50 protein-coding genes (1 of these 50 only partly in view) are annotated in these 56,689 nt (G+C 69.8%); 24 read left to right on the forward strand and 26 right to left on the reverse strand.

Annotation, left to right across the window (positions count from 1 at the left end; translation table 11 throughout):
* From J2X21_RS24430 to J2X21_RS24445, 4 genes are all read left to right on the forward strand, one after another.
* Window positions 1-587: the 3' portion of a ParB/RepB/Spo0J family partition protein gene (locus J2X21_RS24430; protein ID WP_310332744.1), read on the forward strand. 319 nt of this gene lie to the left of the window's left edge; 587 of the gene's 906 nt are visible here — the last part of the coding sequence; the start codon falls outside the window, past its left edge; it ends in the stop codon at window positions 585-587.
* Window positions 588-996: 409 nt separating this feature from the next.
* Window positions 997-2,919, forward strand: coding sequence for a PrkA family serine protein kinase (locus J2X21_RS24435; protein ID WP_310332745.1), 1,923 nt, complete (start codon window positions 997-999; stop codon window positions 2,917-2,919).
* A gap of 15 nt (window positions 2,920-2,934) precedes the next feature.
* Complete coding sequence (locus J2X21_RS24440) at window positions 2,935-4,215, forward strand: YeaH/YhbH family protein (protein WP_310332746.1); 1,281 nt, start codon at window positions 2,935-2,937, stop codon at window positions 4,213-4,215.
* Window positions 4,212-5,810, forward strand: coding sequence for a SpoVR family protein (locus J2X21_RS24445; RefSeq protein WP_404667322.1), 1,599 nt, complete (start codon window positions 4,212-4,214; stop codon window positions 5,808-5,810). Before J2X21_RS24440 ends, J2X21_RS24445 begins: the two co-directional genes overlap by 4 nt.
* Before the next feature lie 145 nt (window positions 5,811-5,955).
* Here J2X21_RS24445 and J2X21_RS24450 read toward each other — a convergent pair whose 3' ends face one another.
* From J2X21_RS24450 to J2X21_RS24500, 11 genes are all read right to left on the reverse strand, one after another.
* Window positions 5,956-6,534: an HPP family protein gene (locus J2X21_RS24450; RefSeq protein WP_310332747.1), complete on the reverse strand. Its 579-nt coding sequence runs from the start codon at window positions 6,532-6,534 to the stop codon at window positions 5,956-5,958.
* Between the two features lie 58 nt (window positions 6,535-6,592).
* The gene (locus J2X21_RS24455) at window positions 6,593-6,994 is read right to left on the reverse strand and encodes a hypothetical protein (protein WP_310332748.1); all 402 of its coding nucleotides are present in this window, start codon (window positions 6,992-6,994) and stop codon (window positions 6,593-6,595) included.
* 1 nt (window position 6,995) lies between these two features.
* Window positions 6,996-7,325 (reverse strand): hypothetical protein, encoded by a 330-nt coding sequence (locus J2X21_RS24460; RefSeq protein ID WP_310332749.1) that lies wholly within the window; start codon window positions 7,323-7,325, stop codon window positions 6,996-6,998.
* Window positions 7,326-7,378: 53 nt separating this feature from the next.
* Window positions 7,379-8,086, reverse strand: a complete 708-nt coding sequence (locus J2X21_RS24465) for an ArsR/SmtB family transcription factor (RefSeq protein WP_310332750.1) — start codon at window positions 8,084-8,086, stop codon at window positions 7,379-7,381.
* Entirely contained in the window at window positions 8,083-8,406 is a 324-nt protein-coding gene (locus J2X21_RS24470) for an antibiotic biosynthesis monooxygenase family protein (protein ID WP_310332751.1), read from the reverse strand. The genes J2X21_RS24465 and J2X21_RS24470 overlap by 4 nt, the downstream gene beginning before the upstream one ends.
* Entirely contained in the window at window positions 8,403-8,714 is a 312-nt protein-coding gene (locus J2X21_RS24475; protein ID WP_310332752.1) for an NIPSNAP family protein, read from the reverse strand. The genes J2X21_RS24470 and J2X21_RS24475 overlap by 4 nt, the downstream gene beginning before the upstream one ends.
* A 77-nt stretch (window positions 8,715-8,791) precedes the next feature.
* Window positions 8,792-10,333, reverse strand: a complete 1,542-nt coding sequence (locus J2X21_RS24480) for a methyl-accepting chemotaxis protein (protein ID WP_310332753.1) — start codon at window positions 10,331-10,333, stop codon at window positions 8,792-8,794.
* 192 nt (window positions 10,334-10,525) lie between these two features.
* Window positions 10,526-11,428 (reverse strand): AraC family transcriptional regulator, encoded by a 903-nt coding sequence (locus tag J2X21_RS24485; RefSeq protein ID WP_310332754.1) that lies wholly within the window; start codon window positions 11,426-11,428, stop codon window positions 10,526-10,528.
* Entirely contained in the window at window positions 11,425-12,285 is an 861-nt protein-coding gene (gene bla, locus J2X21_RS24490) for a class A beta-lactamase (RefSeq protein ID WP_310332755.1), read from the reverse strand. The genes J2X21_RS24485 and bla overlap by 4 nt, the downstream gene beginning before the upstream one ends.
* 35 nt (window positions 12,286-12,320) lie before the next feature.
* Complete coding sequence (locus J2X21_RS24495; RefSeq protein ID WP_310332756.1) at window positions 12,321-13,241, reverse strand: alpha/beta hydrolase; 921 nt, start codon at window positions 13,239-13,241, stop codon at window positions 12,321-12,323.
* 43 nt (window positions 13,242-13,284) lie between these two features.
* Window positions 13,285-15,900, reverse strand: a complete 2,616-nt coding sequence (locus J2X21_RS24500) for a glycoside hydrolase family 3 C-terminal domain-containing protein (RefSeq protein ID WP_310332757.1) — start codon at window positions 15,898-15,900, stop codon at window positions 13,285-13,287.
* Between the two features lie 295 nt (window positions 15,901-16,195).
* Between J2X21_RS24500 and J2X21_RS24505 the strand changes: the two genes are divergently transcribed.
* Window positions 16,196-18,106, forward strand: a complete 1,911-nt coding sequence (locus J2X21_RS24505) for an NPCBM/NEW2 domain-containing protein (protein WP_310332758.1) — start codon at window positions 16,196-16,198, stop codon at window positions 18,104-18,106.
* A 9-nt stretch (window positions 18,107-18,115) separates the two neighbouring features.
* On the opposite strand, the gene J2X21_RS24510 is transcribed toward J2X21_RS24505, so the two are convergent.
* A complete protein-coding gene (locus J2X21_RS24510) occupies window positions 18,116-19,525 on the reverse strand; it encodes an FAD-binding oxidoreductase (RefSeq protein ID WP_310332759.1) in 1,410 nt (469 codons plus the stop codon).
* A 90-nt stretch (window positions 19,526-19,615) separates the two neighbouring features.
* Between J2X21_RS24510 and J2X21_RS24515 the strand changes: the two genes are divergently transcribed.
* The gene (locus J2X21_RS24515) at window positions 19,616-19,843 is read left to right on the forward strand and encodes a hypothetical protein (protein WP_310332760.1); all 228 of its coding nucleotides are present in this window, start codon (window positions 19,616-19,618) and stop codon (window positions 19,841-19,843) included.
* Between the two features lie 68 nt (window positions 19,844-19,911).
* Window positions 19,912-20,496: a cob(I)yrinic acid a,c-diamide adenosyltransferase gene (locus J2X21_RS24520; protein WP_310332761.1), complete on the forward strand. Its 585-nt coding sequence runs from the start codon at window positions 19,912-19,914 to the stop codon at window positions 20,494-20,496.
* Between the two features lie 3 nt (window positions 20,497-20,499).
* Here J2X21_RS24520 and J2X21_RS24525 read toward each other — a convergent pair whose 3' ends face one another.
* The 4 genes from J2X21_RS24525 to J2X21_RS24540 form a co-directional block, all read right to left on the reverse strand.
* Window positions 20,500-20,799 (reverse strand): hypothetical protein, encoded by a 300-nt coding sequence (locus J2X21_RS24525; RefSeq protein ID WP_310332762.1) that lies wholly within the window; start codon window positions 20,797-20,799, stop codon window positions 20,500-20,502.
* A complete protein-coding gene (locus tag J2X21_RS24530) occupies window positions 20,796-21,182 on the reverse strand; it encodes a phage holin family protein (RefSeq protein ID WP_310332763.1) in 387 nt (128 codons plus the stop codon). Before J2X21_RS24530 ends, J2X21_RS24525 begins: the two co-directional genes overlap by 4 nt.
* A complete protein-coding gene (locus tag J2X21_RS24535; protein WP_310332764.1) occupies window positions 21,179-21,487 on the reverse strand; it encodes an ElaB/YgaM/YqjD family protein in 309 nt (102 codons plus the stop codon). The genes J2X21_RS24530 and J2X21_RS24535 overlap by 4 nt, the downstream gene beginning before the upstream one ends.
* 94 nt (window positions 21,488-21,581) lie before the next feature.
* On the reverse strand, window positions 21,582-22,550 hold the full coding sequence (locus J2X21_RS24540; protein ID WP_310332765.1) for a helix-turn-helix transcriptional regulator: 969 nt from the start codon (window positions 22,548-22,550) through the stop codon (window positions 21,582-21,584).
* Between the two features lie 115 nt (window positions 22,551-22,665).
* Here J2X21_RS24540 and J2X21_RS24545 point away from each other — a divergent pair, with 115 nt between their 5' ends.
* Window positions 22,666-23,709: a hypothetical protein gene (locus J2X21_RS24545; RefSeq protein WP_310332766.1), complete on the forward strand. Its 1,044-nt coding sequence runs from the start codon at window positions 22,666-22,668 to the stop codon at window positions 23,707-23,709.
* Window positions 23,710-23,801: 92 nt separating this feature from the next.
* The gene (locus tag J2X21_RS24550; RefSeq protein ID WP_310332767.1) at window positions 23,802-24,566 is read left to right on the forward strand and encodes a PEP-CTERM sorting domain-containing protein; all 765 of its coding nucleotides are present in this window, start codon (window positions 23,802-23,804) and stop codon (window positions 24,564-24,566) included.
* Window positions 24,567-24,631: 65 nt separating this feature from the next.
* Here J2X21_RS24550 and J2X21_RS24555 read toward each other — a convergent pair whose 3' ends face one another.
* The 3 genes from J2X21_RS24555 to J2X21_RS24565 all read right to left on the reverse strand — a co-directional run bounded on the left by J2X21_RS24555 (window position 24,632) and on the right by J2X21_RS24565 (window position 26,223).
* A complete protein-coding gene (locus tag J2X21_RS24555; RefSeq protein WP_310332768.1) occupies window positions 24,632-25,150 on the reverse strand; it encodes a GNAT family N-acetyltransferase in 519 nt (172 codons plus the stop codon).
* A 95-nt stretch (window positions 25,151-25,245) separates the two neighbouring features.
* Window positions 25,246-25,899, reverse strand: coding sequence for a 3'-5' exonuclease (locus J2X21_RS24560; protein ID WP_310332769.1), 654 nt, complete (start codon window positions 25,897-25,899; stop codon window positions 25,246-25,248).
* Window positions 25,900-25,908: 9 nt separating this feature from the next.
* Entirely contained in the window at window positions 25,909-26,223 is a 315-nt protein-coding gene (locus tag J2X21_RS24565; RefSeq protein WP_310332770.1) for a nucleotide pyrophosphohydrolase, read from the reverse strand.
* 371 nt (window positions 26,224-26,594) lie between these two features.
* On the opposite strand from J2X21_RS24565, the gene J2X21_RS24570 reads away from it, so the two are divergent.
* From J2X21_RS24570 to J2X21_RS24585, 4 genes are all read left to right on the forward strand, one after another.
* A complete protein-coding gene (locus J2X21_RS24570; RefSeq protein WP_310332771.1) occupies window positions 26,595-27,761 on the forward strand; it encodes an SGNH/GDSL hydrolase family protein in 1,167 nt (388 codons plus the stop codon).
* Window positions 27,762-27,788: 27 nt separating this feature from the next.
* Window positions 27,789-28,457, forward strand: a complete 669-nt coding sequence (locus J2X21_RS24575; RefSeq protein WP_310332772.1) for an OmpW/AlkL family protein — start codon at window positions 27,789-27,791, stop codon at window positions 28,455-28,457.
* Window positions 28,458-28,566: 109 nt separating this feature from the next.
* Window positions 28,567-28,962 (forward strand): hypothetical protein, encoded by a 396-nt coding sequence (locus J2X21_RS24580; protein WP_310332773.1) that lies wholly within the window; start codon window positions 28,567-28,569, stop codon window positions 28,960-28,962.
* Between the two features lie 76 nt (window positions 28,963-29,038).
* Window positions 29,039-29,650: a PH domain-containing protein gene (locus tag J2X21_RS24585; RefSeq protein WP_310332774.1), complete on the forward strand. Its 612-nt coding sequence runs from the start codon at window positions 29,039-29,041 to the stop codon at window positions 29,648-29,650.
* A gap of 4 nt (window positions 29,651-29,654) precedes the next feature.
* On the opposite strand, the gene J2X21_RS24590 is transcribed toward J2X21_RS24585, so the two are convergent.
* On the reverse strand, window positions 29,655-29,936 hold the full coding sequence (locus J2X21_RS24590) for a TFIIB-type zinc ribbon-containing protein (RefSeq protein ID WP_310332775.1): 282 nt from the start codon (window positions 29,934-29,936) through the stop codon (window positions 29,655-29,657).
* A gap of 527 nt (window positions 29,937-30,463) precedes the next feature.
* Here J2X21_RS24590 and J2X21_RS24595 point away from each other — a divergent pair.
* Together J2X21_RS24595 and J2X21_RS24600 are read left to right on the forward strand one after the other, a co-directional pair.
* Window positions 30,464-31,609 (forward strand): GRAS family protein, encoded by a 1,146-nt coding sequence (locus J2X21_RS24595; protein WP_310332776.1) that lies wholly within the window; start codon window positions 30,464-30,466, stop codon window positions 31,607-31,609.
* Window positions 31,610-31,688: 79 nt separating this feature from the next.
* Window positions 31,689-32,090, forward strand: a complete 402-nt coding sequence (locus J2X21_RS24600) for a hypothetical protein (RefSeq protein ID WP_310332777.1) — start codon at window positions 31,689-31,691, stop codon at window positions 32,088-32,090.
* A gap of 4 nt (window positions 32,091-32,094) precedes the next feature.
* Here J2X21_RS24600 and queE read toward each other — a convergent pair whose 3' ends face one another.
* Window positions 32,095-32,724, reverse strand: a complete 630-nt coding sequence (gene queE / locus J2X21_RS24605) for a 7-carboxy-7-deazaguanine synthase (RefSeq protein WP_310332778.1) — start codon at window positions 32,722-32,724, stop codon at window positions 32,095-32,097.
* Window positions 32,721-33,815: a 6-carboxytetrahydropterin synthase gene (locus tag J2X21_RS24610; protein ID WP_310332779.1), complete on the reverse strand. Its 1,095-nt coding sequence runs from the start codon at window positions 33,813-33,815 to the stop codon at window positions 32,721-32,723. Before J2X21_RS24610 ends, queE begins: the two co-directional genes overlap by 4 nt.
* 71 nt (window positions 33,816-33,886) lie before the next feature.
* Between J2X21_RS24610 and J2X21_RS24615 the strand changes: the two genes are divergently transcribed.
* Both J2X21_RS24615 and J2X21_RS24620 read left to right on the forward strand, forming a co-directional pair.
* Entirely contained in the window at window positions 33,887-35,248 is a 1,362-nt protein-coding gene (locus tag J2X21_RS24615) for an MFS transporter (RefSeq protein WP_310332781.1), read from the forward strand.
* A gap of 108 nt (window positions 35,249-35,356) precedes the next feature.
* A complete protein-coding gene (locus J2X21_RS24620; RefSeq protein ID WP_310332782.1) occupies window positions 35,357-36,367 on the forward strand; it encodes a hypothetical protein in 1,011 nt (336 codons plus the stop codon).
* 3 nt (window positions 36,368-36,370) lie between these two features.
* On the opposite strand, the gene J2X21_RS24625 is transcribed toward J2X21_RS24620, so the two are convergent.
* The 3 genes from J2X21_RS24625 to J2X21_RS24635 form a co-directional block, all read right to left on the reverse strand.
* Window positions 36,371-37,093: a response regulator gene (locus tag J2X21_RS24625; protein WP_310332783.1), complete on the reverse strand. Its 723-nt coding sequence runs from the start codon at window positions 37,091-37,093 to the stop codon at window positions 36,371-36,373.
* Between the two features lie 109 nt (window positions 37,094-37,202).
* Complete coding sequence (locus J2X21_RS24630) at window positions 37,203-38,372, reverse strand: sensor histidine kinase (protein ID WP_310332784.1); 1,170 nt, start codon at window positions 38,370-38,372, stop codon at window positions 37,203-37,205.
* Window positions 38,362-39,654: a sigma-54-dependent transcriptional regulator gene (locus J2X21_RS24635; RefSeq protein WP_310332785.1), complete on the reverse strand. Its 1,293-nt coding sequence runs from the start codon at window positions 39,652-39,654 to the stop codon at window positions 38,362-38,364. The genes J2X21_RS24630 and J2X21_RS24635 overlap by 11 nt, the downstream gene beginning before the upstream one ends.
* Before the next feature lie 153 nt (window positions 39,655-39,807).
* Between J2X21_RS24635 and J2X21_RS24640 the strand changes: the two genes are divergently transcribed.
* The 5 genes from J2X21_RS24640 to J2X21_RS24660 all read left to right on the forward strand — a co-directional run bounded on the left by J2X21_RS24640 (window position 39,808) and on the right by J2X21_RS24660 (window position 50,165).
* Window positions 39,808-42,258, forward strand: a complete 2,451-nt coding sequence (locus J2X21_RS24640; protein WP_310332786.1) for an FtsX-like permease family protein — start codon at window positions 39,808-39,810, stop codon at window positions 42,256-42,258.
* 19 nt (window positions 42,259-42,277) lie between these two features.
* Window positions 42,278-44,746, forward strand: coding sequence for an FtsX-like permease family protein (locus J2X21_RS24645; RefSeq protein WP_310332787.1), 2,469 nt, complete (start codon window positions 42,278-42,280; stop codon window positions 44,744-44,746).
* Between the two features lie 15 nt (window positions 44,747-44,761).
* Complete coding sequence (locus tag J2X21_RS24650; RefSeq protein ID WP_310332788.1) at window positions 44,762-46,027, forward strand: efflux RND transporter periplasmic adaptor subunit; 1,266 nt, start codon at window positions 44,762-44,764, stop codon at window positions 46,025-46,027.
* A 7-nt stretch (window positions 46,028-46,034) separates the two neighbouring features.
* Window positions 46,035-46,718, forward strand: coding sequence for an ABC transporter ATP-binding protein (locus tag J2X21_RS24655; RefSeq protein WP_310332789.1), 684 nt, complete (start codon window positions 46,035-46,037; stop codon window positions 46,716-46,718).
* Between the two features lie 360 nt (window positions 46,719-47,078).
* Window positions 47,079-50,165 (forward strand): ligand-binding sensor domain-containing diguanylate cyclase, encoded by a 3,087-nt coding sequence (locus J2X21_RS24660; RefSeq protein ID WP_310332790.1) that lies wholly within the window; start codon window positions 47,079-47,081, stop codon window positions 50,163-50,165.
* Window positions 50,166-50,309: 144 nt separating this feature from the next.
* Here the strand turns inward: J2X21_RS24660 and J2X21_RS24665 are convergent, their stop codons facing one another.
* Window positions 50,310-51,134 carry an alpha/beta hydrolase gene (locus tag J2X21_RS24665; protein ID WP_310332791.1) on the reverse strand — a complete coding sequence of 275 codons (825 nt, stop codon included), beginning with the start codon at window positions 51,132-51,134 and terminating at the stop codon, window positions 50,310-50,312.
* 71 nt (window positions 51,135-51,205) lie between these two features.
* On the opposite strand from J2X21_RS24665, the gene J2X21_RS24670 reads away from it, so the two are divergent.
* On the forward strand, window positions 51,206-53,194 hold the full coding sequence (locus tag J2X21_RS24670; protein ID WP_310332792.1) for a peptidase U32 family protein: 1,989 nt from the start codon (window positions 51,206-51,208) through the stop codon (window positions 53,192-53,194).
* A 68-nt stretch (window positions 53,195-53,262) separates the two neighbouring features.
* Window positions 53,263-56,100: a xanthine dehydrogenase family protein molybdopterin-binding subunit gene (locus J2X21_RS24675; RefSeq protein ID WP_310332793.1), complete on the forward strand. Its 2,838-nt coding sequence runs from the start codon at window positions 53,263-53,265 to the stop codon at window positions 56,098-56,100.
* Window positions 56,101-56,689: the final 589 nt, after the last annotated feature.

Raw genomic sequence — 56,689 nt, forward strand, 5'->3', positions numbered from 1 at the left:
TGCCGGTGCTGGTGAAGGCCGTGCCGGACGAATCGGCGGCCGCGATGGCGCTGATCGAGAACATCCAGCGCGAGGACCTGAACCCGCTGGAAGAGGCGCAGGGCCTGAAGCGCCTGACCGACGAGTTCGGCCTGACGCACGAGCAGGCCGCGCAAGCCGTGGGCCGCTCGCGCAGTGCCGCCAGCAACCTGCTGCGCCTGCTGAACCTGGCCGCGCCGGTGCAGAACATGCTGATGGCCGGCGACCTGGACATGGGCCATGCCCGCGCGCTGCTGCCGCTGGACGGCGCCGTTCAGATCACGACGGCCAGCGAGATCGCCGCCAAGAAGCTGAGCGTGCGCGAGGCCGAGAAGCTGGTCGCCAAGACGCAGGGCGCGGCCCGCCAGGCGCCGCTGCTGCGCGTGAAGGGTGACAAGAGCCGCGACGTCCTCCGGCTTGAGGAGGAGCTCGCCGACGCGCTGGGCGCCACCGTCGAGGTGCGCGTGAAGAAGCGCAGCAAGCGCGGCGGCCAGAGCGGCGAGCTGGCCATCCACTTCGACTCGCTGGACGCCCTGTCCGGCATCCTCGACAAGCTGCGCGCCGGTTGAGGCCGGGCCGCCGCGCAATGCGGCGGCGTCTGACAAGGCAGCCCTCGGCGCTGGCCCAACACTAGGGTCGTTCCCGCACTGCACAGTTCTTCACGAAAGGGCCTGTCGGGGCCGCGCCACAAGGCCCCCATGTTCGTGTGGTTTGCCCTGTCGGTGCCAGGTCTTGCCCCCACCACGGGCGTATGCTGGATCGCACCCTGTCAACGAAATCACAACGTCGATTGTTGGAGGGCGGACAGCGGCTTATTCTTGAGATTGAGGAATGGGCGGCGACAGCAAGCTGAGGCTGTCGACCCGAATGGAGAGTTCTGATGACGCCTTGCAGTTGAGGCGCGATCAGAACCCCCCAGCTGACCAGGGCACGGATCGTGCTCGCGGCCCTGTGGAGTTCACACCGCAGGAGAGCCGCATGGACGTCATCAGCCACTACGCCGCACGCTACGAGCGCAGCAAGGTCGAGGAACTCACGCTGGAGGAGTACCTCGCCGAGTGCAAGCGAAACCCCCTCGCCTACGCCACCGCCGCCGAGCGCATGCTGCAGGCCATCGGTGAGCCGCAGATGCTGGACACGCGCAACGATCCGCGCCTGAGCCGCATCTTCGCGAACAAGACCATCAAGATCTATCCGGCCTTCGCGGAGTTCTATGGCCTGGAAGAAGCCATCGAGCAGGTGGTGTCGTATTTCAGACATGCTGCGCAGGGGCTGGAGGAAAAGAAACAGATCCTCTATCTGCTGGGCCCCGTGGGCGGTGGCAAGAGCTCCATCGCCGAGCGGCTGAAGCAGCTGATGGAACACGTGCCCTTCTACTCGCTGGCCGGCTCGCCGGTGAACGAGTCGCCGCTGGGGCTGTTCGACCCGGTCGAGGACGGCCCGCTGCTGGAGCGCGACTTCGGCATCCCGCGCCGCTACCTGAACCGCATCCTGTCGCCCTGGGCCGTGAAGCGGCTGGACGAATTCGGCGGCGACATCCGCAAGTTCAAGGTCGTCAAGCGCTATCCCAGCGTGCTCAAGCAGATCGGCGTGGCCAAGACCGAGCCGGGCGACGAGAACAACCAGGACATCAGCTCGCTGGTGGGCAAGGTCGACATCCGCAAGCTCGAGACCTATGCGCAGGACGACCCCGACGCCTACAGCTACAGCGGCGGCCTGTGCCTGGCCAACCAGGGCCTGCTGGAATTCGTGGAAATGTTCAAGGCGCCCATCAAGGTGCTGCACCCGCTGCTGACGGCCACGCAGGAGGGCAACTACAAGGGCACCGAGGGCTTCGGGGCCATCCCCTTCGACGGCATCGTGCTGGCGCACAGCAACGAGAGCGAGTGGAAGACCTTCCGCAACAACAAGAACAACGAGGCCTTCCTCGACCGCGTCTACATCGTCAAGGTGCCGTACTGCCTGCGCGTCAGCGAGGAGATCAAGATCTACGAGAAGCTGATCCGCGGCTCGTCGCTGGCCGAGGCCAAGTGCGCGCCGGGCACGCTGAAGATGATGAGCCAGTTCGCGGTGCTGACGCGGCTGAAGGAGCCCGAGAACTCGTCGCTGTATTCCAAGATGCAGATCTACGACGGCGAGAACCTGAAGGACACCGACCCGCGCGCCAAGAGCTACCAGGAGTACCGCGACTACGCCGGCGTGGACGAAGGCATGAGCGGCATCTCCACGCGCTTCGCGTACAAGATCCTGTCCAAGGTCTTCAACTTCGACTCCGCGGAAGTGGCGGCCAACCCCGTTCACCTGATGTACGTGCTGGAGCAGCAGATCGAGCGCGAGCAGTTCCCCAAGGAGACTGAGGAGAAGTTCGTCGGCTACATCAAGGAGCAGCTGTCGCCTCGCTATGCCGAGTTCATCGGCAAGGAGATCCAGACCGCCTACCTGGAGAGCTACAGCGAGTACGGCCAGAACATCTTCGACCGCTACGTGACCTATGCCGACTACTGGATCCAGGACCAGGAGTACCGCGACACCGACACCGGCGAGGTCTTCGACCGCGCGGCGCTGAACGCCGAGCTGGAGAAGATCGAGAAGCCGGCCGGCATCTCCAACCCCAAGGACTTCCGCAACGAGATCGTCAACTTCGTGCTGCGGGCGCGCGCCAACAACGCGGGCAAGAACCCGCTGTGGACCAGCTACGAGAAGCTGCGCACCGTCATCGAGAAGAAGATGTTCTCCAACACCGAGGAGCTGCTGCCCGTCATCAGCTTCAACGCCAAGGCCAGTGCTGACGAAGCCAAGAAGCACGAGAACTTCGTGCAGCGCATGGTCGACAAGGGCTACACGGCCAAGCAGGTGCGGCTGTTGTGCGAGTGGTATCTGAGGGTTCGCAAGTCCAGCTGAACAAGGCGGTGAGGCATGTCCCTCCAGCAGATCATTGATCGACGCCTTTCGGGCAAGAACAAGTCCATCGGCAACCGTGAGCGTTTCCTGCGCCGCCACAAGGACCAGATCCGCGAGGCGGTGAAGCGCGCGGTGGACGGCCGCGGCATCCGCGACATGGAGCGGGGCGAGGACGTGCACATCCCGAAGAAGGACTTGAACGAGCCCGTCTTCGGCCATGGCGACGGCGGCGTGCGCGAGGTCGTGCGGCCCGGCAACCAGGAGTACGTGAAGGGCGACCGCGTGCCCAAGCCCAAGGGTGGGCAGGGTGGCGGCGGCGGTGGCGGCGAGGCCAGCGACCAGGGCGAGGGTGAGGACGACTTCGTCTTCCACCTCAGCAAGGAAGAGTTCATGCAGGTCTTCTTCGATGACCTGGCCTTGCCCAACCTGGCCCGCACCACGCTGGCCGACACGCCCGAGTGGAAGAGCCACCGCGCCGGCTTCGTGTCCGACGGCACGCCCACCAACCTGCACGTGGTGCGCTCCATGCGCGGCGCCCTGGGCCGGCGCATTGCGCTGGGCATGGACAAGCGCCGCGAGCTGCATGAGCTGGAGGCCCGCGAGCAGGAACTGCTGAAGGAAGACCGCCCCGAGACGCCGCGCCTGCTGGCCGAGACGCGCGAGCGCATCGCCCACCTGCGCACGCGGCTGGAGGCCATTCCCTTCCTGGACCCCATCGACCTGCGCTTTCGCTCCCGCGTGCGCGTGCCGGTGCCCACCACGCGCGCCGTCATGTTCTGCCTGATGGACGTGTCCGGCTCCATGGACGAAGGCCGCAAGGACCTCGCCAAGCGCTTCTTCATCCTGCTGTACCTGTTCCTCACGCGGCACTACGAGAAGATCGACGTCGTCTTCATCCGCCACCACACGCAGGCGCAGGAGGTGGACGAGCAGAACTTCTTCCATGCCACCGAGACCGGCGGCACGGTGGTGTCGTCGGCGCTGGTGCTGATGGAGCAGATCATCCGCGAGCGCTACTCGCCCACCGAGTGGAACATCTACGGCGCCCAGGCCAGCGACGGCGACAACTGGCACCACGACAGCGGCCGCTGCCGCGAGATCCTGGCCGACAAGATCCTGCCGCTGTGCCGCTACTTCGCCTATGTGCAGGTGGCCGAGCCCGAGCAGAACCTGTGGGAGGAATACCAGAAGCTCAGCGAGGACGCCCGCCACTTCGCGATGCGCAAGGCAGTCGAGGCGTCGGAGATCTATCCGGTGTTCCGTGACCTGTTCAAGAAGGAAGGGGCCACCGCATGAGCAGCCGCGAAGACCGCCGCCACCACGAGCGCCCGGCCTCACCACCACCCGGCGTGGCCGAGCGCCGCCAGCGCCAGCCGCTGCGGCAGATGCGCCCGTTGCTGGAGCGGCCCAGCCAACCGCTGCCGTCGCCCAACGACTGGACCTTCGAGCTCATCGAGGAGTACCACGCCGTCATCAAGCAGACGGCCGAGCGCTACGGCCTGGACACCTATGCCAACCAGCTGGAGGTCATCACCGCCGAGCAGATGATGGACGCCTATGCGTCGGTGGGCATGCCGGTGAACTACCGCCACTGGAGCTACGGCAAGGAGTTCATCGCCACCGAGCGCAGCTACAAGCGCGGCCAGATGGGGCTGGCCTACGAGATCGTCATCAACTCCGACCCCTGCATCGCCTACCTGATGGAAGAGAACACGATGGCCATGCAGGCCCTCGTGATCGCCCACGCGAGCTATGGGCACAACTCGTTCTTCAAGGGCAACTACCTGTTCCGCATGTGGACGGATGCCTCGTCCATCATCGACTACCTGGTCTACGCGAAGAACTATGTCGCCGACTGCGAGGAGCGCCACGGGCTGGACGCCGTCGAGAGCCTGCTGGACAGCTGCCACGCGCTGATGAACCACGGCGTGGACCGCTACCGCCGGCCGGCCAAGCTGTCACTCGCCGAGGAGCGCGCGCGGCTGAAGGACCGCGAGCACCACGCGCAGATGCAGATCAACGACCTGTGGCGCACGCTGCCCAAGAAGCCCGACCGCCCCGACGAAGCAGCCGAGAGCCGCCGCTTCCCCGACGAGCCGCAGGAGAACCTGCTGTACTTCATCGAGAAGAACGCGCCGCTGCTGGAGCCCTGGCAGCGCGAGATCGTGCGCATCGTGCGCAAGATCGCACAGTACTTCTACCCGCAGCGCCAGACCCAGGTCATGAACGAGGGCTGGGCCACCTTCTGGCACCACCGGCTGCTCAACCAGATGTACGACGACGGCTACCTGTCGGACGGCATGATGATCGAGTGGCTGAAGTCGCACACCAACGTCGTGTACCAGCACCCGGGCGCCAACCTGAACCCCTATGCGCTGGGTTTCGCGATGTACACCGACATCAAGCGCATCTGCGAGAACCCCACGCCCGAAGACCGCGACTGGTTCCCCGACATCGCCGGCAGCGACTGGCTGCCCACGCTGGACCACGCGATGCGCAACTTCAAGGACGAGAGCTTCATCGGCCAGTACCTGAGCCCGAAGATCATGCGCGACTTCCGGCTGTTCTCCATCCTCGACGACGAGGCCAAGAGCGAGTACGAGATCTCCGCCATCCACGACGAAGGCGGCTACCGCCACCTGCGCCAGGCGCTGTCACGGCAATACGACCTGTCTACGCGCGAGCCCAACATCCAGGTCTGGAACGTCAACCTGCGCGGCGACCGGTCGCTGACGCTGCGCCACCAGCAGCATCTGAACCGCCCGCTGCACGACAGCGCGCAGGAAGTGCTGAAGCACGTGGGCCGGCTGTGGGGCTTCGGCGTCAACCTGGAAAGCGTCAACGGCCGAGGCGACGTGACCAAGCGCTGGAACGTGCCAGCGCAACATTGACCCCTCGCCCAGTCCTGCGCCGCTGAACGCGGGCTGGCCTGGTCCGTCCCCCGAGGGGACGACGATGCCCGCGGCATTGAGCCGCGAGCACATCGCCCTAGCGGGCCGGCTTGGGGCGGCCCGGCGCTCGGCCCCATGAGTGCCGTCAGCCGCCGGTGCCCCAGCCGCCCCAGTTCATGTGCGGCGGCGACGGCTCCAGCGGCTTGACCGGGTAGCGTGAGAGACCGGGGTAAAGCCGGCTCCACACCAGCGCCACCGCCACCAGCGCCAACACGCCGGGCAGCACCGTCGTGAACAGCACCGCCCAGTTCGCGTGCACATGCACCATCAGGATGGGGTTCGCGCCCGCTGGTGGGTGCACGCAGCGCGCCACCAGCATGAAGGCCAGGCCCAGCACCTGGGCCAGCACATAGGCCATGGGCACATCGCCCAGCGCCTGGTAGCAGGCGATGCCAATCAGCGCGCCGCCCAGGTGCCCGCCCAGCAGCGCGCGTGGTTGCGCGGCCGGTGCACGCGTCAGGCCGAACAGGAACACGGCCGAGCCACCCAGCGATGCCAGCAAGAAGGGCGACGTCCGCGGCCCCGCCACGTAGAGCGCCAGCGCGATGCCACAGCCCGCACCCAGCAGGCACCAAAGCAACCGCACCAGGGGCCGGGCCAGCCAATCGGCCAGCGGCGGGGTGGCATCGGCCGATTTCGGATTGAAGAAGCGATCCAGCAGCAAAGCCAGCCTCCGCGCGCGCCATCGCGCACCGGAGGATTTGCAACGGCCGTGCCAGCGCTCAGGCCACGCCTGCCCGCCGCGTCAACTGGCGAAAGGCAAGCACGCTGGACACCAGCAGCAAGGCCAGCCCGGTGGTCGCCTCGGCCCAGATGGTCAGGTTGGCCATCAGCGTGTGCTGCGAGCACAGGCCCAACGAGTAGTGCAGCAGGCCGTCCAGGCCCAGAGCGCCGTAGACACCCAGCACCAGCAAGGCCGGCGCCCGCAGGCCCAGCCGGTTCAGCACCCACGCGATCAGGCCCACGCCGGTGACCGCGAACCAGAACAACCAGACCTTGCCCGGTGTCAGCCAGGCCGGCATGCCGGGATAGAAGGCGATGTACTGCGCGTTGTGGCCGAAGTGGGCGAGGCTGGCGATGAAGTAGGCGGCGGTCAGCCCGAGCAAGAGGTGATGAGCCCGCATGCTATTTCTCGCTCACAACGGTGACGTCCGCCCTGCCGAAGTAGTTCTGGATGGTGACCGCCTTGTTCTTGTCGCCGACCTTGTACATGAACATGACGCTGCCGCCCGAGTCGTCCACCTTCGCCGTGGCGGGCAGCCTGGCCTTGTAGTACGCCCTCATGTCCTGCGGCTTTACGTTGGAGACGTAGCGCATCGTCGCGACGGGAATCTCCTTCACATCGGCCACCTCCTTCTTCGCGGCGTCCGGGTGCACAGGAATGCCGTAGAACTCTTCCGCATGGGCACCGGCATGTGCCAGCAGGACCAACGCCGTCAGCAGGATTCGCTTCATCGGATGGGGCCGCAATGAGGATGCGGCAGTGTCCGATCAAATGACCGGCCGTCTCACCGAACGGGAAAAGGCACCTCCCCCATCAACCGCTCGATCAAGGCCGGCCGACCCGAGGGCGTGAGCTTCAGCTCGCGCGTTTCGGGCGCTCGCCGCAGCCAGCCCTTCTCCACCATCGCCTCCAGCCACGCGACCGCCAGCGGCCCCGCGAAATGGTCGCGGCGCTCGGACCAATCCACGCAGTCGTAGAGCACCCGCCCCGTCTGGGCAAAGCCTGGGGGCATCAGCCCGGACAACGCATCGCGACCAGCGACGCTGACCTCGTAGCGCCCATCCGGCGCCGCCGTCACCCAGCCCTTGGCCAGCAGCGCCTCGCGCCACTGCACGCCCAGCTCGCCGGCCAAGTGGCCATAGCAGCTGCGCGCACGGCGCAGCCCGCGCATCTCGGGCTTCTGCCAGCGGCGCACATCCGCCGCGGGTTCCGCGTCCCGACCATCGGCCACGCGCAGCAGCGCCTCCAGCGCATGCGCCACATCGCCATCCGCCAGGCCGAAGTAGCGGTGCCTGCCCTGCTGGCGCACGCGGGCCAGGCCTTCGTCGACCAGCAGCTTCAGGTGCGCCGACATCGTGGGCGCCGTGACGCCCGCATGCGCGGCCAGCTCACCCGCCGTGTGCAGCCGGCCGTCCAGCAGCCGCGCCAGCACGCGCGCCCGCGTGGGGTCGGCGATCGCGGCGGCGACGCGGGCGAGGCGTGGTTCGTTCATCTCGGCACCTGCTTGCGCTCGTTCAAGCCATAGTCGCGCACGACCTCGGCCACCCGCAGCCGATAGTCGGCGAACAGGCCACCGCGCCCCGCCGCCTGGGCCTCGCGGTGCCGCTCCATCTCGCGCCAGCCGCGCACGGCGGCTTCATCGCGCCAGAAGGACAGCGACAGCAGCTTGTCGGGTTGCGTCAGGCTCTGGAAGCGCTCTACGGAGATGAAGCCGTCCATCTGCTCCAGCAGCGGCTTCAAGGCCGCGGCGTGGTCGAGGTAGGCGGCGCGGCCCTCGGCCGTGGGTTGCACTTCGAAGATGACGGCGATCATGGCCGCACATCCTCACAGAAAGTCCGCTCCTCGCGGACGATGAAGCGCTCCCGCTGCGCAAACTCGAAGTTCGCCCGCGCCTCCGGGTCGGCCTTCAGCCGCGCGCGGTACGCCTCGTAGTCCGCCAGCGAATCGAAGCCCACCAGTCCCCAGGCCTCGTAGTTCGTACCCTCGTGGGGCAGCCAGTAGCCCAGCAGCCGCCCGCCCAGGCGCGGGATGATGCGGCCCCAGTTCTGGGCATAGGTGCGGAAGGCCTCGCGCTGGAACGCGTCCAGCTCGTAGCGGATGAAGCAGGTGATGGCGGGCATGGGAGCTCCTTGATGTCGAGCCCCCACTTTGCGGCGCCAGCCCCTCCCGATGCTTAGGCGCGCAACGAAGCGTCGCGCTACAGCCGAAACGTCGCGACCACCTCGGACAGTTGCCGCGCCTGGTTCTTCAGGCTCTCGGCGGCGGCCGCGGACTGCTCGACGAGGGCCGCGTTCTGCTGCGTCATCTCGTCCAGCACCGACACGGCGCTGCCCAGCGCGCCGAAGCCGCGGCTCTGCTCGCCGGACGCGGTGCTGATCTCGCCCACGATGTCGCTGACGCGCTGCACCGACGCGACGATGTCGCCCATGGTCTCGCCCGCCTGCTGCACCTGGCGGCTGCCGCCCTCGACGCGGTCGACGGACGCGCCGATCAGCGCCTTGATCTCCTTGGCCGCGCCGGCGCTGCGCTGCGCCAGGCTGCGCACTTCGGAGGCAACGACGGCGAAGCCCCGCCCCTGCTCGCCCGCGCGCGCGGCCTCGACGGCCGCGTTCAGCGCGAGGATGTTGGTCTGGAACGCGATGCTGTCGATGACGCCGGTGATGTCGGCGATCTGGCGCGAGGCCTGGTTGATCTGCGCCATCGTCTGCACGACCTGGCCCACCATCTCGCCGCCACGGTGCGCCACCGTCGCCGCCGACGAGGCCAGCTCACGCGCCTGCAAGGCCGCATCGGTGCTGTGGCGCACGGTGGCGTTCAGCTCGTCCATCGACGCGGCGGTCTGCTGCAGGTTGGAGGCCGTCTGCTCGGTGCGCTGGCTCAGGTCAAGGTTGCCGGTGGCCACCTCGTCGCTGGCGACATGGATGCTGTCGGCGCTCTGCCGCACCTGGTCCACCACGGCGCGCAGCGACTGCTGCATGTCGCTCAGCGAGCGCATGAAGGCCGCCACCTCGTCGTGGCCGCGCACCTCGATGTCCGTGGAGAGGTCGCCCTGCGCGATGGCGTGCGAGAACTGCATCGCCTTCTTCAGCGGCTGCACGATGGAACGCGTCAACGTGAACATCAGCACGCCGACCGCGGCCACCAGCGCCGCCAGCACCGCGATGCGCACCACCGAATGCAGCGCCTCCGAGCGCTGGCTGGCCTCGCGGCTCTCGGCGACCTGGGCATAGGTGTCGTCCACCCACTTGTTGAACACGGTTCGCGCGTTGTCCAGGTCGGCCTGCGCCTGGCCCGCATAGGCGAACGCGGCGGAGGCGTCCATCTTGGCGTCCACCACCTGCTGCAGGATGTCTTCCAGCGGCTTCACATGCGCGTCGAAACCCGCGGCGGCCGGCGCCAGGGCCTGCACACGCTCGGGCGTGGACATCACGCTCTTCAGCAGGTCACGGGTCTGCGCGACGGTCTTCTTCCATTGCGCATGGTGTTCGCCGGCCTCATTGGCGTTGCTGCCATTGAGCATCACCGACTGCTCCAGCCGCTGCACGCGCTCCAGTGAGGCCAGGATGTTGGTGGTCTCACGCGCCGTGCCGGCCTGCGTGTCCAGCAGCTGGCTGGCGTTGGCCTGGGCCGCGCGCAAGCTGATCTCCGACCAGGCCCCCATCGCGATGATGATCGCGCACAACAGCAGTGCACTGCCCAGCAGGCGCTGGCGGATGGTGAGGTTGCGCAGGAAGCTCATGGGTTCCACTCTCTCTTGTGCGTCGCCACGCCGACGGTGGCGGTGGCGGTGGACGTCGTCGTCCGCGGGGATCACCCGCGAACCAACGAGATCCAGTGTGAGGCAGCGGCCCGGCCGCCGCCACGCACGTGGCCACGAGAAATGTGAAACCTGCCCGCACTGCGCCGGGGGCGATGGCGGGTTACGGCGCTTTCACAACGGCGCCACCGGGATGCACAGCTCGCAATCGAACACGCCGGTGCGGAAGTCGAACTTCGCCGCCGGTCCGTAGTGCTCGAAGCAAGGGCGCGCGTCCAGCTGCAGGCCGCTGGACGGCAGCCAGCGGCCCATCATGGCCTGCCAGGCCGAACCGATGTCGGCGGCCGTGCCCTCGAAGTCAAGCGCGGCATAGCGGCCGCCAGGCAGCTCGGTCACCAGCGCACCACCGTTGGGCACCCAGTCGGGCGGCACCACCACGCCGCAGTCGTAGCGGCACTGCTCGGGCGGCACCAGGCTGGGGTCGTCGTGGCCGATGCCGAAGCGCGAGACGGCGCCCAGGTTCTGCGTGGCCAGCCATGGGTTGAAGGTCTCGGCCCAGAAGCGGCCCAGCGCCGGGCCATAGGCGCCCTGGTAGCGCAGATAGCCCATGCGGACGGGTGGGCGGTCGATGAGGCGGACGTTCACGGGATCTCCTTCGTCGGGGTTGCGGGAGAAGCCATCCTCGTCCTCACGCCATGCGCCGCCCTGATCCAGATTGCTATCCGCCTGATCGAGATTGCGCCACTGCGTGGGCGGCAATCCGAAGTGCTGCTTGAACGCCCGCGTGAACGCCTCCGCCGAGCCATAGCCCACGCTGAGCGCAATGCTCAGCACCGTCGAGTCCGGCTGGCCGCGCAGCCGCTGCGCGGCCTTCTCCAGCCGTCGCCGCGCCAGGTAGCCGCCCAGCGTCTGGCCCGTCCAGGCCAGGAACAGCCGGTGGAAGTGGAAGGGCGAGAAGTGCGCCACCGCGGCCAGCGCCTCCAGGTCCAGCGGCTGGTCCAGGTGCCGGTCGATGTGGGCCTGCACGCGGTGCATGCGGGCCTCGTACTGGCGCCGGCTGGGATTCGAGGTGTTCAAGCCCAGGCCTTCACGAGCCGACGCATTGCCTCGGCATGCACGGCGGACAAATCGTCGGTCGACGCGCGCGAGTCCGACTGCAGCGCCACTACCACCCAGGGCGAGCGCCCGCCGGGCGGGAACACCAGCGCCACGTCGTTGACCGCACCACGAGAGCCGGTGCCGGTCTTGTCGATGACGCGCCAGCCGTCGGGTGCGCCGGCCCGCAGCCGCTTCAGCCCCGTGCGCGAGGCCTGCAGATCGGCCCACAAGCGCGCCTGGCTGGCACGCGACAGGCCGCCGTCCAACAGCAGACGCCGCAGCGTCTTCGCCAGCGCGCGCGGCGTGCTGGTGTCGCGGGCGTCGCCGGGCGCGTTCTCGTTCAATTCGGTCTCGAAGCGGTCCAGCCGCGTGACGGCGTCGCCCTGCTCGCGCAGCCAGGCGGTCAGGCCGGCGGGCCCATCGCCGCAATGGCGCAGCAGCACGTTGGCGCAGGGGTTGTCGCTCTCGATGACGATGCCCGCGCACAGCTCGGCCAGCGTCGCGCGGCCGCGCGGCAGGAAGCGGTCGAAGGCCGGTGAATGCGGCACGCGATCGGCGGCCTGGATGGCGACCTCGTCGTTCCAGCCCCAGCGCCCGTTGTCCACGCCATGCGCCACGCGTGCGGCCAGCAGGCTCTTGAACGTGGACGCCATCGCGAAGCGCTCGTCGGCGCGGTGGGCCAGCGTGCGGCCGCTGCCAGTGTCGATGGCGAAGAAGCCCAGCCGGCCCTGCACGCGACGCTCCAGTGCGGCGAGATCCATGGTCGAGGCGGCGAAGGAGGCCAGCGGCGCAAGGCCCAGGCTGGCGAGGGAAGCGAGGACGGGTCGGCGTTGCATGCGCCCCATTCTGGCGCCGCCCCGACCAGGGCGCGTTACGGCGCTGGCCGGCTCTTCAGGAAGCCATTCACGTCCAGCCAGTTCAGGAACAGCGGGAACCAGCCGTTGGCCGTGTTGCCGGGATAGCCCAGGCCGAAGCCGTGGCCACCGTTCTGGAACAGGTGGAACTCGACCGGCCGCCCGGCATCGAACCAGGACTTGACGACACCGAACTGGCCACGGAACAGGAAGTCGTCGGCGGCGATGACGTTGAACATCGGCGGCGCATCCTTGGGCACGCTGACCGGGCCCATGCCGCCATAGATCGGGCCGATGAAGGCGAGCTTCATGGTCTTGGAGTTCAGCGTGCTGTGCATCGTCAGGCCGGCGCCGGCCGAGAAGCCCATCATGCCCAGCCGCTTGGTATCCACGCCCCACTCCTTGGCGCGCGCATGGATCAGCGCATAGGCCGCCTCGGCGTCGGCCAGCTGGTTGGACAGGTCGGGCACCAGTGAGCGCGGGTTGCCATCACTGGAACCCGCCGCCGCGAACATGCGGTCCATCGACTGCTTGAAGCCGTCCAGCGATTCGGGGGTGGGCTGCAGACGGTACTTGAGCACGAAGGCGGCGATGCCCTTGTCGGCCAGCGCCTGGGCAACCGCCCAGCCCTCGTGATTGAGCGCCAGCCAGCGAAACCCCCCACCCGGGGCGACGAGGACCGCCGCGCCATTGCCCTTGCCTGGCGCGGGCAGGAAGGGTGTCAGCGTGGCCGCCGTGATGTTGCGCGCCATCGGCTGACCCCATTGGCGGAACCAGCTTTCGGAGGCGGGCTGGTTCTCGACACCGCCGGTGCCCAGGGGAATGGCGCGGGGCTCGGCGGGGGCAGCAAGCGGGTAGATGGTGCCGTCCTGGGCGTGGGCCAAGGCGGCGGCGGCCGCCATCAGGCAGGCGAGAAGGGTCGAGCGCAGGGAGTGCATGGGCATGTCTCTGGATGGGGTGGTGAACGGGGAGAGGTCGTGCTCAGCGTGGCAGCAGCACCTGGCGGACCAGCGAGAAACTGGCGCTTTCGGCCGGTGCGCCGGTGTCCGGCTGACCGCCTCCCACGCTCAGGCGGTAGCTGCCCGGCATGACCTGGCGCACGCCGTCACGGTCGACGAAGCTCAGGTCGCGCGCGTCCAGCCGCCAGATCACCTCCCGGCGTTCGCCCGCCTTCAGGTGCAGGCGCTTGAAGCCACGCAGCGCCAGGCGCGGGCCGCCCTCGAAGCGCGGCGGCGCCAGGTAGAGCTGCGCCACCTCGTCGCCATCGCGAATGCTGGTATTGGTGATCGCCGTGCGAACGACCAGGCCAAGCGCCTTGCCGTCATCCTGCACCTCGATGCGGGGCGCCTCGTAGCGGAAGGTGGAATAGCTCAGCCCGTGACCGAACGGATAGACCACCGGCTTGTCGAAGAAGCGGTAGGTGCGACCGGCCATTCGATAGTCGTCGAACGGCGGCAGCTCGTCCGCGCTGCGGTAGAAGGTCACCGGCAGCCGCCCGGCCGGATTGGCCGCGCCGGCCAGCACCTGGGCGATGGCCTGGCCACCGCCCTCGCCCGGATACCAGGCCTGCAGCACGGCTGCGGCGTTCGCATGCGACCAAGACAGGTCGATGGCGCTGCCACTGAGGTTCACCACCACGACCGGCTTGCCCAGCTGCGACACGGCCTGCAGGTAGCGCCGCTGGTCGGCGGGCAGGTCCAGCGTGGTGCGATCGCCGCCGGTGAAGCCGTCGATCTTCACGGGCATCTCCTCGCCTTCGAGGTCGGAGGTCAGGCCCACGACGGCCACGATGACATCCGCGTCCTTCGCGCCGGCCCGCAGGTCCACGAGCGGCTGGCGCGACACGCGCTTCCAGATCATGCCCGCCGGCGCACCCACGCCGGATTCAGCCTCGAGCCGCAGCGCATAGCGCTCGCCCTGCTTCAGGTCCACCTGCACAAGGGTCACCGGCTCGGCCCAGCGCGTCGCCTTCTTTGCCAGCACCACGTCGCGGGCGTCGATGCGCACCTGGCCCTTCAGGCCCGACAGGCCCAGCCGGTAGCTGCCGGTCTCGGGCGCGACGAAGGCACCTGTCCACACGGTGCGCACCACGGTGCCGACCTCGGTGAAATCCTGAGCCCGCGATTCGATCTGCGCGACGGTGTGGCTGCCCACGGCCTTTGCGTCGAAGCGGCGCTTGCCGATGTCGGTGGGCGAACCCGCCTGCAGCTTGAAATAGCTGGCGCGCAGGCCGGCGCTGCCGTCGGGTGCGACGAAAACCTCCCGCGGCACGGGGTCGCCGTCGGTGATCGACGGACCGAACGGCACGAGCTTCACCTGGGCCGGCGAGAACTGGCGACCCAGGCCCTCGAAGACCGTCCGCGTCGGTCCCGTCTGGCCGGACGAATAGTTGCCGCGCATCACCCGCCGCGCGTTCCCCAGCGGCCCGACAACGGCGATCCGCGTCGAAGCCTTCAGCGGCAGCGTGCCGTCATTCTTCAGCAGCACCAGGCTCTCCACCGCCGAGCGCAGCGCGAGCGTGCGGTGCTCAGCCGAGTTGATGACCTCGCCGCCGGGAAAACGCCGCTCAGGGAGGCCCGGCAGGTCGCCGGCGCGGATTCGCGCTGAGAACAACCGAACCAGCGCCGTGTCGATGTCGGCCTGGCGGATGTAGCCGCGCTGCAGCGCCTGCTTGTAGCGCTCGCCAAGGCCAGGCGTGTGGGACAGCGTGGCGCCGTTGCACTCGTTGTCCACGCCCGACTTCAGTGCCACCGCAGCGCCGGCCGCGGCGTCGGGGGCGTACTTGTGGTGGGCATGGATGTCGACGACGGCATCGCAATCCGACACCACATAGCCCGTGAACTTCCAGTCCTCGCGAAGCGTCTTCACCAGCAGGCTGTGGCTGGCGCAGGCCGGCTCGCCATTGAGGCGGTTGTAGGCGCACATGATGGAGCCCGCCTGCGCATCCACCATGGCCGCGCGGAAGGCGGGGAGGTAGGTGTCTTCGAGGTCCTGGGCGGAGACCCACACGTCCACGGAATGCCGGGTCGACTCCGGCCCGCTGTGCACGGCGAAATGCTTCGGGCTTGCGATCACCAGCGGACGCGCCGCATCCGGCCCCTGCATGCCGCGAACGAAGGACTTGCCGAGCTCAGCGGTCAGGAAGGGGTCTTCGCCATAGGTCTCCTGACCCCGGCCCCAGCGCGGGTCGCGGAAGATGTTGATGTTGGGCGACCAGGTGTTCAGCGCGCCGCCGATGCGATTGGGGTTGGGCTTGTGTCGCCCGAGCGCATAGACCGCCTGCACCTCGGTGCTGATGGCGGCAGCCACGTCCTGCATCATCGCGCTGTTGAAGCTTGCCGCGAGGCCGACGGGCTGAGGGAAGTTCGTGGTGGCGCCTGGACCGAAGGCACCGTGCAGCGATTCGGTCCACCAGTTGTAAGCCGGGATGCCCAGCCGCGGAATCGCTGGTGCTCCGTTGAGCAGTTGCTCGACCTTCTCGTCGAGCGTGAGCTTCGCGACGATCTGGCGCGCCTGGTCCTCGCCGGCATCGGCAGCGGCAGCCAGACCGGCGAACGCCAGGCCCCAGGCCAGGCAGGCTGCGGACAGTGTCTTCATGGGTCTCCACCACGGTTTTTTCTCCATTGTTATTGGTAGCGCAATCAACGCATCAGGGAAACCGACAGGAGTTGAGCCGCGCCAGGTCGGAACTCGATCACTTATTTCGTCGAGTCGATGCCAATACGTGCATCACTCTCTGTGATTTCCCTGGGGAAGGTGCACCTCAGCCTCGGTTCACTGGGGCCGGGACGACAGGGGAAACCTCAACATCCAACGCCTGGTAGCGCTAAACAATTTGGCCTACCGGGCTGCGCTGACGAGCGGCCTTCCCTCTCTTCCCCCTCACGACTCCATGACCAGCCGCCTGATCCGCGCTTGCAAGCACTCCTTCGCGATGGTGCTCTTCGCCGCGGTCCAACACACCGCCGTCGCCGACCCACTGGCACCGACCGGCCGATGGTCGGCCTACGCCGCCGGTCGCGCCGCCACCCCGCCGATGGGGTGGAGCAGTTGGAACGCGTTCGGCACGGACATCGATGAGGACAAGATACTTGGCGCAGCGCGGGCGCTGGTCGACCAGGGGCTCGCGGCCAAGGGCTACCGATACGTCAACATCGACGATGGATGGTGGCTGCGGCGCCAGGTGCCAGACGGGCAGCTGGTCATCCGTTCGGACCGCTTTCCGTCCACGGTGCGCCCGGGCGAGTTGCCGTCGTTCCGCAGCTTCACGGACAAGCTGCATGCCATGGGACTGAAGGCCGGCATCTATTCCGATCTCGGGCGCAACAGCTGCTCGCAAGCCTATTCGCCCACCGACACCGACCTGCCCCAGGGCTCGGTGCTGGAACGGGAAGTGGGCCTTTACGGTCATATCCAGCAGGACATCGCGCTCTACTTCGGGACCTGGGGCTTCGACTTCATCAAGGTCGATGGCTGCGGGCTGCGCGCCTTCGGGGCGGGCTCCGAAAAAGTGCGCTCGGGGAAGTACCGCGAGCTGCCGCCGCTGCTGAACATGGAGTTCGTGTCGAGGTCCGACATCCCGGCCGTGCAGGGCCTTTTCAGGGAGATCAACGATGCATTGGTCCGCAGCAATCCGGACGGCGACTTCCTGCTCTCGCTGTGTGTCTGGGGCGCCGGCAATGTGCGCGCCTGGGGCAAGGACTTCGGCAATCTGTCCAGGACCAGCGACGACATCACGCCTTCATGGAGCCGGATGCTGACCAACTTCGACAGCACCGCCAAACGCGCCTTCTATGCCCATCCGGGCTCATGGAACGATCCGGACATGCTGTTCATCGGCAAGGGCGACTTCGACGTCAACCACCTGACGCAAGCCCGCTCCCACTTCTCGCTGTGGGCGATGGTCAACTCGCCGCTGTTCATCGGCATGGACCTGCGCAACGCTCCTGAACCCCTGCTCGCCCTGCTGGGCAACCGCGAGCTGATCGCCGTCAACCAGGATCCGGCAGGTCACCAGGCCACCCTGGCATACGACAGCCACGACGTGCAGATGCTGGTGAAGACCTTGAGCACGGGTCACAAGGCCGTGGCCGTGTTCAACCGAGGGGCTGCGGCTATCGACGTCGACCTCACCGCCGCCCACATGAAGTTCCGCGACGATGCGGACGTGGAGCTCGTGGATCTGTGGAGCGGTCAGACGCACCGCCTTCGCGGCACGATGAAGCTGAAGATCGCCGGACACGAGACCCTGGTCTTTCGCGCGCGCGGCACCCGGCTGCTGCCCGACGGGCTCTATCTGTCCGAGCAGCCCGGGCATGTGAACCCGGCCGTCGATGGCGTGGCCCAGCCGGCCCCCGATCCCACCATCCACCGTTCCGCCGCCGGCTGGCAGGGCACGCGCGGCGCCGGGGAACGGCCGATGTATGCGGGCTGGGGCGGCGTGCAGGCGGACAGTGCGCCTTACGGCGAGGCGCTCGCCGTGAAGGGCAGGCATTTCGCGACGGGCGTCGGCACACTGGCCAACTCGCGGCTGGAGGTCCGCAACGCCGGCTATCGCCGGTTCTCCGCCACGGTCGGCATCAATGACTCGGCGCGGGATCCGCAGGCCCGCGCCACCTTCCTGGTCTATGGCGACGGCAAGCTGCTCGCCACCAGCCGTGCGCTGAAATGGGGTGATGCCGGCGAACGCCTGTCCGTCGATGTGGCCGGCATCCAGCTCATCGAGCTGGTGGTCCGCACGAGCCACGCCGGTGGCGCTGAACTTCCCGTCACCTGGGGCGAGGCCGCCTTGCTCACCCGTTGAGCGAACCGCTCAGCGCACGAATATCTTTCCCGGATTGAGGATGCCCAGCGGATCAAGCGCCTGTTTCACCGCCCGCATCAGCGCCACCGCCTCGTCGCCGGTCTCGTCCCGCAGGAAGTCCTGCTTGTGCAGGCCAATGCCGTGCTCGCCGGTGCAGGTGCCTTCCAGCGCGATGGCGCGCGCCACCATCTGCGCGCTCAGGCGCTCGGCCGTGGCCAGTTCCTCGGGCCGGTTCGGGTCCAGCAGGTAGGCCATGTGGAAGTTGCCGTCACCCACATGGCCCACGATGAAGTAGGGCAGGCCGGCGGCCTCGACCTCGGCGATGGACGCATTGATGTTCTCGGCCAGCCGCGAGATGGGCACACAGGTGTCCGTCGTCACCGCGCGGCAGCCGGGGCGGGTCTGCAGGCCGGACAGATAGGCGTGGTGCCGCGCCGACCACAGCCGCGTGCGCGCCTCCGGAGTGGTCGCCCACTCGAAGGCCTCGCCGCCATGGTCGGCCGCCACCTCCTGCACCACGGCCGCCTGCTCGGCCACCCCGGCGTCGCTGCCGTGGAATTCCATCAACAGCATGGGCGCTTCCTTCAGGCCCAGCTTGTCGTGCGCGTTGACGGCCTTGATCGCGTTGGCGTCCAGCAGCTCGCAGCGCGCGATTGGCACGCCGATCTGGATAACCTGCATGGCCGTGCGCACGGCCGCGTCTATGGTCGGGAAGAAGCACACCGCCGCCGACACCGCCTCGGGCAGCGGATGCACCTTGACGGTCAGCTCGGTGATGACGCCCAGCGTGCCCTCGCTGCCGACGAGCAGACGCGTGAGGTCGTAGCCCGCGCTGCTCTTCTTCGCGCGAGAACCACTGCGGATGACCTCGCCGCTGGCCGATACGAAGCGCAGGCCCAGCACGTTCTCGCGCATCGTGCCGTAGCGCACCGCGTTCGTGCCGCTGGCGCGCGTGGCGGCCATGCCGCCCAGGCTCGCATCGGCGCCGGGATCGATGGGGAAGAACAGGCCCTCGTGCTTCAGCGCCTCGTTCAGCGCCTTGCGCGTGACGCCGGGCTGCACGGTCACCGTCAGATCCTCGGCGTCCACGCGCACGATGCCATTCATGCGCGACACATCCAGGCTGATGCCGCCGTGCACGGCCAGCAGGTGACCTTCCAGCGACGAGCCCGCGCCATAAGGGATGACCGGCACGCGGTACTGCGCGCACAGCGCGACGACCCGGGCCACCTCGGCCTCGCTCTCGGCAAACACCACGGCCTGCGGCGGTGGCACGTCGAAGACGGATTCGTCGCGGCCATGCTGCTCGCGCACGGCCAGCGCGGTGGAGCAGCGCTGGGCAAAGTCGGAGCGCAAAGCGTCCAGCAGTTCCGTCGGCAACGGCGGGACGGGAGACAGGTGATGTTCTGGCGCATTCATGGGGGGCTCCCCGGGGTCGATTGCCAAGATTGTCTTGCAGCGGGCCCGCGGCAGTGACAGCATGGGCTGACAGCGTTTCGGGAGACCTGCATGGACCCCACACTGACCTGGCTGTTGTTGATTGCCGCCGCCGTGCTGATCCTGTTCGGTGCCGTGCGCTTCGACCTGCTGACCGCGCGTTGGCGCGACATCTTCCGCGGTCCGCCACCACCGCACGACGCGCCGCCCGCGCCGCGCTGGACACCCACGCAGGGGTTCCGCCCGCACGATGCGCCCCAACACAAACCGGCGTTCCACCGCAGCGGCCGAAGACACTGAGTGCATGCCGCCGGCGCATCGCTGAGTTCAGGCAGGATGACGGGTCCGAATACAGACCCGCATCCACCATGGGCAATCGCCTTTCACAAATCGCCACCCGCACCGGCGACGACGGCACCACCGGCCTCTCCGACGGCAGCCGCGTGCCCAAGGACCATCTGCGTGTGCAGGCCATGGGCGACGTCGATGAGCTGAACTCCAACCTGGGCCTGCTGCTGGCCGAGCCGCTGCCCGATGACATCCGCGACCTGCTCATCACCATCCAGCACGAGCTGTTCAACCTGGGTGGCGAGCTGTCCTGGCCCGGCGGCGAGCTGTTGAAGGAGGCCGCCGTGCTGCGGTTGGACGAGGCGCTGGAGCACTACAACGAGCACCTGCCGCGGCTCAAGGAATTCATCCTGCCGGCCGGCACGAGAAGCGCGGCCATCGCCCATGTGTGCCGCACCATCGCGCGCCGCGCCGAGCGCGCGGTCATCACGTTGGCGGCCACCGAGTCCATCCGCGCCGCACCGCGGCAGTACCTGAACCGCTTGTCCGATCTGCTGTTCGTGCTGGCCCGCGTGCTGAACCGCGCCAACCTGGACGGGCTGGGCGGTGACGATGTCTATTGGCAGAGCGAGCGCATGAAGCGGCTGGACGCCGCCGAGAACTGAGGCTCAGCGCTGGCGCAACAAACGCCACGCCAGCCAGCCCCAGCGCAGCATGGACAGCAGCTTGCCGCGGCGCTGCTTGCCGGCCGTCGCAAAGAAGGCCGCGCCACCACTGGCGGCGGCCAGTACCGCCGGTTGCGAGAACACGCCCCTGATCCACTGCAGCCGGTGGACCCAGCCATCGGCACGGCCACCAATGTCGTCGAAGGCCAGGTTCGCCTGACCCCGCATCAGCTCGGACGCCAGCAGCAGGTTGGCCTTGCGCTGGGCGCGCTGGCGCGGATCGTCGGGAATGCGCGGGATCATGGTCCGGGCTTGCGCCGCAGCGCATCGGCGTCGGCGCGCAGTTCGCCAATGCTGGCCTGGAACAACGAGGCGGGTTGGGCCAAGAGGCGCCTCACCTTGATGACGGCGGCGACGGCCGCGCCGAGCAACAGCAACGCGGCAATGCCCACGGCCAGCAGCCGGTAGCTGTCCCACAGCGCCACCGTGACCCACAGCACGAGCAACAGCAGGCCGAAACCGGCCAGCAGAGCCGCGACGACGGCCCAGATCAGCAGGCTGGCGATGCGCTCCTTCTCTTCCTGGGCCTCGATGGCCAGCAGCTCGAGCCGGATGCGCGTCAGCGTCAGCAACGAGACCCCGAGCCGCCGCAGCGGCGCGGAGACGGGTTCCTTGGTGTCGCTCAACGGCGACCGATCAAGACGCCGACGGCCAAGGCCACGGCAGCGGCCACACCGATGGATTGCCAGGGCTTGGCGTGCACATAGTCATCGGTCGCGGTGGCGGCAGCCTTGGCGCGCTCGACGGCTTCGTGCTGCGCGTCCAGCAGGCGTTCCTTGGCGCCGTCCAGGCGTTCGCGGATGCGGGCGCGCAAGGCCTTGACCTCGCCTTCGGCCTGGTTGCCAGTGGCCGTCATCAGCGCGTCAATGTCGTCCATCACGGCACGAAAATCCGACGCCAGTTTTTCCTTTGCCAGGGTGGTATCGCTCATCACGGGCTCCTATAGAAATGGGTCATACACGCATGCAGCCTAACCCTTTTGACCCGGGCATGACATGACCCCCCACGCATGAAGCGGGCTTGTCCTACAAGGACGCGACAGCCTGCCGCAGCCGCTGCGCAAAGGCCTCGCGCAAGGGCTGAGGAGCGACCACCTCCACCTGTCCCGCATGGCGCAACAGGTCCATCAGCAGCTCGGTGTCGTCCACATAGGGCAGGCACAAGCGCCAGCGGCCATCGGGCAGGAATTCGCTGCGCTGCGCCGGGTGCCATTCCTCGCGCGACACCCAGGCCGCGGTCTCGGCGCTGAACACCAGCTCGGCCTCGCGCGGCGTGCCGCCGGCGAAGATGCCGTAGCCCTGGTCCAGCTCGCCCTCGAGTTCGGCAAGCGGCACGGCCCGGGCTTCCGCGTCCAGAAGCGCGGCGCTCTCGATGCCGTCCAGCGCGAAGCGGCGGTAGCCGTCGCTTGCATGGCACCAGGCATCCAGGTACCAGGCATGGCGGTGGTGCACGAGGCGCTGGGGCGACACCTCGCGCTCGCTGCTCTCGCCGGTCTTCTTCTTGCGGTAGCGGATGGCCAGGCGGCGGCGCTTCACGACCGCGCTGCCCACCGTCTCAAAGGCCTCGCTGGCCATGCGCCGCCGTGCGGTGCCGATGAGCCGCACGCGCCGGCGCAGCTCGTCCGCCTCGGCGGCATCCACGCCCAGCATGCCGGTGATCTTGTCGAACATGGGCTGCAGGTGCCGGCCCACGACGCCTTGCTCGTCCAGCCCGGCCAGCATCTGCTGCATGGTCAACAGCGCGTGGAGCTCCGCCTCGTTGAACCACACGCCCGGCAGCTCGTGCTTGCCGCCGCGCCACTGCTGGCCGAAGCGGTAGCCGTTCTCGCCGGCGTCGTACTCGATGGGGGCATCCAGCCTTTCGCGCAGATAGGCCAGGTCGCGCTTGAGCGTGGCAGGCGACACCTCCAACGCCTCCAGCAGGTTCGCAAAGCTGATGCAGCCCCGGCTGCGGATCAGGGCCTCGATCTTGTAGAAGCGTTCGGTGCGGTCCATGCTGAAAATATTTACAGTGTTTTCGCGGTGGATCATCTCATGAGCTAGCTCGCTCACAAACTGCTTGCAAGGCCAGCAAATCCAAGCCCAGGCCTCTCTACCCAGGAGCCCGACCATGCAAGCCGTCTTCAACACCCAGATCTCCATCCAGCCCGCCCTTGTCCAGTACGACCTGGACATGGACGACGCACCGGCCTCCATCAGCGCGCACGAGCGCGTGGGCCTGGCCCTGGGCCGCGACCACGCCCTGCACGGCATCACGCCGCCCATCGCCCATCTGTACCCGCAGTCGCCGCTGCAGCGCGGCTGGATGGCGGCCCGCAGCCGCGCGGTGCGCGCTCCCGCCAGCCCGCAGGTGGAGCTGTGGCTGTCGCTGCGCACCCATGCCTGGGCACGCGGCCGCCATTTCGAGGACATGCTGGTCACGCCCCACCACCTGGGCCAGCTGGAAGTGAGCCACTGCCCCGTCACCCGCGAGCTGCTGGGCGACGACAACCGCAGCATCGACCGCGTGCGTGACGACGCCGGCTATGCCGCGGGCAACCTGGCCGTCATGAGCCGCCGCGCCAACAAGGCCAAGGGCAGCCGCGCGATGGCGCAGTTGCGCGACCTGGCCGACAGCTGTGCCGCCGGCCCCATCACCCGCATTGGCGGCCTGCTTGATGCCGAATGGGAGCGCCTGAGCGTGTTGACCAGCTTCGTCACGCCGCTGAGCCATAAGGAAGCCGCGCAGATCCCCATGCGTGTGCTGCCGCCCAACCGGTTGCGCCTGTTCAACCCCATCCAGGCGCTGCAGGCGCTGGTCACGCGCCAACTGGCGACGCCCGGCTGGAGCGCCCGCCTGGCGCGGCTGGAAGCGCTGCTGCCCACCGACACGCTGCGCAGCGACTTCAACCGCTTCCTGCTGGCGCTGGCACCGCGCGTGTTGGCGGCCGCCGAGCTGCAGCAGCCGCATGAGATCCGCTGGGCGCTGGAGGACGCGTGGGCGATGCCGCTGGTCATGAAGCGCTGGACCCGCTTCGCGCTGCAGCTGACGCCGGAACAGGCCGAGGCGCTGGTCGAGCGCGCGGCTGCCAAGAAGCTCAGCCCGGTGCACGTGCAGCGCCACGACGACGCGACCGACGGCTGGGCGCTGGCCACCGGCGGCTACGCGGCCTGACCCCCGCGGGCGCGGGGGCTGCCGGTTAAAGCCTGTCACGGCGGCTTCATCGCGTCGCCGGACAGTGCGCTTCGTCTGAACCGGAGCCTCCGATGAAACACTACCTCGCCCTGACCGCCGCCGCTGCCGCGGCCCTCGTCTCGCACAGCGCCGTGGCCGCCCTCGGCGCCGGCGACATCGCGTTCACCGCCCTCAACGCCGACGAAGACGGCTGGGCCCTGGTGACCTTCGTCGACATCGCCGCCAACACGACGATCTACTTCACCGACAACGAGTGGAACGGTTCGGCCTTCAACACCGGCGAGAGCTACCACCGCTGGGTCAGCGGCGGCTCCACCATCGCGGCTGGCACGGTGATCCGCTTCCAGAACATCGACGACGCGAGCACGCTGTCGTCCACGCTGGGCACGCTGAGCCGCGCTTCGGTCTCGGGCAGCAGCAACTTCGGCCTGAGCGCCAGCGAGGATTCGGTCTACGCCTACACCGCCAGCTCGGCCACCGGCACGCCCAGCTTCCTGGCCGCCATCACGACGACGGCCTTCACCGGCGCGACCACGTCGGGCCTGCTGACCAACACCGGTCTGTCCATCGGCAACGGCGCGATCGCGCTGGGCGGTGGTGCCGAGTACGAGGAGTACACCGGTATCCGTTCGGGCCAGGCCAGCTTCGCCGCCTACAAGCCGCTGGTCGGCAACATCGCGAACTGGACGACCAACCCCGACAACGGCAGCTATGCCGGCGTGGTGCCCAACACCACCGCCTTCGCCGTGACCGCCGTGCCCGAACCGCAGACCTATGCGCTGATGCTCAGCGGCCTGCTGGCCGTGGGCTGGGTCGCGCGCCGCCGCCGCGGCTGAAAACCCCGACGCTCAAAAGCAAAGCGCCCCGCGGGGCGCTTTTTTGCTGACGTCTCGCGCCGGCTTCAGACCAGCGAGCGGAACAGGCGGATCTCTTCGACGCGGGCGCCGCCCACTTCGGTCGTGCGGGCGCTGCCCAGCTCGCGCTTGAAGCCGGCCAGTTCGAAGAAGCGCAGTGCGCGCTCGTTGCGCAGGTAGCACCACAGCGTGGCCTTGGTGCAGCCTTCTTCCTGCAGACCATCGCGCGTGGCATCCCACAACGCCAGGCCGACGCCCTTGTCGAGATGCTCGGGGCTGGCGAACAGCGCCCAGACCTCGCCGGTGGTGGCCGGTGTGCCCTTGTCGCGCGAGCGGTCGAAGCCGGCGAAGCCCATGATCTTGTTGTCCAGATGGGCCACGATCACTTGCGGCTCGCACAGGTCGATGGCTTCACGCCAGAAAGCTTGGCGCTTCTGCACCGACATCGCATCCAGCGCGGCGGGCGGCAGCAGGTCCTTGTAGGCATCCTGGCTGCTGGCGACGTGGATCTCGGCGATGGCCTTGGCATCGCGCAGGGTGGCGGGGCGAACCTGGATCACGGACATGGAATTCTTCTTGAGCGGAAACGCGGGGACGAAAGGGCGAGATTTTGATTGCCCTTGCGCGTGCAAGCCGCTCTTGACAGAGTTTTTTTATCCGCTCAAGCAACCGCGATTTCTTGCCGCTGCGCCTTCACATGCTCCACCAAGCCGCGCCGCAACCAGCGCAGCGGCGTGCGCTGCAGCGTTGACAGCAGCGCATGATCGACCTCCATGCCGCCCAGATCGAGCGCAAAGCGCTGCGCGACTTCGGCCCTGACCTTCAGTAACAACTCCGCCGTCACCAGCGCATCAGCCATCGCGCGGTGGGCACGGCCCGCGAAGGCCAGGCCGTGGAAGCGCACCATCTCGCCCAGGCCATGACCCTTGGACTCCGGCCACAACCGGCGCGACAGCAGCACCGTGCACGCGAACTCATGCGCCGGATCGGGTGCCAATCCCGCGCGTTGCATCTCGGCCTGCCAGAAACCGCGGTCGAAGCTGGCGTTGTGCGCCACCAGCGGACAGCCGGCCGTGAAACGGGCCAGCTCGCCCATGACGCTGGCCGAGTCGGGTGCCGTGGCCAGCATCTCGTTCGTGATGCCGGTCAGGGCCTGGATCTGCGGCGGCACCCAGGCGCCGCTGTTCATCAGGCTGGCCCAGCGGTCGACGATCTCGTCACCCCGCACCAGCACGGCCGCGATTTCGGTGGCACGGCCGCCCGTGGTCGGGCCCAGTCCGGTCGTCTCGAAGTCGACGACAGCGATGGTCTGCAAACCCATTCCTCAAGACCTCAGTGGTGGATGTTTGACCGCGTTCATCGCGAGCTTGCGTTCCACCGCGGCTTCCAGGTCCACGCCACCGTGGTCGGCGATCTGCAGCAGGTACAGCAGCACGTCCGACAACTCCTCGCCGAGATGGCGGCGCTGGTCGTCATTGAGTGCCAACGACTGCTCCGGCGTCAGCCACTGAAAGATCTCCAGCAGCTCGGCGGCTTCCACCGTCATGGCCATCGCTAGGTTCTTGGGTGTCTGGTAGGGCTGCCAGTCGCGGTCGGCAGCGAAGCGGCGCAGACGCTGCTGCAGGAAGGAGATGTCCATGGAAAAGCTGTCCTATGTATTAAAGACTGTATTCAAGATTTCAAAGTAGTCGTTGTAGTAGCGGGCGGCCCGCGCTGTGGACAAGCGCAAAAACCTGAAGAGCAGCAATCATTTGCCTGCCGCACAAGCCTGTGCGCCAGACCCGGGATCACGGCGTCCGGTTTTGGGAACAACTTCGCCAAGGAGCCTAGGCCTGTGGATATCTGTGAGGTTGTCCCAGCGCCATCCACAGACTTGCTCTGCGTGCTCTAGACCTTCTTTACTAGAGAGGCGTGGCAAAACGCAACGGCAACGGGCAGCCCAGCGGCTAGAGTTGCCCTCCCTCGTATTTGTGAAAGCACCGCTTCGCCGGTGTCGCCAAGGAGACAACAATGAAACCCTTCCTCACCCGGATCGCCGCTGCGTCGGTGGCGTTGTTGGGCGGCCTGCTGCTGGCCGGCTGCGGTGGCGGCGGCTCCAGTGCCGACACCACGCCCAAGCTGGCCATCTCCTCGGTCAAGGTCTTCGGCGACAGCCTGCAGGACAGCGGCACCTTCGGCTACAAGTTCACCGTCCAGAGCGCCGACAACCTGATCTATGCCGAGCGCATCGCCGCCGGCTACGGCCAGACGCTGTGCAACTTCTTCACCTTCACGGGCACGACCTTCGCGCCCAACAGCAAGGCGGGCTGCACCAACTTCTCCATCGGCGGCGGCCGCATCACCTACACCGGCGCCGGCGGCGCAGCCAACCCGCTGAACATTGGCACGCAGATGGCGACCTACGCCGCGGCCGGCAGCTACTCGGCCAGCGACCTGGTCCTCATCGACGGCGGCGGCAATGACGCGGCGGACCTGGTGGGCGCCTACCTGACCATCCCGCGCGACAGCGCCGCGGCCTACAGCGGCCTGCTGGGCACGCTGCTGACGCCCGCGCAGATCCAGACGGCACTGGCCGGTGGCGCCTCGACCACGGCCCAGATCGGCGGCACCTACATGGCCGCGCTGGCCGACAAGTTCTACGCCTCCATCAAGACCAACGTGCTGGACAAGGGTGCCAAGCACGTCGTCGTGCTGAACATCCCCGATATCACGTTCACGCCGCGCTTTCAGATGGTGCTGGACGGCATCGCCGCGGCCAGCGGCGGCGGCACCGCCGGCGCCACGGCGCGCGCGCAGTCGCAAGCACTATTCCAGGGCTGGATGAAGGCCTACAACACGCAGCTTGCGGCCAAGCTGGCCGGCAACGACAGCGTCGTGCTGGTGGACTTCTACACGGCCTTCCAGGACCAGGTGGCCATGCCCGCGCAGTTCTCGCTGACCAACGTGAAGACGCCGGCCTGCCCCATTTCCGGTGTCGGCAGCGACGGCCTGCCCACCTACAACTTCCCGACCTGCACGGCCACGGCGCTGTCCGCCGCGCCGCCGGCCGGCGCGACCGGTGGTGCCGACTGGTGGAAGACCTACGCCTTCGCCGACAGCTTCCACCCCACGCTGTACGGCCACCAGCTGACCCAGCAACTCATCGCCAAGGCACTGTCCACCAAGGGCTGGCTCTAAACCACGGCACGCATTCGGAGACTCCACATGAAAACCAAGATCCTCCTCGGTGCCGTTGCAACCCTGTGCCTCTCGGGCAGCGCGCTGGCGCAGTCGGCCGGCAGCTTCGTCGTCTACGGCGGCGGCGTGCAGATCCAGCCTCAGGTTGAAAGCGGTGACCTGACCGCGCCCAGCCTGCCGGGCACCAAGGTCGACGTGAAGAAGGCCAGCGCCTTCGTCGGCGGCATCACCTACTACTGGACCGACAACATCAGCATCGACCTGCCCATCGGCGGGCCGTTCAAGCATGACGTGGTCGGCGCCGGCGCCATCGACGGTGTCGGCAAGCTGGGCACGGTCAAGGCGCTGCCCATGACGCTGCTGGCCCAGTACCGCTTCGGCGACGCCAACAGCAGCCTGCGTCCCTTCGTGGGCGCCGGCCTGACCTACGGCTATTTCTTCAAGCCGCGCGCAACGGCCGTGCTGTCCGGCATCACCGGCGGCACGCCCAGCAACCCCACCACGCTGTCCATGAAGAGCCGCCTGGGCCCCACGCTGGAAGTCGGTGCCGGCTACAACGTGACCAAGGAATGGTCCACCAGCCTGTCGGTCACCAAGACCTTCATCAAGACCACCGGCAGCCTGTCCACCGGCCAGACCATCGAGACGACGCTGGACCCGGTCTGCGTCAAGTTCAGCATCGGCTACCGGTTCTGAATCCCGGCGCTGCGCGCCGGTCGTCTTGCCAAGGGAGCCCCGAGGGGCTCCCTTTTCTTTTGGCACGCAAGCTGCTTCGAATCGCGGGTTCTCAACGGAGCGGCTGCCCATGATTCGATACCTGGCGGACCTGCCGAAAGGCAGGATGGTGCTGTGGTGCTACCTGATCTGGTGGTGCACGACGGTGTGCTTCCACTTCGACCCGTCCTGGCGTCTCTGGTTGAACTCGGCCGGCATCAGCATGGTCATCGGCATCGCGCTGATGCTCAGCGTCGCGCAGGGGCCGGTGCGCAAGCCCGACCGCTGGCAGACCTTCCGACTGTTCGCGATGCCGTTCTGCGTGTCCAGCTTCTCGTCGCTGATCAAGGGCAAGGGCTTCATCCTCATCCTGCCGCCCAGCGGCACCGAACTCGCCTGCGCGCTGCTGGCCTGCCTGGCCTTTCTGCTGCTGGTGTGGATGGCCAGGAGCCCGCTGCTGCGCCGGCGTGACGCGCCTTCGACCTGAGCCTGTTCATATTCCCCTGAACGGCGGTGGCCGGTGGGAGCAAACTCGCGCCTCCCCTTCTCCCGTGGAGTGAGCGATGTTCAAGAAACTGGCTTCCGAGGCCCTGGGCCTCAGTGACATCGGCGTCATCGTGCCGGCGTCCGACTTCAACAAGGTCGATGCCGACGACTACCTGTTCAGCGAGGACGGCGAGAAGATCTTCTTCCTCATCAAGTCCAAGAAGGACGAGTACTGCTTCACCAACCTCGCGCTGGTGCATGTGGACGGCGAGTCGGCCGTGTCGTCCAAGCGCGTCATCAAGCGCTACGACTACCTGAGCCACCGCATCAGTCATGTCACGCTGGAAACCGCCGGCACCATCGACATGGACGTCGAGATCAAGTTCAACATCGGCGACGGCGCACCCTTCAGCATCGACGTGCGCAAGAACTTCATCGAGCAGCTGAAGGACCTCTACAAGGCGCTGCACAGCATCGGCAAGCTGCAGGAGCGCGAAGAACAGGCGCGCCAGATCTCCATGCAGTGCCTGGGCGTCACCGGCCAGATGTTCAAGCTGGGCCACGAGGTCAGCGAGGAACAGGTCAGCCGCCACTACATGTCGCTGCTGAACACGGTGAACAGCGTGGTGCTGGACAAACTCAGCCGCAAGGACTACGGCGGCGTGTTTGAGCGCTACATCCAGAACTGAACGTTCAATCGAAGAAGTCGCTCAGCCAGGACTTCTTGCGGTAGTGCCCGCCGTGGTGCTTGCCGTAGTCGGAGTCCTGGAAATCGCGCCGGCCCTGGGGCGGCATCTGCCGCTGCTGCGGCACACCGGCCTGCGGCTGCGATGGCTGGCCGGCGGACAGCTGGATCAGCTTGTCCAGTTCGCCGCGGTCCAGCCAGACGCCTCGGCAGCTCGGGCAGTAGTCGATTTCCACGCCCTGGCGGTCGGACATCAGCAGCGTGGCGTCGGGGCAAACGGGACATTTCATGGCGGTACTCCTTGAGTGGTGGAGGTTGTACGCGAATCGCCATCCTTGATGGCGTGACAAATCGGAAGCATCCTTCAAGGAATACCGTAGTGATCCTGACGACGACCAGTCCCGATATGCGTTCGAACATGTTCTATGAATTGCCCGACAGGAGGCTTCTGTAATGCACCCGGCAGCGCAAGGAGCGCTCAGAGGAGTCCTCTACGTCCTTGTCTGGACGCTGGTCACTGTGGCTGGCGGATTCTTCGGTCTCTGGTGGCCGGTGAGCGATGTTTCGGAGCCCGGCCCGGGCGCCGGGTTTTCGGTGCTGCTGCATGGCATCTATGGGTTGTGCCTTGGAGCGTGCGTCGGCTTGATCGCGGTAGGCGGCCTGGCAAAAGCGCTCTCGACACGCAGGTAGGTCGCGCGGGTTTCAATCGTTTCAGCGCGCTGCAACAAATGCAGTCAACGGCGGGTGTCGGCGCAGTCACATTGAAACGCGGCGTTCCCACACTGACGGGCATTCCTTCTACCCTCGGATGCCCGCCATGCAACTCGTCACCACCACCCCGCTCCGCCTGCGCCACGGCGCCCGCCACTACGCCCAGATCGAGGAACTGCACCGCCTGGCGCGCGCCGTCGAGGCCGGCAGCCCGAGCGCGCGTGGCGAACTGCAGCAGTGGCTGAACAGCGTTCAGCAGTCCGGCGATCCGCGCCACGTGGGCCTCTATGTATTCGGCGCCGCGCTGGCCCAGCGGCTGGAGGGGCGCACGGCCGCCGAGGCCAACCTCTACCTGCGCCGCTACGAGCGGACCCAGATCGAGCTGTTCAACCTACTGGGCCGTGCGCTGCCCTTCGTGGGCCTGGCCACGACGGTCTGCAACCAGGCCATCGCCCATGCCTGCCGCGGCACCCAGCGCGCCGCGCTGATCGATGTCGGCATCGGCACCGGCCGGCAGGTGTTGCAACTGCTGCCCACGCTGGCCGCGCAGGGCCTGCGCGAGCTGACCGTCATCGGCATTGAGCCGGCCGAGGCCGCGCTGCAGATGGCGCGGCAGCAGCTGGAACAGGCGGCGCAAGAGTCGGGCCTCACGATCCGTGTGTTGCCGCTGCTGGGCAGCGTCGAGGCGCTGACCGAGCTGCAATGGGCGCAGATCCACGCCAGCTGTGCCGAGATGCCGGTGGTCATCAACGCCAGCTTCGCGCTGCACCACATCAATGACGATGGCCGGGGTCGCGATCAGCGCCAGCTGGTACTGCAACGCCTGCACGCGCTGGACCCGGCGCTGCTGGTGCTGGCCGAGCCCGATGTGGATCACCTGGAAACGGCGCTCTACCCGCGCTTTCGCAACTGCTTCGCGCATTTCAGCGCCGTGTTCGACACGCTGGACCGGCTGGACATGGCGCAGGCCGACCGCGATGCACTCAAGGCGGGCTTCTTCGGCCGCGAGATCGCCGACATCCTCGGCCAGCCCGAGGGCCGCCGCAGCGAGCGGCATGAGTCGGCCGCGCAGTGGCTGCGCCGGCTGGCGGATGCGGGTTTCGATGTGGCGATCGATGAGGCCGCTGCCGCCGTGGGTGCCGTGCAGGGGCCGGTGCAGTTGCGCCGCCGGGCCTATCACTGCTCGCTGGAGGCGGGCGGCGAGCCGGTCGTGGCGCTGTTCTGCGCGAGGCCGCAACGCGCGCTTCACTGAGCGCTCGGCACCTTCTCCGACACGCGGCAACGCGCCTGGCGATCAGACTGGAGCCGCCGACCGCCATCCTCGAATCGCCATGCACTCACGCCCTCTGATGACCCTGCTGGCCTGCGCCGCCACGCTGTGTGCGTGCAGCCCGTCCGAACCGCCGCTGGCGACGCCGCCCTTGCAGCCGGCATCCGCGGCGGCGGCGTCCGCCCCTGAAACTGCCAGCGCATGGCTGGGCCGCTGGCAGGGGCCTGAGGGCACCTACCTGGACATCACGGGCGGCCCCGGCGCCTATCGCGTGACGATCAGCAATCTCGATGGCCCGCGCACCTTCGACGCCAGGGCGGGCAGCGACACGCTGGTGATCCTGCGCGACGGCACGACCGAAACACTGCGGCCCGGCAATGGGGCGGACACCGGCATGAAGTGGCTGGCCGACAAGCAGGACTGCCTGATCGTGAAGCCAGGCGAGGGCTACTGCCGGGCCTGACGCATCAGGCGATGCCCACCACCTTGTGCATCTGCACCGACAGCTTCCACTGCGGATTCGCCATGCAGTAGGCCACCGCCGCCTTCGTGTGCTCGCGTTGCAGCACCGAGTCCATGGGCTGCAGGAAGAAGTTCTGGAAGTCCAGCCCGGCGAACCGTTCCGGCATCGCCAGTGGCTGGGGGTAGACCAGCTTCAGCTCGTGACCCGAGGTCAGCACCAGCTCCGCATCGGCCTTGGGGCTGACGCAGATCCAGTCCAACCCCGGCGGCGCCGGTTGCGTGCCATTGGTCTCCACGGCGATCTCGAAGCCACGCGCGTGCAGCGCGTCGATCAGCGGCGTGTCCAGCTGCAGCAGCGGCTCACCGCCGGTGCAGACGACATACGGTTTTCCTCCGCCCGGCCAGGCCTTGGCGATCGTGTCGGCCAGCGCATCGGCCGTCGCGAACTTGCCGCCGCCCTCGCCGTCGGTGCCGACGAAGTCCGTGTCGCAGAAGGTGCAGACGGCCGTCGCGCGATCCTGCTCGCGGCCGGTCCACAGGTTGCAGCCGGCGAAGCGGCAGAACACGGCCGCGCGGCCGGCCTGGGCGCCCTCGCCTTGCAGCGTGTAGAACAGTTCTTTGACGGCGTAGGTCATACCGGAATCAGCTCCTCCGAGTCACACCGGCTGACGATGGCGCCCGAGCCGCGCGTCTCGTAGATGTCCACGCGGTCGATCTGCGGCAGCACGGTGCCGCCCTCGCGCAGCACCCAGGCGGCCAGAGATGCCGCATCGCCATCCGGCAGGTTGGCGATCTCGAACAGCGGGTGGTGGTCCAGCCGCTTGAAGATGGGGTTGAACAGGCTCTTCACGTCGCCGAAGTCCACCGTCCAGCCCATCACCTGGTCCAGCGGTGCGGCCAGGTGCAGGCGCAGCGTGAAGGTGTGGCCATGGATGCCCGCCAGCGGATGGCCGCCCGGCGCGTGGCGCATGCGAACGGCGCTGTCCAGCGACATCTCCTTCCAGATGCGGTAGCTCTGGCCGTTGAAGTTGGCGCCGCTGGAGCCGGTCTCGTAGACGGTCACCCAGCTCAGCTCCGGCAGCTGCGGCTTCAGCCGCTGCCACAGCCAGGCCGAGATGTTCTCGCTGGTGGGGTTCTCGAGGCCGTCGATGTCGTTCAGGCAGCGGTAGTTCAGTGCGAAGTGCAGTGGCGCCCAGACTTCGTCCAGGTGGTCGTAGTCGATGGACAGGTCGCGCTCGCCGAGGTCGGCGTTGGCATGCAGGATGACCTCGAAGCCATGGCCGTGCATGCGGCCGCATTGGTGGCCGGCCGGCACATTGGGCAACTGGTGCGCGGCCTGGAAGCGGTAGCGCCGCCACACATGGGCGTGGCCCGCGCCGTCCAGGTCCACGCCGCAATGCGTGGTGCTCTGCACACCCACCTGCACGATGCCGGGCACGTTCAGCCGGGAGCGCACCCAGCGCGCCAGGTTCTCGTCGGTGGGTTCGGGAAGAAAGTCGTTCAGCAGCGCATGATCCAGCGGTGCGACCGTCTCGGTCATGCGCGCGCGCAGCGCCTCGACCTCGCCGCCAGGGAACGCGGCCCAGCCGGCCGGCAGCGCCGTGCGGACCGTGGCGAAATAGCTGTGCCCGTGCAGGCCGTGGCTGCGGTGCGAGGCGGGTAGTGCAGGAATGCGGCAGGCCGACTCGAAGCCGGCGGACGCGCAGTGAAGGACCGAAACTGACATCCCCCGATTGTCCCTTGGGGTTTCAAACCCTGCTTGACTTGAAGTCCGCTTGAACTTTTAGTGTTCGGGCCATGAACCTTGCCGACCCCGTGACCACCGCCCCCATCCACGACGACAAGCTCTTCGCCCCCGGCCGCAGCGCCGCCTGCGTGGGCGCCGTGGCGCTGATCTCCATGCTGGCCTTCGAGGCCATCGCCGTCGCCACCGCGATGCCGGCCGTGGCCGAGGCGCTGGGTGGCTTGCCGCTGTATGCGCTGGCCTTCGGCGCGACGCTGGCGACCTCGGTCATCGGCATGACCGTCGCCGGCCAGCTGTGCGACAAGCGCGGGCCCTACCGCGCGTCGCTGCTGGGGCTGGCGGCCTTCCTGGCGGGGCTGCTGCTGGCCGGTTTCGCGAGCTCCATGGGCATGCTGGTGCTGGGCCGCGCGTTGCAAGGACTGGGCACCGGCGTGCTGGGCGTGGCGCTGTACGTGGGCGTGGGCCAGGTCGTGCCGGCACCGCTGCATCCCAAGATGTTCGCGATGTTTGCCGGCGCCTGGGTGGTGCCCGGCCTCGTGGGGCCGGCGCTGGCATCGGGCCTGGTGACGTGGTTCGGCTGGCGCTGGGTGTTCCTGGCCGTCGCTGCGGCGGTGCCGGTGGCGGCGGCGCTGATGCTGCCGGCGCTGAAGCGCGTGGGCAGCGGGTCCGGCCAGGCCTTGCGATGGGGCGCGCTGCGCTGGGCCGTGCTGGCCAGCGGCGGCGCGCTGATGCTGCACGGCGCCAGTCAGCGCGGTGGCGTCGAAGCGCTGCTGTGGTTCGCGGCCGGGGCCGTGCTGGCGCTGGTCGCCGCGCGCCGGCTGCTGCCGGCCGGCACGCTGGTGGCCGCCCGTGGCCTGCCGACCGTGGTGCTGCTGCGCGGCCTCATCGCCGCGTCGTTCGCCAGCGCCGAGGCCTTCTTGCCGCTGCTGCTGACGCAGCAGTTCGGCTGGAGCCTGACGCAGGCCGGCATCGCGCTCAGCACCGGCGCCGTCACGTGGAGCATAGGTAGCGCGATCCAGGCGCGCGTGCAGCGCGACGCGGCGCGGCGCCGGCTGCTGCCTTCGGGCTTTGCGCTGGCCGCACTGGGATTGGCCGTCGTGATGGCGCCGGCTGCGGTGCCGGCGTTGCCCACCTGGCTGGCGCTGGCGGGCTGGACCGGCGTGGGCCTGGGCATAGGCCTGTCATTCCCCATGCTGTCGGTGCTGCTGCTGAAGCTGTCGCCCCCCGAGCGGCAGGGCGCCAACACCTCGTCGCTGCAACTGAGTGACTCGCTGGTCAGCAGTGCGGCCCTGGGCGGCGCCGGCCTGCTGTTCAACCCGGCTACGCGCCAGGTGCTGCCGGTGCTGATGCTGGCTTGCGCGCTGGCGGCGGCCGCGGCCGTCATCAGCCCGCGGGCGCTGCAGGCAGGGCGCTGATGGCCTGAAGGAGCCATGGTCCGGAGGCTGCCGCTCTGGCTCCCCTGGGCGATGCGCGCCCGTGCCTCGCGGCCGACGATGACGGTCATCGCAATCCGCTCCTTCATCATGACCAGATCTTCATTGCAGAGGCCGTTGTTGCTGCTGGCCGCCTCCTGGCTGCTGGCCCATGCCGCCCAGGCGCAGACCTTCCAGCAGCGCCGCCTGCTGCTGGATGTCGAGTTGCAGCGACAGGGCGCCGTCCAGGCCGGCGCCGAGCGTGGCGAGCAGAAGCTCGCCCAGCGCTGGCAGCTCAGCGCGTTGATGCAAAGCGACGGCACACCCATCCCGTACAACCCGCTGGATCCGGAAGACCACCGCCGCCAGTTCGAGGCCGCGCAGTCTGCACAGCAGCGCGCGGTAGCCGCACCCATGGCGCCCATGCCCGACATCGCCGCGATGCGGGCCAAGGCCCAGGCACTGCAGGCGCGCTGCGGGCAGGACAGCGCCTGCGTGATGCGGGAAGCCACGGCATTGACGGCGGCGACGATGCCGGCTTCGACCCAGGGCCGCCTGCAGGCCTATGGCCACGCCGTGGCCGCCTGCGAGAAGCAGCCGGCAGGCAAGGCCCGCGAGGCCTGCCAGGCGCAGGCCCGTCGCCAGGCCGGCGGTGGTGTGGACATGCCCGAGGACGTTGGACCCGCCACGCCCTATCTGCTGTTCACCGGCGCAACCGACTGCGGCCTGCAGCTGACGGCCTCGCTGGACGAGCGCGTGGAAGGCAGTTTCAACGACGTGCAGGGCGTCGTGCGCTACACCGAGACCGCCAAGGGTAGCGAGACGCGCCGCGACGACACGCCCTGCCCCACGCTGCAGGTCGTGCTGGACACCCGCAACGGCCGCATCTGGACAGCGCTGGGCCTGGTGGCGCAGGAGGTGCAAGGCGTGCGCACGCGCGAGGAAAGCAACCGCCGCGTGCAGCGCCACGAAGGCCGCATGGGCTTGCGCTGGATGGAGGCGCAGGACTGGTTGCAGCAGCGGCTGAACCGGCTCAGCGACCAGGGACAGGACCAAGCCCGGCTACCGGCCGGCTCGGGTCAGGCGGACATCCGCCTGAAGTGGAGCTTTCGCCCCGCTTGAAGCTCAGGCGGCCGGCGGCACCCGGTCCGTCACGCGTCGGCCGCGCTTGGCGGCCGCCGAGCGCAGGTGCACCAGCGACTCCACGCGCTTGAGCAGTTCGCGGTCGTTCCAGGGCTTCTTGAAGATGCCGTAGACGCCTTCGATCTGGCCCACGCGGCCATGCAGCTCGTCGTGGCCCGTGATGGCGATGACGGGCAGGTCTTCCGTGGTCAGGCTGCCGTGCACGTCGGCGATCAGCTCGAAGCCGTCCTTGTTGGGCATTTCCAGGTCGGTGATCAGCACGGCGATCTCGGGCTTGGCGTCCAGCTCGGCCAGCGCCTCGTTGCCGTCGTTGACCTGCACGACCGTGAAGCCGGCGCCCTCCAGCAGCCGCTTGAGCTTGGTGCGCACCACGGCCGAGTCGTCGGCGATCAGCACGGTGGCCGGACCCTCGGGCTCCACGACCGGGGGTACCGGCGCGGGCGGCGCGCGCATGGGCGACGGTGCCGTCACGAAGGCGCTGGCCATGGACGGGTCGCCATGAGATGACCCCGGCAGCGGCGGCAGCACCACCGGCGGCTGGGCCGCGCGCGGCACGCCCGGCGGGCGCTGCGGCGGCGTGTAGTCGCGCGGCGGCCGGTAGTCGTCACGCTTGAAGGCGGCGATGAGCACGCAGATGGCCAGCGGTATTGCGATCAATACCGGCATCAGGTAGGCGCCCAGCAACTCCTGCAACTCGTGAAACATCGCTCCATCCCCAGGTATAGGGCGGTCAGCCTAACACCCGCCCACGGCGGGCACCATCGAGGAAAAGCCGGCATCCGTCACGGAAACACGGCTTTACCGGCCAGTGTGGCTAGAACGTCAACACGAAACAGGCACCACCGCCGGGCCGCTTGGCGTGGCGCACCGTGCCGCCCAGGCCATGCACCAGCTGCCGCACGACGGCCAGCCCGATGCCGCTGCCGCCTTCGCGGGTCGTGAAGAAGGGCGTGAAGATCTGCCCCTCCAGCCCGGGCGCAACACCCGGCCCGTTGTCGGCCACCGTCAGCCTCAGGCGCGCGCCGCGGCTCAGCAGCGCCTCGATCTGCAGCTGCGGCGCTTCACCGCCGCCCCGCCCGGCACAGGCCTGCAGCGCGTTCTGCGCGAGGTTGATCAACACCTGCTCCAGCTGGGCCGCATCGGTGCGCAGCGCCAGGTTGGCGGGTTCCACGCGGACCGTCACGGCCCCACCGGCCGCCGTCCAGGCCGGTTCCACGAGGCGCTGCACGGCCTGCAGCAGCGTGCCCAGCTGCACGTCGGCCAGCGTGGGCGCGGGCGGCTGGCTGACGCTGCGGTAGCGCTCGACAAAGCCCTGCAGATGCGCCGCACGGCGCGCGAGCGTGTCCAGCGCGGCCTGCAGCTCCTCGCGCTCGCCGGCTTCCAGCAGCGCCGGCGCGCTGGCGGCCAGCGACGCGATGGGCGTCAGCGAGTTCATGATCTCGTGCGTCAGCACCTGCACCAGCTGCCGCCAGGCGACCAGCGTCTCGGTCTCCAGCTCCGACTCGATGGGCGCCAGCGCCGCCAGCCGCCAGGCCTCGCCCTGCACCGTCAGCCTGGACACGGCCAGCACGGCGCGCTCCTGGCCGTGCTCGGTCGGCAGCGTGACGACGCGGCGGCCCGATTCCGCGTCCAGCAGCGCGAGCAGCGCCGCCGGCTCGACGACGCGGCCCGGCGCCAGCAGCCGGCGCGCGGCGGCATTCAGCGCCAGCGGCGGGGCACCCGCGGTCAGGCGCCACAGGGCCAGCGGCGCGTGTTCCAGCGCGGCGTCCAGGTCGGGCCGTGGCGGCGGCAAAGGGTCGACGGGCGCCGGGGTGGGCTGGCGGGACAGGCGCCGCAGCGCCGCCCCGCCCCAGGCGGCGGCCGCGAGGCCGGCCAGCGCGCAGGCGACCAGCAGGCGCGGCGAGTCCAGCGTGGCGACGACGCCGGCCGAACCGGCGGCCAGCCCCAGCGCGGCGATGGCGATGCGGACCGGGTCAGAGACCATGCTTCTCCAGCCGCCGGTACAGCGCCGCCCGGCTCACGCCCAGCAGCTTGGCGGCCTGGCTGATGTTGCCGTCGGCCTGGGCCAGCGCCGCCTGCACCGCCTCGCGTTCGCGCTGGTCCAGGTCCAGCGTGACGCCAGCGGGCGCCGCCTCCGCCGGGGCGATCAGGCCGAAGTCTTCCCACGTGAGCACCGGCCCGCGCGCCAGCAGCGTCGCGCGCTCGCAGGCCTGGCGCAGCTCGCGCACATTGCCGGGCCAGCGGTAGGCAGTGAGGCGCACGAGCGCATCGGGTGTGATCTCGACCGGGCGCTGCGCGAACTGCGCGAGGTAGTGGCGCAGCAGCAGCGCGATGTCACCCGCGCCGCGCTCGCGCAGCGGCGGCACGCGCAGCACCACGGTGTTGAGCCGGTACAGCAGGTCGGGCCGGAAGCGCCGCGCGTCGAACAGCTCGGCCTCGGCCACGTTGGTGGCGGCCAGCACGCGCACGTCCACCGCCACCGGCCGGTCGCTGCCCAGCGGCGTCACCTCGCGGCGCTCCAGCGCGGCCAGCAGCTTGGCCTGGCTGGCCAGCGGCAGGTTGCCGATTTCGTCCAGGAACAGCGTGCCGCCCGCCGCCGCGACAAAGCGCCCCGGGCGCGACTCGCGTGCGTCGGTGAAGCTGCCGCGCTTGTGGCCGAACAGCTCGCTCTCCACCAGCGCCTCGGGCAGCGAACCCATGTCCACGGCCAGCAGCGGGCCTTGCGAACGGGGGGATGCGCGATGCAGCGCTCGCGCCACCAGCTCCTTGCCAACGCCGTTCTCGCCCAGGATCAGCACGCTGGCCTGGCTGGCGCCCACCTGCGCGATCTGCGCGCGCAAGCCCTGCATCGCGGTGGACTCGCCCAGCAGCTCGCCCATCGCCGGTGCCGGGGCGCGGCGCGCCAGCGCGGCCTGCACGCAGGCCACCAACCGCTCGTTGGCCCAGGGCTTGGTGATGAAGTCCACGGCGCCCGCCTTCAAGGCCTGCACGGCCAGCTCGACCTCGGCATAGGCCGTCATGACGATGACCGCCGGCGCGCGCGGGCGCGCCACCACCTCGCGCAGCAGCGCCAGCCCCGCTGCGCCGTCGGTGGCGCCGGGCGTGAAGTTCATGTCCAGCAGCAGCACGTCGGGAGCGACCTCATCCAGCGCCGCCCACAGCTCACGCGGGTCGTTGCGCACGGCCACGGCGCCGAGCTTGCGCAGCGCCAGCCGTGCGGCCAGCGCCACGTCGGGGTCGTCGTCGAGGATGAGGAGGCTGCTCATGAGAGGGCGCGACTCTAAGCGCCTCAAGCCTCAGCGGGAAGCGGGTGTCCGGAACCGGACACTCCCGGTGTCCGCAAGCGGACGGCCGCGCCGTCGCCCGCCGTGGTCTCCCCAGGGAACGCAGGGTGGCTCGGCTTTTGCAGAGAAGGGTCAATGACCTCGCCCACCTCCCTCACCCTCTGGCGCAGCGCCTGGCGCCAGCTGCGCGCCGAGCCCGGCCCGGCCGTCCTCGTCATCGCCGGCCTCGCGCTGGGCCTGGCGCTGACGCTGCTGACGGTCGCCTTCATGCGCGACCTGCTGTGGGCCGACACCCGGCTGCCCGAGGCCGAGCGCCTGGTCACCTTCGAATTCCGGGCCAGCGAGCCAGGGGGCGGCATGACCGACTGGTGGAGCGACGTACCCACCACGCCGCTGGCCCGCGCGTTGCGCGACACCGGCGCCCCGGTCGCGCAGATGACCCGCGCCTTGCCCATCGCGATGCTGGCCAGCGCCGTGGACGCGCGCGGCGTGCAGCACCATGCACGCCTGTCGACGCTGCTGGTCGACCCCGACATCGAGGCCTTGTTCGGCCTGCAGCCGCTGGCCGGTGACCTGCGCGCGGCGCTGGCCTCGCCCGACGGCGTGGTGCTGACCGAGCACGGCGCGAACCAGCTGTTCGGTGCGACCGACGTCGTCGGCCGGCCCGTCGCGGTCACCGCCGACCTGGACGGCGGCCCCGGCCAGCCGCGCACGGTGAAGATCACGCTGACCGTCATGGCCGTCGTCCGCGCGCCGCGCCCGAATGGCGTGCTGGCCTACGACGCACTGGCCGGCTTCAACGCACCGGCCGCGAAGGCCCATGCCGAGAACGAGGCGTCATGGACCATGGCCAACGGTCACCTGTACGCGCGGCTGCAGCCCGGCGCGTCGGCCGCGCAGGTCGGCGCGCTGGCGCAGCGCCTGATGGACCAGCAGCCACCGCTGGACGGCATGCCGCCGGGCTTTCGCACCGAGCTGCGCGCGCTGGGCGTACTGGAGCGGGGCCTGCACGGCTCGGGCAGCACGCAGCGCCGCCTGCAGCTCGCCAGCCTGGCGGCCGCTGCGGCGGGCGTGCTGGCGCTGGCCGTCATCAACTTCATCAACCTGTGGAGCGTGCGCACGCTGCGCCGCCAGCGCGAGATCGGCCTGCGCAAGTCGCTGGGCGCCAGCGCCGTGGCGCTGGGCCTGCAGTTCTTCATCGAGGCGCTGGCCGTGGCGGGCATTGCCGGCGTCGCGGGCCTGCTGCTGGCCTGGTGGGGCACGCCGGCGGTGTCGGCGTTGATGCAGCACCGCTTCGACGCGCCGGTGCTGTCGCCCGCCACCGCGGCGTTGACGGCGGGGCTGTGCCTGGCCATCGCCGCCTGCAGCGCGCTGCCGCTGACCTCCATCGCGCTGCGCGTGCGGCCGGCGGAATCGCTGGCCGGGCGCAGCCACAGCGAGGGCGAGGCCGGCCGCTGGCTGCGCCGCGCGATGACGGTCGTGCAGTTCGCCGCCGCCGCGATGTTTGCCGCGATGGCCTTCACGGTGGCCTGGCAGACGCAGCATGTGGCGGCCATGCCGCGCGGCTTCGAGGTCGAGAACCGCGTCGCCGTGGACTTGCCGCCCGAGACGACGCCCGCGCAGACGCAGGCGCTGCTGGCGCGCATCCGCAGCTGGCCCGAGGTCATCGCGGTCGCGGCGTCGCCCGACGTGCCGGGGCGCGAGTACGGCAAGCATTTCTCCCGCTTCAGCGGGCCGGGCGGTCCGCTCATCGAGGTGCGCGCCGGCATGGCCTTCACACCGGGCTGGCTGCAGCTCTATGGTGTGCAACTGCTGGCCGGCCGGCTGTCGGCCGACCACCGCGCCGAGGTGGCGCAGCACGCCGTCGTGCTGGACCGCCGCGCCGTGCGGGCGCTGGGCTTTGCCAGCCCCGAGGCCGCCATCGGCCAGCGCCTGGGCGTGGACCACGGCCAGCCGGCCACCGTTGTGGCCGTCATCGACGACGTGCGCGTGGAGGGCCCGCGCGAAGCGCCCATGCCGCATCTGCTGATGCCCGTCGTCGAGCGAGGCAGCGGCGTCATCAGCGTGCACAGCCGCCAGCCGGCGGACACGCGCGGCAAGCTCGCCACGCTGGTCAACGAGACGCTGCCCGGCGCCCAGGCGCAGGCCGCGACGGTGCGTGAGCAGCAGGCCCGCGTGGTGGCCGACGACGCGCGCATCGCCCGCCTCATCGCCATCACCAGCGTGTTCGCGCTGGGCCTGGCCGCCGTGGGCATCTACGCGCTGGCCGCCTACACGCTGCGCCGGCGCGAGCGCGAGATCGTGCTGCGCAAGCTGCATGGCGCGGGCGCCGCCGCGGTCGCGGGGCTGCTGCTGAAGGAGTTCCTCAGCGTGCTGACCGCGGCCTGCCTCGTCGCGCTGCCCATCGCCGCGTGGTTGACGCAGCGCTATCTCGGCGGCTTCGTCGAGCGCGCGCCGGTCGGCCCGTACTCGGCATGGGTGCTGCTGGCGTCCGTGGCGCTGCTGACGCTGGTCGCAGCGCTGGCCGTGGCCCGCCACCTGCGCGCGGCGCTGGCGCTGCGGCCCCTGCAGGCCCTGCATGGATAACCCCCGGAAGACCCATCCCATGACCCAGATGTCTCTTCGTTGGCGCGGCGCCTGGCGCCAGTTGCGCGCCGAGCCCGGCCCGGCAGTCCTTGTCATCGCCGGCCTCGCGCTGGGCCTGGCGCTGGCGCTGTTGACGGCCAGCTTCCTGCAGGACGCGCTGTGGCCAGATGGCGACCCGCCCCAGCACGACCGGCTCGTCGCGTTCGAGTGGCGGGTGCGCGGGCCCGGCGGCAGCACGACCGAGTGGCTGGGCAGCGTGCCCGCCGTGCCGCTGCTGGCCGCGCTGCGCGACAGCGGCGCGCCCCTCGCGGCCAGCAGCCGCGTGCTGTACACGCAGCTGCCGGCAGGCGCCGCCAGCGCCACGGGCGCGCGGCGCAGCACGCGGCTGGAAATCGCGCTGGCCGATGCCGACGTGCAGACGCTGCTGGACCTGCAACCGCTGGCCGGCGACCTGGCCGCGGCGCTGTCCACTCCCGAAGGCACCGCGTTGACGGCGCAGGCGGCCGAACGGCTGTTTGGCACCACGCAGGCGCTGGGGCGCACGTTCACCGTCGCACTGCCGCCCATGCCCGATGGCACGCCGGGCGGCCGGTTCGCGCTGACCGTGAAGGCCGTGCTGCCCACGCCCAACCCGCATGGCAGCCTGGTGTTCGATGCCATCTCGGGCTTCCATTCCCCGCCCGCCAAGGCCTATCTGAAGCTGTCGGACAGCTGGTTCCAGGGCAACGGGCGGCTGTTCGCGCGCATGGCGCCGGGCGCCACGGCGGCGCAGCTGTCCGCGCTGGCCCAGCAGGCGCTGGACCGCCAGCCGCTGCCGCCCGGCTTCCCGTCCGACTTCCTGAAGGGCGGCGGCAAGCCCGCCTACATCCGCGCGCTGCCCGCCGCCGACATCGGCCTGCACGGCGCCGGCAGCCCCTACCGGCGCCGCTGGCTGGGCGGCCTGGTCGCGGCGACGGCGGGCGTGCTGGCGCTGGGCGTCATCAACTTCATCAACCTGTGGAGCGTGCGCACCCTGAAGCGCCAGCGCGAGATCGGGCTGCGCAAGTCGCTGGGCGCCGGCGGGCCGCAGCTGGCGCGGCAGTTCTTTGTCGAAGCGCTGGCGGTGGCCGGCCTTGCCGGAGCTGCCGGCCTGCTGCTGGCCTGGTGGGCCACGCCGGTGGCCGAGGCGCTGATGCAGCGCAGCTTCCATGCGCCGGTGATCAGCGCCGGCGCGGTGGCCTTGACGGCGGGGCTGTGCGTTGCGATCGCCGCCATCAGCACACTGCCGCTGACGTCCATCGCGCTGCGTGTGCGGCCGGCCGAATCGCTGGCCGGGCGCAGCCACAGCGAGGGTGCGGCCAGCCGCTGGCTGCGCCGGCTGATGACGACGCTGCAGTTCGGCGCCGCCGCCGTGTTCGCGACGCTGGCGTTCACGGTGCTGTGGCAGGCACAGATCGCCGGCAGCATGACGCGCGGGTTCGACGTGCAGGACCGCGTGGCCATCGACCTGCCCTGGGAGGTTCAGCCGGCGCAGGTGAACACGCTGCTGGCGGCCGTGCGCCGCTGGCCCGAGGTCATCAGCGCCAGCGCTGCCGACGACGTGCCGGGGCGCGACTTTTCCAGCTGGTACGGCGAGTTCACCGGCCCAGGCGGCCGCTCGGTCAGCCTGCGCACCGGCGTGGACTTCATGCCGGGCTATCTGCAGACCTACGGCATGCGCGTCGTCGCGGGGCGGCTGTCGGCCGATCATGTGGCCGAGGTGGCGCAGCGCGCCATGGTGCTGGACGTGAGCGCCGCGCGCGCGCTGGGCTTTGCCAGCCCCGAGGCCGCCGTGGGCCAGGTGCTGGGTGCGCCGGACAACATCGATGGCGGCAAGCCCATCACGGTGGTGGCGGTCATCGCCGACATTCGGCTGGAAGGCCCGCGCAGCGCGCCGCAGCCGCATGGCATCCGGCCCGTGGCCGAGCGCGGCGGCGGTGTCATCGCCGTGCACAGCCGCGACCCTCGGGCCACGGCGCAAAAGCTCACGGCGCTGGTGCGCCAGCAATTCCCGGACGCCGACGCCCAGGCGCTGCCGGTGCGCGACATGCTGCTGCAGAAGGTCGTGGACGATCAGCGGCTGGGCCGGCTCATCGCCATCGCCGGCCTGATGGCGCTGGGCCTGGCCGCCGTGGGCATCTACGCACTGGCGGCCTACACGCTGCGCCGGCGCGAGCGCGAGATCGTGCTGCGCAAGCTGCACGGCGCCGGGGCCGGCGCGGTGGCCGGGCTGCTGTTGCGCGAGTTCGCCGGCGTGCTGGCCGTGGCCTGCGTGGTGGCGCTGCCGGTGGGGGCGTGGCTGTCGCAGCGCCATCTGGCGGACTTCGTCGAGCGCGCGCCGGTGGGCCCGGGCTCGTTGTGGGTGCTGCTGGCATCCTTCGCGCTGCTGGCCGCGGTGACGGCGGTGGCCGTGGCCCGCCACCTGCATGCCGCGCTGGCGCTGCGGCCCTTGCAGGCCTTGCGAGGCTGACCGGCGATGAGCGACATGGCCGATCAGAAGCACATCTCCGGCGCGGCGATGGACCGTCGCGTCGCGGTGCCGCGGCGTTGGGGCCTGCTGGTGGTCGCCGTGATGGCAGCGCTGGCGATGGCGCTGCTGCTGGTGCGCTACTGGCCGCGCGGTGTTTCGGTGTCGCGCGCCGAGGTGGAGATCGCCGCCGTGAAGCGCGGTGCGTTCCGTGACGTCGTCGTCGGCCGCGCCACCGCGCAGCCGCTGCATTCCGTGCTGCTGGATGCGATGGAGGACGGCCGCGTCGAGCGCGTGCTGGTGAAGGACGGTGAGCGCGTGGAGGCCGGCCAGCTGCTGGTCGTGCTCAGCAGCACGCAGCGCGCGCAGGAGCTGATGGCGCGCTCCAGCGAGGCCGCGCAGCAGCTGGCCAACCTGGCCACCTTCCGCGCCGGTCTGGCGCAGGCGCAGGCGGCACAGCGCCGCGAGGTCACGCAGGCCGAGTTCGAGCTGGAGCGCGTGCGCCGCCTTCATGACCGCAACCGCGAGCTGGCGGCGCAGGGCTTTCTGTCGCCGTCCGCGCTGGAGGACTCGGCCGACAAGCTCGCCATGGCGCGCCGCCTGTTCGAGCAGCTGCAGGCCGATGGCCGCGAGGAGCTGCGCACGCGCGAGCAGTCGGTGCAGGCCATGCAGCGTGCCGTGGCCGACCTGGACCGGCGCCTCACCGCGATGCGCACTGCCAGCGAGGGGCTGGCCGTGCGCGCCGCCGTCGCCGGCCGCGTCACGGGCCTGACGCTGCAGGTCGGCGAGAGCGTGCGCAGCGGTACGCGCATCGCGCGGCTGGACAGCCTGGGCCGCTTCAAGCTGGAGCTGCGGCTGGACGAGTTCCACCTGGCCCGCGTGCGCGAAGGCCTGGCCGCGCAGATCACGCACGACGGCCGCGAGCACGCGCTGCGCGTGGCGCGCATCGATCCGCAGGTCAAGGACGGCCGCTTCAGCGTCGAGCTGGTGTTCGACGCCGAGCCGCCCGCGCTGCAGGTGGGCCAGGGCCTGGACGTGCGCCTGACGCTGGGCCAGCCCAGCCCCGCGCTGCTGCTGCCCGATGCCGGCTTCTACGCCGACACCGGCGGCGCCTGGGCCTTCGTGCTGGACGCCGACGGCCGGCATGCCCAGCGGCGCGACCTGAAGCTGGGGCGCCGCGCCGATGGCGTCATCGAAGTTCTTGGCGGCCTGCAGCCTGGCGAGCAGGTCGTTGTTTCACCGTATCGCGCGTTCACGAACGCATCCGCACTTCAACTGAACTGAGACAGCCATGTTCAAGCTCAAGCAACTCACCAAGACCTTCCGCACCGGCGACATCGAGACCACCGCGCTGGACCGCATCGACCTCGACATCGAGGCCGGCGAGTACCTCGCCATCACGGGGCCCTCGGGCTGCGGCAAGTCCACGCTGCTGGGCATCCTCGGGCTGCTGGACGCCCCCAGCGGCGGCGAGTACTGGTTCGACGGCCACAACGTGGCCGGCTGGAACGAGCGCCAGCTCAACGCGCTGCGCCGTGGCCGCATCGGCTTCGTGTTCCAGAGCTTCAACCTCATCGACGACCTGACGGTGGCCGAGAACATCGGACTGGCGCTGGAGTACGGCACGCTGCCGGCGCGCGAACGCCGTGCGCGCGTCAGCGAGGTCATGGAGCGCCTGGGCCTGACCCACCGCGCCGGCCACCGGCCCAGCCAGTTGAGCGGCGGCCAGCAGCAGCGCGTGGCCATCGCCCGCGCGATCGCCGCGCGGCCGGCCCTGCTGCTGGCCGACGAACCCACCGGCAACCTGGACAGCGCCCACGGCGCCGAGGTCATGCGCATCCTGCGCGAGCTGAACGCCGAGGGCACCACGCTGGTCATGGTGACGCACTCGCTGGAGCATGCGGCGCAGGCGTCGCGCACGCTGCGGCTGCTGGACGGGCGGGTGGTGGTGGATGCGATGGCGGCAGTGGCCTGAGGCGTGCGATAGCTGCGGCGCCTGCGCAGCGCAGCGAGGGCAGCGCTTGTCTTCCCGGCGTTGGCCCTGGGCTTGCGGTTGATTGCCTATGCGCCGCGGGAGACTTGCTGGTCGCAGAGGCACAGGCCGCGGTGTGAGGCGCGTTGAGGCATCGCCGATGCTGATGGCCTGACCGCACGCTTGGGTCTGATGCTGACGGCGGTCACCGCGTCAGCTTGGCTGACGCCGGGCATTTCCGCGTCAAGGACGGCTTCATGGCCGATCCAGGGCGCATCTTGCGCCAACTACTGGACGACTAGCCCGCTGTCACAACTCCGTCCGAGGCTTGCCGTGACACGGTGCCCTTAGGATGCGGACCCCATGCACCCCCTAATTCGTGGCCTCCTGGCGCCGCTCGTTCTGCTGGCCGGCGCGGCCGCGGCATGGGCCGATGCCAGCCCGCTGGAGGTGCAGTTCCGCAGCGTGGCGGTGCCGATGAACTCGGTGCCGGCCGTGGCGCAGGACAAGGCCGGCTTCATGTGGGTGGCGACCAGCCGTGGGCTGACCCGCTATGACGGCTACCGGCTGCGCCCCATCGAGCTGGCGCGCGAGACCACCACGCAGCGCAACCTGGGCTGGGTGCGCGCGATGGCCGCGGGCCTGGATGGCCGCATGTGGGTGGGTACCGAGACGCTGGGCCTGGCCGTCTACGACCCGCTGGCCGACCGCGTGCAGGCGCTGGGCAGCCCCTCCCCCAAGGGCGGGCCGCATGCGCCCATCCGTGCGCTGGCGGTGGACGCCGAGGGCGACCTCTGGGTGGGCAGCGTGGGCCAGGGCCTGTACCGCTACCGCACCGAGTCGCGCCGCTTCGAGCCGCAGCCGCTGACGGTGGACGGCCAGCCCGAGTCGCGCGTGCTGGCCTTGCGCGTGGGCGCCAACGGCACGGTATGGGCCGGCCATTGGCAGGGTCTGGCGCGGCTGCGGCCCGGCCAGGCCTGGGAGACGCTGCCGCTGCCGGCGCATGACGGCCTGCCCGCAGCCGCCACCGTGCTGACGCTGCTGGAAACCCGTGGCGGCCGTGTCTGGCTGGGCACGCAGGACGGCCGGCTGGGCGTGGTGGACGGCGGCGCGGTGCGCTGGGTGCAGTCGCTGCACACGCCGGTGCAGGCGCTGGCCGAAGGGCCCGACGGCCGGCTGTGGGTGGGCACCAAGACGGGCCTGCTGTGGATCAACCCCGGCAGTGAGGCCATCGAGGCCAAGCTCACGCACGACCCGCGCCGCACCATGGGCCTGGCGGGCAACGACATCAGCGGCCTGCTGCGCGACCGCAGCGGCGCGATGTGGGTCAGCGGCTACGGCCTGGGCCTGCAGCGCCACCTGTTCCATCCGGCGCTGGCTGTGCGCGGACCCGACCTGGAGGTGGCCGGCGTGCTGGCCGATGCCGACGTGCGCGCCGTGCTGACGCTGGCCAGCGGCGACGTGCTGGGCGCCACGCAGCAGGGCCAGGTCGTGCGGCTGGACGGCCGGCGCGAACTGCAGACGCTGGGCCAGCTGGCGCGCGAGCGGCGCACGGTGGTGGAGATCATGGCCGAGGCGGCCGATGGCAGTCTGTGGATGGCGGCGGCCGGCCGGCTGGAGCATCGCGCCGCCAACGGCCGCCTGCTGCGCGACTGGCCGCTGGACGGCGGCCGCGCGCAGCGCCTGCTGGTGCGCGCCGGCGGCGACGTCTGGCTGGGCATGCAGGAAGGCCTGTACCGGCTGGACGGCCCCGAGGCCGCCGGGCTGCAGCGCGTCGCGCTGGCCGATGGCCGCCCGCTGCACGGCGCCATCCATGCGCTGATCGAGCGCCCCGCCAGCCACGAGCTGTGGCTGGGCGGCCAGGCCGGCCTGTTTCGCGTGCGCGACGGCCGTCACCCCGAGCCGCTGCCGCAGGCGCCGGCCGAGGCGCTGGCCAGCCAGATCGTCGTCGCGCTGCTGGCCGGCCGCGACGGCACGGTGTGGGTGGACACCGCCATCAGCGGCCTGCACCGCCTGGCCGGCTGGGACGCCCAGGGCGGCGCGCGCTTCGAGCGCGTCAGCGAGCGCCTGGGCCTGGAGGGCGCGTTCGGTGGCAACCTGCACGAGGACGGCCAGGGCCGCATCTGGAGCCAGATCCAGGTCTACGACCCGCGCAACCAGCGCGTGGACGGCTTCGGCAGCGCCGAGGGCGCGAGCTTCGGCAGCTTCTGGTTCTTCGCCAGCACCGAGCTGCCGGGCGGCGGCCTGCTGTTCGGTGGCAGCCGTGGCCTGCTGCGCGTGCTGCCCGAGGCCTTCGCGGCCCAGCCGGCCAGCCCGCCGCTGGTCATCAGCGGCCTGCGCGTCAACGGCCAGCCCCACGAGCCGCCCGGCGCCGACGGCCTGACGCTGCCCGCCGGCACGCGCAGCCTGGGCGTGGAGTTCGCCGCGCTGGACTACGCCGACCCCACGCGGCTGCGCTACCAGTACCGCCTGCTGGGCCTGGACAACGACTGGACCCGCGTGGACGCCAGCGCCCGCAACCCCAGCTTCGGGCCGCTGAAGCCGGGCCGCTATGTGCTGCAGGTCAAGGCCAGCGCGCACCAGACGCTGTGGGGCGCGGACCAGCTGGAGCTGCCCATCGAGCTGCTGCCCGCGTGGTGGGAGACCACCGCCGCGCGTGCCGGCGGCGTGGTGCTGGCGCTGGCCGCCATCTGGGGCTGGATGCGCTGGCGCACGCGGCTGCTGCGCCGCCGCGAGGCCGAGCTGCAGGCGCTGGTGGACGAGCGCACCGCGGAGCTGCGCGAGCTGAGCCTGACCGACGCGCTGACCGGCCTGCGCAACCGTCGCTACCTGGAACTGCGCCTGGACGACGACCTGCGGCTGTGCCTGCGCCGCTTCGAGACGCCCGAGTACCAGAAAGACGGCGAGGGCCCCGGACCCGACGCCGACCTGCTGCTGATGGTGCTGGACCTGGACCACTTCAAACGCATCAACGACCTGCACGGCCACGCGGCCGGCGACGCGGTGCTGGTGCAGCTGGCCGAGCGGCTGCGCGGCGTGTTCCGCGAGACCGACTCGCTGGTGCGCTGGGGCGGCGAGGAGGTGCTGGTGCTGGTGCGCGAGACCGAGCGCCGCGACGCCGCCGCGCTGGCCGAGCGAGTCTGCGCCGCGGTGCGCGAGAAGCCGTTCGATATCGGCCCCGGCGAGACGGTCCACGTGACCGTGTCCATAGGCTTCAGCGCCTTCCCGCTGGACCCGCGCCACCCGCGGCTGTGGGACTGGCGCGCCTGTCTGGGCCTGGCCGACTCGGCGCTGTACGCCGCCAAGGCGCAGGGCCGCGACGGCTACGTGGGCGCCATTCGCGCAAAAGGGCTGAGCCCGCGCGACACGCCGCAGGGCCTGGAGGCCTGGCAGGTCGAGACGCGGCTCGATGTCGCGCGCAGCGCGGTCGACGACGCCCTCACGGCCTGACGTGCGCCCCTCGCCCAGACACGCCCGGCTGAACGCGGGCGTGCCTGGTCGGTCCCCCCACGGGGACGGCGATGCTTGCGGCATCGAGCCGCAAGCGCATCGCCATGGCGGGCCGGCTTGGGAGCGGCCCGGCGCTCGGCCCGGTTAACGAATGAAAAGCTGCTTCAGTGCGTTGGGCAGCTCCGCCCGCCAGGCCGCCTCGTTGTGCTCCGCATCGGCGGCGATGGTGAGGCTGAGCCGGTCGGCCGGCAGCTGGCGTGCCAGCCGGCGGTGCATGTCGCGGGTCTGGTTGGCCATGCTGCCGCCCTCGCGGCCGCCGCAGTACAGATGCACGCGCGTGCCGGGCTGCAACACCGCCTTCTCCGTCAGATCGAACAGCTGCGGCGCGGCCCAGTAGGACGGGCTGAACAGGCCGTAGCGGCTGAACACGTCGCCATGCCACAGCATCGCCGCGTGGCTGATGAGGCCGCCCAGCGAGCTGCCGATCAGTGCCGTGTGCTCGCGTTCCGGCCGCGTGCGCCAGCCGGCGTCGATGAAGGGCTTGACGGTCTTCGCGATGAAGTCCAGGTAGGCCCGGCCTTCCGACTTGCCCAGCCGCTCGTGGTCGAACGGCGCCATCTCGCTGCCGCGCTTGTCGCCGCCGTTGTCGATGCCGACCACCAGCGCCTCGAAACCGGTCTCCTGGGCGAGCTGCGCCATCGTCTCATCCACGCCCCATTCGCCGGCGAACCCGGTGGCCGCATCGAACAGGTTCTGGCCGTCGTGCATGTAGATGACCGGGTAGTGCTTGCTGCGGAAGGTGGCGTAGCTGGGCGGCAGGCACAGCCGCAGCGTGCGCTGGCGGTTCAGGCCGGGCATGGCCAGGGGAGGCGTCAGCACCTGCACGGTGGACAGCGCCGTGGAGGGCGGCGCGGCGTGCACGGGCAGTGCGGCGGCGAAGGGGAGGGTCAGCAGCTGGCGGCGTTGCATGAGCAAAGCCTAGCCGTTGCCAAGCCCGGTGGCGGTCGTCATGTGTTGCGTGCCATTCCTAGAATCCGCCCATGTCAGCCGCCGCCAACATCCGCCTCGAACTGCTCGCCCCCGCCCGCGATGCCGACATCGGCATCGAAGCGGTAAACCACGGCGCCGACGCCGTCTACATCGGCGGCCCCGGCTTCGGCGCGCGTGACAAGGCGCCCAACCGCATCGAGGACATCGCGCGGCTGGCGAAGCACGCCCACCGCTTCAATGCGCGCATCTTCGTCACGATGAACACCATCCTGCGCGACGACGAGCTGGAAGGCGCGCGCCAGCAGGCCTGGCAGCTGTACGACGCCGGTGTGGACGCGCTCATCGTGCAGGACATGGGCCTGCTGGAGCTGGACCTGCCGCCCATCCAGCTGCATGCCAGCACGCAGACCGACATCCGCACCCCGGAGAAGGCGCGCTTCCTGCAGGACGTGGGCTTCTCGCAGATGGTGCTGGCCCGCGAGCTGGACCTGAAGCAGATCCTGGCGATCAAGGCCGAGGTGCAGCACGCCTCGCTGGAGTTCTTCGTGCACGGCGCGCTGTGCGTGGCCTACAGCGGCCAGTGCTTCATCAGCCACGCGCACACGGGCCGCAGCGCCAACCGCGGCAGCTGCAGCCAGGAGTGCCGGCTGCCGTACACGGTGACGGATTCAAAAGGCCGCGTCGTCGCGCATGACAAGCACGTGCTGAGCCTGAAGGACAACGACCAGAGCGCCAACCTCGAAGCCCTCATCGACGCCGGCATCCGCAGCTTCAAGATCGAGGGCCGCTACAAGGACATGGCCACCGTCAAGAATGTGACGGCCCACTACCGCACGCTGCTGGACGCCATCATGGAGCGCCGCCCCGAGCTGGGCAGCACGGGCCATGGCCGCTGCACGTTCACGTTCACGCCCGAGCCCGAGCAGGCCTTCAACCGCGGCGGCACCGACTACTTCGTCAACGGCCGCAAGATCGACATCGGCGCCTTCGACACGCCCAAGCACGCCGGCCTGCCGCTGGGCGACGTGGTGCGCGTGGGGCCGGAGGACTTCGACGTCGACACCGGCGACGCCACGCGTGTGCTGAACAACGGCGACGCGCTGACCTGGTGGGACCGCCAGGGAGAACTGCAAGGCGTGCCGGTCAACGTGGCCACTGCCTTGGGCGGTACGCGCTGGCGCATCGCGCCCAACCTGTCGCAAGGCCAGGCGATGGCGGACCTGAAGGACTTGTTCCCCGGCACCGCGCTGAACCGCAACCGCGACATGGCCTGGGAGCGCATGCTGGCCAAGCCCAGCAGCGAGCGCCGCATCGCGGTGGATGTGACGCTGGCGCAGGTGAACGACGGCTTCGAGCTGACGCTGAAGGACGAGACCGGCGCGCGCGCGTCGGTGAAGCTGCCTTGCGCACACGAACCCGCCCGCGACGGCAAGCAGGCCGAGGCGCAGATGAAGGAAGGCCTGGCCAAGCTGGGCGACACGATCTTCGAGGCCCGCCGCGTGCGGCTGGCCATGCGCGGCGAGCCGCTGTTCATCCCGGCCAGCAAGCTCAACGCGCTGCGCCGCGACGGGCTCAAAGCACTGGAGGCGGCCCGCGACGCGGCCTTCGAGCGCCTGCCGCGCGACACGCCGATGGACCCGCCCGCACCCTACCCCGACGACACGCTGACCTACCTCGCCAACGTGTTCAACACGCGCGCCGCGGCGTTCTATGCGCGCCACGGCGTGAAGGTCATCGGCGCTGCCTTTGAGAGCCACGAGGAGCTGGGCGAGGTGCCGTTGATGATCACCAAGCACTGCGTGCGCTGGAGCCTGAGCCTGTGCCCCAAGCAGGCCAAGGGCGTGACCGGCGTGCAGGGCACCGTGCGCGCCGAACCGCTGACGCTGACGCACGGCGACGACACGCTGACGCTGCGCTTCGACTGCAAGCCCTGCGAGATGCACGTGGTGGGCGCGATGCGCAAGAACGTGTTGAAGCAGCTGAAGGCTGAGCCGATGACCTTCTACCGCTCGCGGCCGGTAGGGGCAAATCCGGTCTGATCCCCAGATCGCCGCCGGCCGGGCGGTGCCACACTCGCCGCCATTCAAGAAGCGGATGGGAGGCAGGCGTGTCGGAGAACGCAAACGGGCCGTTCAGGCTGACCAGGCGCCGCGTCATCGGTACGGGCGCCGCGGCCGTGACGCTGCTGGTGCACGAGCTGGCGCTGGCGATGCGGCCCTCCACGCCGCACGTGGCCGGCGCGCGGCCGCCGCTGCCGGGCAACCCGACACAGCCGACTGCGCCGCCCGGCGTGCCGGACTGGTCCGGCGGCCCCGGCAAGGCGCGGTTTCGCATCGACGGTCTTGCCAAGGTCACGGGCCAGAAGATCTATGCCCGCGACTTCCGCGCCGCCGACATGCCGCACTGGCCGCGCACCGAGCGCGTGGCCATGATCCTGCGCGCAACGAACCCGGGCCGCGTCTTCGCCGGGCTGGACCTCGGCGCGCTGGCCGGCACGGGCGTGCAGCCGCTGCTGGCCATCACGCAGGCGAAGCAGACGCCCATCAAGGGCTACACCGGGCCGCAGAGCGACCTGGCGGCGCTGAACCTGCAGCTGCCGTTCTCCACCGCCGGTGCCAACGGCATCAAGCAGCTGCTGGTGCCGGTGGGCGGTGCGCCGCAGTTCTACGGCCAGCCGGTGGCCATCCTGATCTTTGCGGACGGCAATGCCTACCGCGCCGCCAAGCGCGCGCTGCAGTTCCAGCCCGCCGTCGTGCAGATGGGCGAATTGCCGCCGGCGCCGCAGCCGGCGTGGGTGACGGCCTATAGCCCGGCCACCACGCTGACGCGTTATGACGCGCCGGGCACCGAACCCTTCTCGCAGGTGCAGGTGGGCTATGCGTCCGACCCCTTCCAGCCGGACACGTCCGCCCAGCCCTACAACAGCAAGGCCCGCGAACTGCGCCGGCGCATCGACGCCACGCTGCAGGCACCCAGCCCGCAGGTGCTGCAACTGGGTGGCAGCTACAGCACGCAGGTCTTGGACCCGATGTTCATGGAACCCGAGGCCGGCCTGGCCTGGCTGGACCGTTCGGGCAAGGACGCGGGCACGCTGCACCTGGTGCTGGGCACGCAGGCCACCAACGGCGACGTGCACGACAGCTTCACGATGTTCAGCAAGGACTGCCCCGTCAGCGTGAAGACGGTGGTGCTGAACTCCTGCTATCCGGGCGGCGGCTTCGGCGGGCGCGATGTGTCGACCTTCCCGGGGCTGCTGGGCGTCACGGCGGCGCTGGCCGACGGGCCGGTGCGCATCGCGCAGGACCGCTACGAGCAGTTCCAGGGCGGGCTCAAGCAGCTGGCCAGCAACATCACGCAGCGCATCGCGATGGATGCCAGGACCGGCAAGTTCCTGGCCTTCGGCAGCCAGCAGGTGCTGCCGTCCGGCGGGCAGAACAACTACAGCCAGTTCGTCGCGATGCTGGCGGGCTATTGCGGCCTCAGTGGCTACGACATCAAGCAGGCCTACGTGGACGCCATCGCCCAGCCCAGCACCGGCGTCGTGGCAGGCTCCATGCGCGGCTTCGGCGGGCCGCAGGCCAGCTTCGCGGTCGAGACGCTGGTGGACGAGGTGGCCGTGGCGCTCAAGCGCGACCCCATCGCGCTGCGCGAGGCCAACGCATTGCGCGAAGGCGACCGCACCATCACCGGCGCGCCGCTGGAGCAGCCCATGCGGCTGCACGAGATCTGCCGCCGCTCGCGCGAGCACGCGCTGTGGCGCGACCGCGAGGCGGTGAAGCGGCGCAAGGCGCGCGAGGGCATCCGCTACGGCGTGGGCTTCGCGCTGGCCAACCAGGCCTACGGCACCGGCAAGGACGGCGTGATGGCCGAGGTGGCGCTGGCACCCGACGGCCGGCTCACCGTGCGCAGCAACTGCGTGGACATGGGCAACGGCTCGGCGACCACGCTGGCCATCTCTACCGCCGGCTGGCTGGGCCGCAACGCGCACGACATCTTCATGGGCGACGTGGCCGGCTTCGGCGCGCTGGAGCTGAACAACGACAACACCGGCAACTGGAGCGACCCGCACTGGACCGCGTCGTTCGCGATGTCCAGCAGCGCCTGCCTGACGGCCTTCCACCAGGTGCACGTGACCGAACAGGCCGCGCGCGTGCTGTTCGAGGCCGGCCTGCTGCTGGCGGCGGCGCAGCTGTGGAACGTGCCGCTGGCGCAGATCCAGGGCAAGACGCGCTGGGAGGCCGGCCGGTTGGTGGCGGCGGGCCTGGCGCCACTGCCGCTGGCGGCGCTGGCCGCGCGCGTGCATCAGCGCGGGCTGACGGCAGCGGCCATGGTGCATGGCCTGTACGAAGGCGCGTGGGTGACGGCGAGCTATGCGGTGCCCGCTGGCGGTGTGCTGCGGCTGCCCATCGACGGTCTCTCGCTGCGCGCGGGCGGGCAGTCGCAATGGGCCTTCATCCAGCGCCAGGACCTGAAGCCGCCGCTGCCGCAGGCATCGCTGTACGGCCGCAGCCTGTACGCGCCTTCGGGCGCGCTGGTGGCGGTGGAGATCGAGCGTGGCAGCTTCGAGCCGCGTGTCGTGGCCGTGGAACTGCTGGTGGATGCCGGCAAGGTGCTGCAGCCAGACCTGCTGCTGGGCCAGGCCCAGGGCGGCGTGGCCATGGGCATCGGCTACGCGCTGCTGGAGAACCTGCCGCTGGAAGCGGGCGGGGCAGGCGACGGGCGCTGGAACCTGGATCGCTACCACGTGGCTTTGTCGGCGGATGTGCCGCTGGCGCGGCTGAACATCACGACGCTGGCGTCGGATGAGCCGACGGCCAAGGGCATCGCCGAGGCGGTGCTGTGTCCCATCGCGCCGGCCATCGGCAATGCGATTGCGCATGCGACGGGGAAACGGTTTCGGGCGTTGCCGATCACTGCCGCCGACATCGGGAAGGCGTTGGCATGAGCACCAGCTGCGAGAAACCGAGCCGGGAGTTCGCCCCGGCGGGCGACCTACTTTCTGAGCGACCAGAAAGTAGGCAAAGAGTCGCCCCCGCTCCGTCGCCCCTTCGCTGCGCTGCGGGGTTCCCTGCGATGCTCGAAGCCCAGGGCCGCGCTGAACTCGCGCCGCTACGCTCTGCTCAAACAGTCATCGCGAAGTCAGTGCTTGAAGCGCGCTGCGCACGCGCCCTGGGCTCCTGCGCTTCTCGGCTCCTCCAAAGGGGTGTGAAGGGAACAGCCAACAGCCAGAAGCCAACTGCCTCGTCTCGGAGACGCAGTGTCACTCGCGCACGCCGTCCGGTGGACGTATTTCCTCTTCCCCCCTTTAGCCCCGCCGAGGAACGGAAGGCCTTGAAGGCGTGCGCGCAGCGCACTTCAAGAACTGACTCCGCACGGCTGTTTGAGCAGAGCGTAGCGGCGCGAGTTCCGGGCGGGCCTTCAAGGTCTGACGTACTGAGGCAGGACCGAGCACAGCACCTGCGTGCTGTGCGACGCCTGGCGAAGGACTTGCCGCATGCAAGCGGCAAGGCACGCAGGGCACCCCGAGCAACGCG

It is taken from the genome of Roseateles asaccharophilus (assembly GCF_031458115.1).
Classification (GTDB): Bacteria; Pseudomonadota; Gammaproteobacteria; order Burkholderiales; family Burkholderiaceae_C; genus Pelomonas; species Pelomonas asaccharophilus_A.

Bases quoted from the DNA above. Each gene is read 5' to 3' on its own strand.
- J2X21_RS24435 (WP_310332745.1), top strand. From the start codon at position 997: ATGGACGTCATCAGCCACTACGCCGCACGCTACGAGCGCAGCAAGGTC.
- J2X21_RS24440 (WP_310332746.1), top strand. From the start codon at position 2,935: ATGTCCCTCCAGCAGATCATTGATCGACGCCTTTCGGGCAAGAACAAG.
- J2X21_RS24445 (WP_404667322.1), top strand. From the start codon at position 4,212: ATGAGCAGCCGCGAAGACCGCCGCCACCACGAGCGCCCGGCCTCACCA.
- J2X21_RS24455 (WP_310332748.1), bottom strand. From the start codon at position 6,994: ATGCGGGCTCATCACCTCTTGCTCGGGCTGACCGCCGCCTACTTCATC.
- J2X21_RS24460 (WP_310332749.1), bottom strand. From the start codon at position 7,325: ATGAAGCGAATCCTGCTGACGGCGTTGGTCCTGCTGGCACATGCCGGT.
- J2X21_RS24465 (WP_310332750.1), bottom strand. From the start codon at position 8,086: ATGAACGAACCACGCCTCGCCCGCGTCGCCGCCGCGATCGCCGACCCC.
- J2X21_RS24470 (WP_310332751.1), bottom strand. From the start codon at position 8,406: ATGATCGCCGTCATCTTCGAAGTGCAACCCACGGCCGAGGGCCGCGCC.
- J2X21_RS24475 (WP_310332752.1), bottom strand. From the start codon at position 8,714: ATGCCCGCCATCACCTGCTTCATCCGCTACGAGCTGGACGCGTTCCAG.
- J2X21_RS24480 (WP_310332753.1), bottom strand. From the start codon at position 10,333: ATGAGCTTCCTGCGCAACCTCACCATCCGCCAGCGCCTGCTGGGCAGT.
- bla (WP_310332755.1), bottom strand. From the start codon at position 12,285: ATGCAACGCCGACCCGTCCTCGCTTCCCTCGCCAGCCTGGGCCTTGCG.
- J2X21_RS24495 (WP_310332756.1), bottom strand. From the start codon at position 13,241: ATGCACTCCCTGCGCTCGACCCTTCTCGCCTGCCTGATGGCGGCCGCC.
- J2X21_RS24500 (WP_310332757.1), bottom strand. From the start codon at position 15,900: ATGAAGACACTGTCCGCAGCCTGCCTGGCCTGGGGCCTGGCGTTCGCC.
- J2X21_RS24505 (WP_310332758.1), top strand. From the start codon at position 16,196: ATGACCAGCCGCCTGATCCGCGCTTGCAAGCACTCCTTCGCGATGGTG.
- J2X21_RS24510 (WP_310332759.1), bottom strand. From the start codon at position 19,525: ATGAATGCGCCAGAACATCACCTGTCTCCCGTCCCGCCGTTGCCGACG.
- J2X21_RS24515 (WP_310332760.1), top strand. From the start codon at position 19,616: ATGGACCCCACACTGACCTGGCTGTTGTTGATTGCCGCCGCCGTGCTG.
- J2X21_RS24520 (WP_310332761.1), top strand. From the start codon at position 19,912: ATGGGCAATCGCCTTTCACAAATCGCCACCCGCACCGGCGACGACGGC.
- J2X21_RS24525 (WP_310332762.1), bottom strand. From the start codon at position 20,799: ATGATCCCGCGCATTCCCGACGATCCGCGCCAGCGCGCCCAGCGCAAG.
- J2X21_RS24535 (WP_310332764.1), bottom strand. From the start codon at position 21,487: ATGAGCGATACCACCCTGGCAAAGGAAAAACTGGCGTCGGATTTTCGT.
- J2X21_RS24540 (WP_310332765.1), bottom strand. From the start codon at position 22,550: ATGGACCGCACCGAACGCTTCTACAAGATCGAGGCCCTGATCCGCAGC.
- J2X21_RS24545 (WP_310332766.1), top strand. From the start codon at position 22,666: ATGCAAGCCGTCTTCAACACCCAGATCTCCATCCAGCCCGCCCTTGTC.
- J2X21_RS24550 (WP_310332767.1), top strand. From the start codon at position 23,802: ATGAAACACTACCTCGCCCTGACCGCCGCCGCTGCCGCGGCCCTCGTC.
- J2X21_RS24555 (WP_310332768.1), bottom strand. From the start codon at position 25,150: ATGTCCGTGATCCAGGTTCGCCCCGCCACCCTGCGCGATGCCAAGGCC.
- J2X21_RS24565 (WP_310332770.1), bottom strand. From the start codon at position 26,223: ATGGACATCTCCTTCCTGCAGCAGCGTCTGCGCCGCTTCGCTGCCGAC.
- J2X21_RS24570 (WP_310332771.1), top strand. From the start codon at position 26,595: ATGAAACCCTTCCTCACCCGGATCGCCGCTGCGTCGGTGGCGTTGTTG.
- J2X21_RS24575 (WP_310332772.1), top strand. From the start codon at position 27,789: ATGAAAACCAAGATCCTCCTCGGTGCCGTTGCAACCCTGTGCCTCTCG.
- J2X21_RS24580 (WP_310332773.1), top strand. From the start codon at position 28,567: ATGATTCGATACCTGGCGGACCTGCCGAAAGGCAGGATGGTGCTGTGG.
- J2X21_RS24585 (WP_310332774.1), top strand. From the start codon at position 29,039: ATGTTCAAGAAACTGGCTTCCGAGGCCCTGGGCCTCAGTGACATCGGC.
- J2X21_RS24590 (WP_310332775.1), bottom strand. From the start codon at position 29,936: ATGAAATGTCCCGTTTGCCCCGACGCCACGCTGCTGATGTCCGACCGC.
- J2X21_RS24595 (WP_310332776.1), top strand. From the start codon at position 30,464: ATGCAACTCGTCACCACCACCCCGCTCCGCCTGCGCCACGGCGCCCGC.
- J2X21_RS24600 (WP_310332777.1), top strand. From the start codon at position 31,689: ATGCACTCACGCCCTCTGATGACCCTGCTGGCCTGCGCCGCCACGCTG.
- queE (WP_310332778.1), bottom strand. From the start codon at position 32,724: ATGACCTACGCCGTCAAAGAACTGTTCTACACGCTGCAAGGCGAGGGC.
- J2X21_RS24610 (WP_310332779.1), bottom strand. From the start codon at position 33,815: ATGTCAGTTTCGGTCCTTCACTGCGCGTCCGCCGGCTTCGAGTCGGCC.
- J2X21_RS24615 (WP_310332781.1), top strand. From the start codon at position 33,887: ATGAACCTTGCCGACCCCGTGACCACCGCCCCCATCCACGACGACAAG.
- J2X21_RS24620 (WP_310332782.1), top strand. From the start codon at position 35,357: ATGACCAGATCTTCATTGCAGAGGCCGTTGTTGCTGCTGGCCGCCTCC.
- J2X21_RS24625 (WP_310332783.1), bottom strand. From the start codon at position 37,093: ATGTTTCACGAGTTGCAGGAGTTGCTGGGCGCCTACCTGATGCCGGTA.
- J2X21_RS24630 (WP_310332784.1), bottom strand. From the start codon at position 38,372: ATGGTCTCTGACCCGGTCCGCATCGCCATCGCCGCGCTGGGGCTGGCC.
- J2X21_RS24635 (WP_310332785.1), bottom strand. From the start codon at position 39,654: ATGAGCAGCCTCCTCATCCTCGACGACGACCCCGACGTGGCGCTGGCC.
- J2X21_RS24640 (WP_310332786.1), top strand. From the start codon at position 39,808: ATGACCTCGCCCACCTCCCTCACCCTCTGGCGCAGCGCCTGGCGCCAG.
- J2X21_RS24645 (WP_310332787.1), top strand. From the start codon at position 42,278: ATGACCCAGATGTCTCTTCGTTGGCGCGGCGCCTGGCGCCAGTTGCGC.
- J2X21_RS24650 (WP_310332788.1), top strand. From the start codon at position 44,762: ATGGCCGATCAGAAGCACATCTCCGGCGCGGCGATGGACCGTCGCGTC.
- J2X21_RS24655 (WP_310332789.1), top strand. From the start codon at position 46,035: ATGTTCAAGCTCAAGCAACTCACCAAGACCTTCCGCACCGGCGACATC.
- J2X21_RS24660 (WP_310332790.1), top strand. From the start codon at position 47,079: ATGCACCCCCTAATTCGTGGCCTCCTGGCGCCGCTCGTTCTGCTGGCC.
- J2X21_RS24665 (WP_310332791.1), bottom strand. From the start codon at position 51,134: ATGCAACGCCGCCAGCTGCTGACCCTCCCCTTCGCCGCCGCACTGCCC.
- J2X21_RS24670 (WP_310332792.1), top strand. From the start codon at position 51,206: ATGTCAGCCGCCGCCAACATCCGCCTCGAACTGCTCGCCCCCGCCCGC.